Genomic DNA, 54,848 nt, shown 5'->3' with positions numbered 1-54,848 from the left:
ATGTCATCGCCCTCGACGTGGGCGGCACCGGGATGAAGGCCGCCCTGGTCGGGGCGGACGGCGCGCTGCTGCACCGGGCCCGCCGGCCCACCGGCCGCGAACGCGGCCCGGACGCGGTCGTCGCGGGCATCCTCGACTTCGCGGCCGAACTGCGCGCCCACGGCATCGACCGGCACGGCGAACCCGCGTCCGCCGCCGGTGTCGCCGTCCCCGGGATCGTCGACGAGGCGGAGGGCGTCGCCGTCCACGCGGTCAACCTCGGCTGGCGCGACGTCCCGCTGCGCGCGCTGCTCGCCGAGCGGCTCGGCGGCGTCCCCGTCGCCCTCGGCCACGACGTGCGCACCGGCGGGCTCGCCGAGGGCCGCATCGGGGCCGGCCGGGGCGCCGACCGCTTCCTCTTCGTACCGCTGGGCACCGGGATCGCGGGCGCCATCGGCATCGACGGCCGGGTGGAGGCGGGCGCGCACGGATTCGCGGGCGAGATCGGCCACATCGTCGTACGGCCGGGAGGCGCCCCCTGCCCGTGCGGGCAGCGCGGCTGCCTGGAGCGGTTCGCGTCCGCGGCCGCGGTGAGCGAGGCGTGGGCGGCGGCCTGCGGCGACCCGGACGCGGACGCGGCGGACTGCGCGAAGGCCGTCGAGTCCGGTGACGCACGGGCCCGTCAGGTGTGGCAGGAGGCGGTGGACGCGCTCGCCGACGGGCTGGTCACCGCGCTCACCCTGCTGGACCCCCGGGTCCTGATCATCGGTGGCGGGCTCGCCGAGGCGGGGGAAACCTTGTTCGCACCGCTGCGGGAGGCCGTCCGGCGGCGGGTCACCTTCCAGAAGCTGCCGTCCCTGGTTCCCGCGGCCCTCGGGGACACCGCCGGATGCCTGGGCGCGGGGCTGCTCGCCTGGGACCTGATCGACGGCACCACGGACCGCACCGATACCACCGATCCCACTGACTCCACCGACCCCACTGCCCCCTCGGAGGTAACCACCTGATGGCCCCCACCAAGGTTCTCGCCGGTGCCCGGGTGGTCCTGCCCACCGGGACCGTGGACGACGGCCGCGTGATCGTCGAGGGCGCGCGGATCGCCACCACGGCACCCGACACCGCCGAGACGGTCGACGTCTCCGGCCACTGGCTGGTCCCCGGCTTCGTCGACCTCCACAACCACGGCGGCGGCGGAGCGTCCTTCGCGGGCGGCACCGCCGAGGACGTCCTGCGGGGCGTGCGCACCCACCGCGCCCACGGCACCACCACGCTGGTCGCCTCCGCCGTCACCGGCGACCTGGACTTCCTCGCCCGGCACGCCGGGATGCTGGCGGAACTGGCCCAGCAGGGCGACATCGCCGGCATCCACTTCGAGGGGCCGTTCATCTCCCCCTGCCGCAAGGGCGCGCACGACGAGCAGCTGCTGCGCGACCCCGACCCGGCCGAGGTGCGCAAGCTGATCGACGCGGCGCACGGGCAGGCGCGGATGATGACGCTGGCCACCGAGCTGCCGGGCGGCCTGGACTCCGTACGGCTGCTCGCCGAGCACGGCGTGATCGCGGCCGTCGGGCACACGGACGCCACCTACGAGCAGACGCTCCAGGCCGTCGACGCGGGCGCGAGCGTCGCCACCCACCTGTTCAACGCGATGCCCCCGCTCGGCCACCGCGCCCCGGGCCCGATCACCGCGCTCCTCGAGGACGAGCGGGTCACCGTCGAGCTGATCAACGACGGTACGCACCTGCACCCGGCCGCGCTCCAGCTGGCCTTCCACCACGCGGGCCGGGACCGGGTCGCGTTCATCACCGACGCGATGGACGCGGCCGGCTTCGGCGACGGGCGCTACATGCTGGGCACACTGGAGGTCGAGGTCGCCGACGGGGTGGCCCGGCTGGTGGAGGGCGGCTCGATCGCCGGCTCCACGCTCACCCTGGACCGTGCCTTCAAGCGGGCGGTGACGGTGGACGGGCTGCCCGTGGAGGACGTCGTCGCGGCGATCTCCGCCAACCCGGCGCGACTGCTCGGCCTGGACGACCGGATCGGTTCCCTGGAGCCCGGGAAGGACGCCGACCTGGTGGTTCTGGACTCCGGCTTCGACCTGGTGGGCGTGATGCGCCGGGGGGAATGGGTGATCGATCCCCGGCTGGGCTGATCCGTCCCGCGGCCGCGGCGGACGGCGGCCGGCCCGAGGGGTGGGCCGACCGCCGTCCGTTTGGCATGATCGTGCCCCCGGAGCACGGGAAAGCACAGGCAAAAGGGGAGGTCGGCCCGGTGATCCTCACGGTGACGCTGAACACCGCTCTCGACATCACCTACCGCATACCGTCCCTGCGGGCGGGCTCCTCCCACCGGGTCTCCGAGGTGACGGAACGCCCCGGCGGCAAGGGCGTCAACGTGGCCCGGGTGCTCGCCGCCCTCGGCCACGAGGTGACGGTGACCGGCTTCTCGGGCGGTACGACGGGACGCGTCCTGCGCGACCTGCTCACCGAGGTGCCGCACCTGACGGACGCGCTGGTCCCGATCGCCGGCCCGACCCGGCGCACCGTCGCCGTCGCCGACGGCCGCTCCGGCGGCACCACCCAGCTCAACGAGCCCGGCCCCACCGTGAGTCACGCCGAGTGGTCGGCGTTCCAGGAGGTGTACGAGGACCTGCTGGCCTCGGCCTCGGCGGTGGCCCTGTGCGGCAGCCTGCCCCCGGGCGTCCCGGTGGGCGCGTACGCGGGCCTGATCCGCACCGCCCGCGCGGCCGGGGTCCCGACGCTCCTGGACACGAGCGGCGCGGCGCTGCGCCGGGGGGTCGCCGGGCGCCCCGACATCCTCAAGCCCAACGCCGACGAACTGGCCGAACTCACCGGCTCCCACGAGCCGTCGCGCGCCACCCAGGACGCCCGCCGCCGAGGCGCGGGCACCGTGGTCGCCTCCCTCGGCCCGGAGGGCCTGCTCGCGGTGACCCCCGAGGGCCGTTGGCGCGCGGCCCCGCCGGCCCCCCTGCACGGCAACCCCACGGGCGCCGGCGACTCCCTGGCCGCGGGCCTGCTCTCGGGCCTGGTGGAACACCTGCCCTGGCCGGACCGCCTGGCCCGCGCAGTCGCCCTGTCGGCGGCGACGGTGCTCTCCCCGGTGGCCGGTGAGTTCGACTGGGGAGCTTACAAGGAGCTTCTTGGACGTGTCGCAGCCAACGCAGCCTGAACAAGCGTGCATATCGCGCCAATTAATACTCTCTTTTAACCCTTCCTCAAACATACGAGCGAATCTCACATGCGCATGACATAAAGTCACGCAGAGTCACTTTTGAGGAGCGCAAATGAACAAGAAGGTCAGCGCAGTTATTACGACGGCCGCCACACTAGCCGTCACCGCGATCAGCATGAGCCCCGCACATGCCGCCAGCTACCGTTGGTGTTCAACCACAGGAGCCAATGGCGGCGTTACCATAACCAACTGGACCGACCCGGGTGCCACGGTCGGACTGTCAATCGGTCTGAACGACACGAAGGCCGATGGGCATCACGTTCGGGTCAGAATTCTTAGCGAACAATCCAACGGCAAGGTGGTCTACTGGCCGTGGCGCAAGCACATGAGTGGAGCAGACACAGGGCAGACTTGGAACACCTCCGCATCCGACGACCGCGGCCTCTTCGAGATAGGCGTGCAGATAGCGAGGTTCGAAGGTGACAAGATGCTGAACTCTTGTACCGATTGGAGCTAATTACCAACCGGTCAGTTCGGCGCATTCCCCGTAGCTGCATGGCGCCAGCGTTCCGCTGTTCTCGACAGTAGATGCATAGCGCCCTGCTTGTCGAACCTTCGATCTGCGGCGGTAGCCTTGGATAGCCATAACCGTCGGCACTCCGTACTCAAATTGTCAGCCGCGACCACGGTCGCCGTTCCTGCCGTCGGACGCCACGCGGTTCAACAAAGTCGGTACGTCCAGGCTGGGGCCTCCACAAGGCCCCAGCCTTTTACAGTGAGAGCACAACCGTAGTGTCCATCGCCACAGGGCACGGCAGACCGCGTACCACCGGGTGGGACAAGTGGCGACGGTGTTGTCGTCCCATCACTTCTTGACCTGGCCCTCCTTGAGCCACAGCTGGTCGAGCAGGACGTTGCACTTGTCGCCGTCGCCGCAGGAGACCGAGATGGTGTTGGTGCCCTTGTTCAGGGTCGGCCAGGCGAAGGTCTGAGTCCAGCCCTTGGAGAAGTCGCCGTCCTTGGCCCTGGCGAAGTTGTCCATGTTCAGCTTTGAACCGAAGGGCTTGCCGTTGACGGTCAGCGACATCGACTGGGGGTCGTCGGTGGTGCTGTAGCGGACGAAGACGGTGTAGGCGCCGTCCTCGGGGATGCCGTTCACCGTCCAGGTGACCGTGGAGCCCGGCTGGTTGAGGTTGGTCACGTAGATGCCGCCGCCGGACTGGGCTCCCTCGACGTCCGAGGCGAGCGCCGCTCCCCCGTCCAGGCGGAGCGCCTTCGCGTCGATGGTGGGCAGTTCGGCCTTCTCGTCGTCCGCCCCGCCCTCGCTGGCCGACGGGCTGGGCTTGCCCTCGTCCTGGCTCTGCGTCGGGCTCGCGTCGGCCTGGTTGCCGCCCTTGTCGTCGTCGTCACCGCCGAGCATGGCGATGGAGATGCCGATGACGACCGCGGCGACCACGGCGATCGCGCCGATGAGCAGGCCCTTGGTGTTGGGGCCGCGGCCCCGGCCGCCACCGCCGTGCGACGGCTGGTGCGACTGGGTCGTGGTGGCGCCGCCCGGCAGGGTCTCCGGGGCGGCGTAGTGGGCGCTGGGCTGGCCGTAGGCGCCCTGCTGCGGCGGTGCCTGCGGGGCGGGCGCCTGCTGGCCGTACTGCCGGGTTCCGACCGGCCGCACCCGGTTGACCGAGTTCGGGTAGCCGTAACCACCGGACGGCGGCTGGGCCCCGTTGGCCTGCCCGTCGGCGTAGAGGTAGCCGAACGGGTCGTCGTCCTCGGGCGTGCTCGCGCCGTTGTTGCCGGGCGTCATCCCTTGGTGCTCCTAGCTGCGGATCGGGTGCGGTACGTGTGCGAAGAAGGCGAGCCTACCCGGTTCCCCTGAGCCGATCGGGTGACGTCGACCGCATCAACACGCTGACCTGCGCATCATCCCGCACGTCTGTGTTGTTTGGGACGAGATCGTTTCTCGACGTACATCCGTTCGTCAGCCGACTTCAGCACTTCGTCCGCGGTCATCCCGCAGTGCGCCCATCCGATGCCGAAGCTGGCGCCGACCCGCACGGCCCGGCCCTCGGCCCGGATGGGCTGGATGATCTCGTTGCGCAGCCGCACAGCGAGGTCCTGGGCGTCGGCCCGTCCGAGTCCGTCGGCGAGGATCACGAACTCGTCGCCGCCGAGCCGGGCGACGGTGTCACCGTCCCGCACGCCGTTGCTGAGCCGGCGGGCGACCTCGATGAGCACCGCGTCACCGGCGTTGTGCCCGAACCGGTCGTTGATCGACTTGAAGCCGTCGAGGTCGCAGAAGAGCACCGCGAGTCCCTTGGCTCCGTCGTCGAACTCGGCGGCGGGCGCGATGGTGTGCACATGGCGGTCGAACCCGTCGTACCCCTCGGTGTCCGGCGGGAAGTCGAAGTCGTGCCCCCGGTCGAAGACGGGCGGGCCGTAGGCGGCGTCGTGGGAGTCGAAGGACTCGAAGGGGTCCATGGAGTCGACGTCGGCCGGCAGCGCGCTCTGCGGCTGCTGCCGGCACAGCCGCGAGGACAGGCGCGCCCGCAGCTCGGCGGAGTTGGGCAGCCCGGTGAGCGAGTCGTGCGAGGCGCGGTGGGCGAGCTGCAGCTCGCGGCGCTTGCGCTCCTCGATGTCCTCGACGTGGGTGAGCAGGAAGCGGGGGCCGTCGGCGGCGTCGGCGACGACGGAGTTGCGCAGCGAGACCCACACGTAGGTGCCGTCGCGGCGGCCGAGGCGCAGCTCGGCCCGCCCGCCCTCGGCGGAGGTGCGCAGCAGGGTGCCTATGTCCTCGGGGTGGACGAGGTCGGAGAAGGAGTAGCGGCGCATCGCGGAGGCGGGGCGGCCCAGGAGGCGGCACAGGGCGTCGTTGGTGCGCAGGATGCGTCCGTGCTGGTCGCCGCCCATCTCGGCGATGGCCATGCCGGAGGGCGCGTACTCGAAGGCCTGGCGGAAGCTCTCCTCGCTGGCCCGCAGCGCCTGTTGGTCGCGCTCCAGGCGGACCAGGGCGCGCTGCATGTTCGCACGGAGACGCGCGTTGCTGATCGCGATGGCGGCCTGGAAGGCGTACATCTGCAGGGCCTCGCGGCCCCAGGCGCCGGGCCGCCGGCCGTTGCGCGGGCGGTCCACGGAGAGCACGCCGACCAGTTCGCCGGAGGTGCCGCCGCCCTGCGGTCCGGGCGCGTACATGGGGGCGAAGAGCCGGTCGGAGGGGTGCCACTCGTCCTCGAAGCGGGGCGCGGGCCCGTCGGTGTACCACTGCGGGACGTCGTCGTCGTCGAGGACCCAGCCCTCGGTGTGCGGTATGAAGATCAGGTCGCCCCAGCGTTCGCCCATGTGGAGGCGGCGGTCCCAGGACTCGCGGGAGCCGGCCCGGCCCGTGATGAGGGCTTCGGCGGCGGAGTTCCCGGCCAGGGCGGCGACCACGAGATCACCGTCGGGGCGTACGAGGTTGACGGCGGCCAGCTCGTACCCGAGGGCGCCCACGACACCGTCCGCGACCGTCTGCAACGTGTCCGCCAGACTGCGCGCCGTGTTCATGTCGGCCATGGCCTGATGCAGTTGCCGCAGCGACGCAAGACGGACGTAGGGTTCCGACTCGGTCTCCATCCTCGCCCTCCCCCCGAGACCTCGGAGCGAATCAAGGGTTCTCTTCGGCGTATCGTCGTACCAGCTTCCCCGCCACTGAATCACAGCGCGCTGCCCACTCGGTACACAGGGTCAACAATATCTGCCCCTTGTGACTCAAGTCACAGCTAAACGTGAACAATTGCGTGGTCTTTCCGTCGTTTCCCGGCCTTTACCGAACACGGTTTTTACGGCGGTTGGGCGGGACCTGTGCCCGGATCGGGCGGTGGTCCTAGGTCCCGGTTCGGGCCGGGGTCCGATGCGGTGCCCGTGGAGCGGAGATTAGCGTTCCCGGTGTGCTGAACACTCCCGCCGCCCCGGCCTCGATCACCGTTCCGTCCCCCGCCCGGCATGCTGAGGGGGTGAGCAACGACGAGTTCCGCGCCGCCATGTCCCGTCTGGCCGCCGGCGTGGTCCTGGTGACCGCGCTGGAGCCGCCGCTGGACCCGGACGACCCGCAGGCACCGGCCGGCGAGGACGTCGGCATGACGGCGACCGCCTTCCTGTCCGTCTCCCTGGACCCGCCGCTGGTCCTGGTCAGCCTGCGCGAGGGCTCCCGCATGGACGACCTCCTCGACGAACAGCCGGTGTGGGCGGTGTCCGTGCTCTCCGAGAGCCAGCGGCACATCGCGGGCCGCTTCGCGATGAAGGGCCGCGTCAGCGACCGCCTGCTGTTCGCGGACATCCCCTACCAGCGGGGCGAGTACAGCGGCGCCCCCCTCGTGGGCGGTGCGCTGGCGACCCTGGAGTGCCGCACCGAGCAGCGGGTGCCGGCCGGGGACCACACCCTGGTGATCGGCCGCGTCATGACCGCCCGCGTACCGAGCGCGGAGGGCGGGCCGCTGACGTATTTCCGCGGCCGTTACCGGCAGTTGGGCTGAAATCCCTTTGTCGGCACCGCATTTCCGTGCCTACGGTGCCCGGGTGACGACGACCGCCGCACCGCGCCTCGAAGAGATCACCCCGAAGAACCTGAAGGCCGCCCTCGGTATACGGGTCCGCCCCGACCAGGAATTCGCAGTGGAACCGGTGGTGCACTCCCTCGCCGAGGCGTACGTCCACCCCGGCTCCGCCTGGCCCCGCCTGATCATGGACGGTGACCGCGCGGTCGGCTTCCTGATGGCCTTCCTCGACATCGACTGGCACGAGGACGGCGGCAGCGTCGTCCGCTCCGGCCTGTGGCGGCTGAACATCGCCGCGGACGAACAGGGCAAGGGCTACGGCCGGTTCGCCGTCCACGCGGTGGCCGGGGAACTCCGCCGCCGGGGCACGAAGGAGCTCTACGTCACCTGGAGCCCCGGCGCCCACGGCCCCGAGCACTTCTACCTCGGCCTGGGCTTCCACAAGACCGGCGAAACCGCCGACACCGAAACCGTAGGCGTCCTCCCCCTCCCCTGACCCCCCTCAGGTCCCCGGCCAACCACACGACCAGCCCCGCCACACCCGCGCACAGACCCCGACCCCAACGCCCTCAGGGGCGCGGGGAACTGCGCGACCAGCCACGACGGTCCCGCAGGAACCCACCGGCCTCCGCAGCGGCCACCCACACAAGGTGAAGCACGCACCAGGGCCCGGGGCCACACCGCCCAGGGGGGAACCGGGGGCTCACCCCCAGTCCCGCGCGGAGCGCCCCCGCTTCGTCTCCGACCGCTGCTTCTTCTCCCGCAGCCGCCGTTCGTTGATCCCGCGCGGAACCCGCGTCGCCCGGCGCGGCTTCGGCGGCGGCGCAGTCGCCTCGGCCAGCAGCGCCGCCAGCCGCACCGCCGCGGTCTCGCGGTTGCGCCACTGCGACCGGTGCTCCGAGGCACGGACCGTGACCACCCCGCCGTTCAGCCGCCCCGCCAGCCGTTCGAGCGCCCGCCGCTTCCACACCTCGGGCAGCGCCTCGGTCGCGGCGAGGTCGAAACGCAGTTCGACCTGGGAGTCGCTGGTGTTCACGTGCTGCCCACCCGGCCCGGACGACCGCGAGAAACGCCACATGAGCTCGGCCTCGGGCAGGGAGACGGAGCCGCGGATGACATACGGACCGGACATGCCCTACAGGTTCCCGTGCCCGACCCGCCCACGTCACCCCAATATCCGCGCGGCCCGCGCGAAACCCGGGTAAAGAAAGTAAAGCCGACTGGAACCCTGCGCACCCCTCTCGGCGTTCAAGGTGATAGCTGTAGCTTCTAGCCGTACGTAAACGAGGGAAGGGACTCCCAACAATGGCTGTAAGCCTGTCCAAGGGTGGCAACGTCTCGCTCACCAAGGAGGCTCCGGGCCTGACCGCCGTCACCGTGGGCCTCGGCTGGGACGTCCGCACCACCACCGGCACGGACTTCGACCTCGACGCCTCGGCGATCGCGGTCAACACGCAGGGCAAGGTCTACTCGGACGGCCACTTCGTGTTCTTCAACAACAAGCAGACCCCGGACAACACCATCGTCCACACCGGTGACAACCGCACCGGCGAGGGCGAGGGCGACGACGAGGCGATCAACGTCAACCTGGCCGCTCTCCCGGCCGACATCGACAAGATCGTCTTCCCGGTGTCGATCTACGACGCCGAGAACCGCTCGCAGAACTTCGGCCAGGTCCGCAACGCCTACATCCGCATCGTCAACCAGGCCGGCGGCGCCGAGATCGCCCGCTACGACCTGTCGGAGGACGCCGCCACCGAGACCGCCATGGTCTTCGGCGAGCTGTACCGCAACGGCGCGGAGTGGAAGTTCCGCGCCGTCGGCCAGGGCTACGCCTCGGGTCTCGTGGGCATCGCCCAGGACTTCGGCGTGAACGTCTGACGGACACCGCTGCCGCACCGGAGCCCCGGTCCCGCCTCCCGCGGGGCCGGGGCTCCGGCCGGTGCGGCCCCGGTGCGGCCCCTGGACGGCACCGTCCGGCACGGCCGCGGGCCCCGGTCACGGCCGCGCCGGCCGCCCCTCCCCGTACAGCCACTCCCGCCAGATCCCGTCGAAGTCCTCGTCCGGGGCGGACTCCTCCACGTACGCCGTGAAGTCGCCGGTGTCCGCGTTGCCGTGCCGGTGCTCGCGCGCCCAGCCCTTCAGCAGCGCGCCGAACGCCTCGTCACCGACCGTCTGCCGCACCTTGTGCAGCACCATCGCGCCCCGCCAGTACACCGGCGTGGCGGAGATGCTCGCCGCGTCCGGCGGCTCCGCCGGCGGGAACGCCCACAGCGCCTCGTTGCTCCCCTCGTCCGGGAAGTACCCGCCCGCGTACAGCGCGTCGAACGTCCGCTGCGCGCTGCCGCCGCCGTGGTCCTCCTGCCACAGCCACTGCGCGTACGTCGCGAAGCCCTCGTTCAGCCACATGTCCCGCCAGGTCCGCGGCGAGACGGAGTCGCCGTACCACTGGTGGGCGATCTCGTGCACCAGCAGGGCCATGTCCGGGGCGCCGGGGAAGACCGGGCGGTTCTGCGTCTCCAGGGCGTACCCCACGTCCTGCGGACGCTCCACGACCGCCCCCGCGGAGGAGAACGGGTACGGCCCGAAGGTCCGCTCCGCCCACTCCACCACCTCCGGGAGCCGCGCCAGCACCGCACGGCTCGCGTCCGCCTGCTCGGGGTCGACGGCCGTGTACACGGGCAGCCCGCTCCGCGTCGTGGCCCGCCCGACCTCGTACCTGCCGATGGCGACGGTGGCCAGATAGCTCGCCATCGGCTCGGTGGTGCGCCACCGGTAGGTCGTCCGGCCCTCCTTCGTCTCCTCCCCGGCCGGCTCCCCGTTGGACACCACCCGCAGCCCCTCCGGCACGGTCACCGCGACGCTGTACGCCGCCTTGTCGGAGGGGTGGTGGTTGCCCGGGAACCACGCCATCGAGCCCACCGGCTGCCCCAGGGCCAGCGCACCGTCGGCGGTGCGCAGCCAGCCCTCCTCGGAACCGTCCGGATCGGTCACCGTCCCGGGGACACCGGAGTAGCGGACGACGACCCGGAAACGCGCGTCACGGTCGAGCGCCCCACGCGGCCGGACGGTCAGCTCCTGCCCGTCCCTGCTCCACCGGGCACCCTTCCCCCCGACCGTGACGGTCCCGACGTCGAGACCCGACAGGTCGAGGTTGAACGCCGTGAGGTCCCGCGTCGCCCGGGCGGTGATCGTCGCGGCACCCTCCAGACGGCGGGCACGCGGGTCGTAGGAGAGGTCGAGGGCGTAGTGCAGGACGTCGTAGCCCTCATTCCCGGACCGCGGGAAGTACGGATCGCCCGCCCCGGAGCCGCCCGCCCCGCCCGCACCGGCCCCCGTACCGCCTCCGCACGCCGCCAGCGACACCGCGAGCAGCGCGGCGGCGACACTGCGGGGGCCGGAGCCGGGGCGGTAGGAGCGCACTCCCGGATCCTATGAGGGACGGTGCGCCGAGCCGTGACACCATCACCCACGTGCTCGACATCGGCTACGCCCTTTCCCACCGCTTCCCCGACCCCCCGCAGACCGACTACCGCCGCGCGGACGTCCACGCCCTGCGCCACGACCTGTTCTGCGGTGACGTCTACCTCGCCGACACCGAGACCGACCGCGAACTGTCCACAACCTGGGGATGGGTGCCGGTCCTCGACTTCGCGTGGGCCCTGTGCGACATCGTGGAGCGCATCGACCAGGACCCGGCCGGCTCCCGCGCCTCCCGCCCCCAGTACGCGGAACTGGACTTCACCGAGTCCACCGACCGTCTCCTCTTCGAGCGCCGCTTCGGCTGGGTGGACATCGAGGCGGAATGGCTGCCCGCCTCCGAGCCCCCGCTGACCTTCTCCCACTCCGCGCTGCGCCGCGAGGCCCGCGACTTCCTCCACGACCTCGTCGCCGACCTCACCGACCTCCACGACGACCTCGCCGACAACCCGGCCGTCTGGACCCTCCAGGCCCGCTACCCCCGCCTGAAGTAGCCCCCGCCCCGGCCCCTCACCCCTCCACCCTGATCCCCAGCTCCCCCGCCAGCACCGGCGCCAGATCCAGCAACTGCGCCGGACTGATCACCGCCCCCGACAGCCGGTCCACCCCCCTCGCGATCTCCAGCGACGCGGCACCCCGCAGATCCACGTCCCTCAGCGTCACGCCCGAGAGGTCGGCCCCCTTCAGCGCGCAGTCCACGAACTCCACCCGCTCCAGCCGCGCCCCGCCGAAGTCCGGCTCGACCAGCACGCACCCCTCGAAGACCACGTCCTTGAGCCGCGCACCGCGCAGGTTCAGGAAGTCGACCTTCCCGCCCCGGACCAGCACCCGCTCCAACACCGCCCCGTGCAGCCGCGTCCCCCCGAGCCGCGCGTCCGTCAGCTCCACGTCCCGCAACGTGGCCTCCGCGAGATCGGTGCCCACCCCCCGGACACCGGCCAGCACCGAATCCAGCAGCCGCGCCCGCGACAACCGCGTCCCGTCCAGCACGCACCCCCGCAGCGCGCAGTCCATGAAACGCGCCCCGCCGCCGTCCTGCCCGGCGAAGTCCTCCTCCCGGAACTCCAGGCCGTCGTAATCCCCGTCCGGCTCCAGCCCGGCCCCCTCGAACCGCTCCGGCGCCGGCAGCCGCAGCTCCGGGCGCCGCGCCGCCTTCACCCCAGGACCACCCGCCGCTCGCCTCACCATGCGCCCATGCTGCACCCCACCACTGACAAACCCCCCGACCTGCGAGAACGCCGCGCATGTCACATCCAGGCGCCCTCTCGCGTCTCCTTGGCACAGCCGGAAGACCATCCGAGCAAGGGAGACCCCAGCCATGCAGCGCATCACCGTCATCGGCGGCGGCTTCGCCGGACTCACCGCGGCCATCACCGCCGCGGAGGCGGGCGCCAAGGTCACCGTCCACGAAGCCCACCACACCCTCGGCGGCCGCGCCCGCACCGGCGACGGCCCCTACCGCACCAACGAGGGACCCCACGCCCTCTACCGCGGCGGCCCCCACTGGACCTGGCTCCGCGGGCGCGACCTCATCGGCCCGCTCGCCCCCGTACCGCCCCGGGAACTGGCCCGCTTCCGGCTCCGCCACCGCGGCACCCTCCGCCGCACCCCGCCGCTTCCCCTGCTGAAACTCCTGCGCCACAGCGCCGACCGGGCCCCCGTCGACACCGACTTCCACACCTGGGCCACCCCGATCGCCGGCGAGGACGGCGCGCGGGCCGCCGCCCACTACGCGGCGGTCGCGCTCTTCCACCACGACCCCGGCTCGCTCTCCGCCGCCTTCGTCCAGGAACGCCTGCGCCGCGCCACCCGGCTCCCCCCGGAGGCCCACTACCCGCGCGGCGGCTGGGGCGCCCTCATCGACCGCATGGCCGCCCACGCCTGGAACCTCGGCGTCCGCGTGGAAACCCTCTCCCGCGTCGACACCCTGCCCACCGACACCCCCGTCGTCGTCGCCACCTCGCTGGACTCCGCCCGCCGCCTCCTCGGCGACACCTCACTGACCTGGCCGAGCGGCCGCACCGTCCTGATCGACCTCGCCGTACGCACCCGGCGCGGCGACGCGTTCGTCGTCTCCGACCTGGACGCACCCGGCTGGCTGGAACGCTTCACCGCGCAGGACCGCACCCTCGCCCCCGCCGGCGAACAGCTCGTCCAGGGCCAGATCCCCATCGCCCCGCACGAGACCAAGGCGCACGGCACCGCCCGCGCCGAGGAACTCCTCGACCTGGCCCTGCCCGGCTGGCGGGACCGGGTCACCTGGCGGCGCGAGGCGATCGCCGACGGCCGCACCGGCGCCGTCGACCCGCCCGGCACCAGCTGGCGCGACCGGCCCGCCATCGACCGCGGCGACGGCGTCCACCTCGCCGGCGACCAGGTCGCCGCACCCGGCGTGCTCAGCGAGGTGTCCTTCCACAGCGCCCTGACAGCCGTCTCCCTCGCCCTCGGCCGGAACACCCTTGACCTCAAGCGAGCTTGAGGTCGCACCGTGGGGGCCGTAACCGCGCACGAACCGACCCCCGGGGGACGCCCGCATGCACGCCATCCGACTCCACGCCTTCGGCCCGGCCGACAACCTCACCTACGAGGAGGTCGAGGACCCCCGGCCAGGACCGGGACAGGTCCGCGTCGCCGTCCACGCGGCCGGCGTCCACCTCCTCGACACCGCCCTGCGCGAGGGCGTGCGGGGCCCCGGTCCCGCCCCGGCCACCCTGCCGACCGTCCCCGGCCGCGAGATCGCCGGAACCGTCGACGCGCTGGGCGAGGGCGCCCCCGCCGACCTGCTCGGCCGCCGCGTCGTCGCCCACCTCGGCTTCCACCCCGGCGGCTACGCGGCACTCGCCGTCACCGAGGCCGACCGCCTCCACGAGATCCCGCACCCCCTCGACTTCGCCCAGGCCGTCGCCATGATCGGCACCGGGCGCACCACCATGGGGATCGTCCAGTTCGCCGAACCCGGCCCCGCCGACGTCGTCCTCGTCCCGGCCGCGGCCGGCGGCATCGGCACCCTCCTCGTGCAGTACGCCAAGAACGCCGGCGCCACCGTCATCGGCCTCGCCGGCGGCCCCGCCAAAACGGCACGGGCACGAGCCGCCGGCGCCGACCTCGCCGTCGACTACACCCGCCCGGACTGGCCCGAACTGCTCGACGCCCACCGCGGCAAGGTCACCCTCCTCTACGACGGCGTGGGCGGGGACACCGCCCGCACGGCGGTCACCCTCCTCGCCCCCCACGGCCGGCACATCGTCTTCGGCTGGTCCTCCCAGGGCGTCACCAGCGACAGCCCGTACCTCGTCGAAGGCCTCTCCACCAACGTCCTCGGCCCCGAGATGATGCGCAGAGCCGGCGGCACCAACCCCCTGCGCACCCTCGAACTGCGCGCCCTCACCCAAGCCGCCGAGGGCAGACTCACCCCCGCCGTCCACCGCTTCCCCCTGCGCGAGGCCGCCGCCGCCCACCGCGCCCTGGAGACCAGGCGCACCACGGGCAAGGTCGTCCTCGAACCCTGAAAAGGGGACCCCTCCGGCCGCCCGACCGGGCTACCGTGCCGACGTGATCGACGTCCCCCCGGAACTCGCCGCCGCCCAGGAGAAGTACAACAAGGAGGCCGGCCGCGCCTTCATCGCCGCCCTCCCCGACCTCACCGCCGACTTCCTGAACCGCTGGGACCTGCACCTCACCGGGGCACCACCCCTGCACGGTGTCAGCGCCCTGGTCCTGCCCGTCGACCGCGCCGACGGCACACCGGCCGTGCTGAAGCTGCAGATCCGTGACCACGAGAGCGAGGGCGAACCCACCGCCCTGCGCCTGTGGAACGGCGACGGAGCCGTCCGCCTCCTCGACCACGACGAACCCACCGGCACCATGCTCCTGGAACGCCTCGACGCCTCCCGGATGCTCGCCCACCAGCCGGACGTCCACGAAGGCGTCCTGGTCATCGCCCGCCTCCTCGCCCACCTCCACACCACCCCGGCCCCCGACGGCATGCGCCACCTCCGCGACATCGCACCGGCCATGCTGGACCGGACCCCCGCCGCCCTGGCCCGCATCCCCGACCCGGCCGCCCGCCGCCTCGTCGCCGACTGCGCCGCTGCCGTGCGCGAGGTCGCCGGCGAACCCGGCGACCGCCTCCTGCACTGGGACCTGCACGACGAGAACGTCCTCGCCTCCGACCGCGCCCCCTGGCTCGCCATCGACCCCAAACCCCTGGCGGGCGACCCCGGTTTCGACCTCTGGCCCGCCCTCGCCAACAACTTCGACCCCGGCGACGTCCTCTGGCGCTTCGACGCCATGACCGACGTCCTCGCCCTGGACCGGGCACGCGCCCGCGCGTGGACGTACGGACGGGTGCTGCAGAACTGCCTCTGGGAGACCGAGGAGGGCCGCCCCCTCGACGAGGCGGACCTGGAGATCGCCCGCCGCCTGCGCGACCACCGGACATGACGAATCCCGGGCGGAGACCGTCCCGCCCGGGATCTTGAAGAGAGCCCCCTGTCGGATTCGAACCGACGACCTACGCATTACAAGTGCGTTGCTCTGGCCATCTGAGCTAAGGAGGCGTCGCGCGGCGCGCGCGAAGGCTGGTCCACTGTACACAGTGGCGCTTTCGCCCGGCCACGCACTTGTGGGAGTGGCCCCGTCCGCTCACTCCACCTCGTAGGCGAAGGTGTACGGCACCTTCGTGTCGCCGTGCCGGTAGGTGAAGCCACCGGTGCCGCGCAGGCCCGTCAGCTCTCCGGTGCCCGATCCCTCGACGACCTCCAGCACGCAGTGCACGGTGCCGTCGCCGGCGAAGCGGCCGCGTTCCTCGACGGAGAAGGTGCCCTCGCGGCCGTCGACGCGGCCGGTGAGGAGTTCCATGCCCGCGAAGGCGCCGGTCGTCGCCGTCAGGTAGGTGATCGAGTAGTCGCAGGTGGTGGCCTCGGCCTCGATGCCGCCCGAGAAGGCGTTGGTGACCGTGGCGTGCGCGAGCCGGGGCAGGGTGCCCTCCGGGGTGACGGGCCGCTCCTTCCAGTCGGCGAAGGTGAAGTGGCCGGTGACCTGGGTGGTCGGCATGGATGTCCCCTTCCGAGGTGACGGACGTGCCCGGTGGCCGTCCCGCGTCCCCCACCCTCCCCGTCGTACCTGACACCTCCTGTCAGGTACGGCGGCGACAATCACTGCCATGCGTGCCGACCGCCTCCTCTCCCTGCTCCTGCTGCTGCAGAACCGCGGCCGGATGACCGCGCCCCGGCTGGCGGCCGAACTGGAGGTGTCCGTGCGCACCGTCTACCGGGACATCGAGGCGCTGGGCGCCGCCGGGGTCCCCGTACGGGCCGAGCGCGGGCCGGAGGGCGGATACCGCCTGCTGGAGGGTTACCGCACCCGGCTGACCGGGCTGACGGACGCGGAGGCCGGTTCGCTGGTCCTGGCCGGGCTGCCGGGACCGGCCGGCGACCTGGGACTCGGCCCCGTACTGGCCAGTGCCCAGCTGAAGATGGAGGCGGCCCTGCCGGGCGAGCCGGCCGAGCGGGCGCGGCGGGTGCGCGAACGGTTCCACCTGGACGCGCCGGCCTGGTTCCGGGACGCCGACCCCGTGCCGTTCCTGGAGCCGATCGCGCGGGCGGTGTGGGAGCGCAGGGTGCTCAGGACCCGGTACCGGCGCTGGCGCGGGGAGGTGCACCGGGACCTCGGGCCGCTGGGACTCGTGCTGAAGGGCGGCATCTGGTACCTGGTGGCGCTGGCGGACGACGCGGTGCGCACCTACCGGGTGTCGCGTTTCCTGGCGGTGGCGGAGACGGGCGGGGAGTTCGCCCGGCCCGCCGGGTTCGACCTGGCCGCTTACTGGACGGAGTCCTCCCGGCGGATGGAGGCGGCGACACGGCGGGGCACGGCCCGGCTGCGGTTGTCGCCGCGCGGGCGGAAGCTGCTGCCGATGCAGTTCGGGGCGGCGGGGGCGCGGGCGCTCGCGGACGCGGGACCGCCGGACGCGGACGGCTGGGTGGAGGTGGAACTGTCCGTGGAGTCGGAGGCGGTGGCCACGGGCGACCTGCTGCGGCTCGGCGTCGAGGCGGAGGTGCTCGGGCCGGGCGGGCTGCGCCGGGCGGTCGCGGCGGCGGTGGCGGTGCTGGCGGACCGTTACGCGGGCGATTCGCCCCCTCACGAAACCGAACAGTCACACCCATGATCGAAAGTTTCCGCGGAATTCACCGCCCTGGAACTGCTGACAACCAGGTGAACGCCAGGTACCGTCCTGTGCCAGTTCACTCATGTGGACCTCACCACAACGGAACACCCGTCGTGGCATCACCTTCCTACTCGGATCGTCCGGCACGTTCCTGCCGGTAGAAGGGGACCATTCACCATGGCCACTGTCACGTTCGACAAGGCGACCCGGGTCTACCCCGGTTCCACGAAGCCCGCCGTCGACGCCCTGGACATCGAGATCGCGGACGGCGAGTTCCTCGTCCTCGTCGGACCGTCCGGCTGCGGCAAGTCCACCTCGCTCCGCATGCTCGCGGGGCTCGAGGACGTCAACGGCGGCGCCATCCGCATCGGCGACCGCGACGTCACTCACCTGCCGCCGAAGGACCGGGACATCGCCATGGTGTTCCAGAACTACGCGCTCTACCCGCACATGACGGTCGCCGACAACATGGGCTTCGCCCTCAAGATCGCCGGCGTCAACAAGGCGGAGATCCGGCAGAAGGTCGAGGAGGCCGCGAAGATCCTCGACCTCACCGAGTACCTGGACCGCAAGCCGAAGGCGCTCTCCGGCGGTCAGCGCCAGCGTGTCGCCATGGGCCGCGCCATCGTGCGTGAGCCGCAGGTGTTCCTCATGGACGAGCCGCTGTCCAACCTGGACGCCAAGCTCCGTGTGTCGACGCGTACGCAGATCGCGTCGCTCCAGCGCCGTCTGGGCATCACCACCGTCTACGTCACCCACGACCAGGTCGAGGCCCTCACCATGGGCGACCGTGTCGCGGTCCTCAAGGACGGTCTGCTCCAGCAGGTCGACACCCCGCGCAACATGTACGACAAGCCCGCGAACCTCTTCGTCGCCGGCTTCATCGGTTCCCCGGCCATGAACCTGATCGAGGTCCCCGTCACCGACGGCGGCGTGAAGTTCGGCAACTCGGTGGTGCCGGTGCAGCGTGACGCGCTCTCCGCGACCAGCGACAAGACCGTCACCGTGGGCGTGCGCCCGGAGCACTTCGACGTGGCCGGCGCCGACTCCGACCTGGGTGTCGCGGTCACCGTGAACGTCGTGGAGGAGCTGGGCTCCGACGCGTTCGTGTACGGCACCGCGCAGGTCGGCGGCGAGGCCAAGGACATCGTGGTCCGCGTCGGCGGCCGTGAGGTCCCGGAGAAGGGCAGCGAGCTGCACGTCGTGCCGCGCGGGGGCGAGACCCACGTGTTCTCGACGTCGACCGGCGCGCGCCTGTCCGACTGAGAGCGACCGTATCGATGTGAAGGGTCCCGCGGAACACCGCGGGGCCCTTCACGTTGTCGACAAATACCCCGGCATATACGGCATTTCGAGCACGTGCGTCAACACTGTGGCCGGAATTGTGCGTTCCGCGTCCCCCGTAACGGTGACGGAATGTTTCATCGCCGCTACCGGGCGCTACCCTCACTCGCGTGACGCACTCCCTTAACCCTCAGACGCGACGCGGCCGGGGCCCTGCCCGTCGGATCGGCCGTTCCCTCGCCCTCGTCCTGCCCGTCGTCCTGGTGCTCTCCGGGACTCTCGCGGTCGCGGGAGTCAACTGGGCGGGCACACCCACGAGTCCGGTGCTCCCCGTCGCGGACACCGCCGCCGCCTCCGGGGCCTCCTCGCGGGCCGCGGCCCGCGCCCCGCACGAGGTGCTGCGCGACAAGCTGCTGGTCGAGCTGCAGGAGGAGAACCCGGGTGCCGCGCTCACCCAGCTCCAGCAGGCGGTGAACGAGCGCCCGTCGCTGGCCGAGCACTGCGCCTCGATCGCCCGCTCCCTGGGCAGGGCCGCGGTCCGCGTCTACGGCCCGACCCGGGCCCAGTCCTACGCCCGCCCGGTCTGCGACACCTCCTTCGCCACGGGAGTGGTCAGGGCCGCCCGCTGACCCCCACCGCGCCCACCCGGCCACCCCACTGCGGCAGCCGCGCCTCCCCCCGTGCCTCAACGGCCCGGGAGGCACCCCCGGGGCGATCGGAGTCCCTCCCGCTCAGGGAAGCCGGGAGCGGGGGAGGGTGGGCGCGGCGCCACCCCGCCGAACGCCGGGGCCGGGCATCCCCCCGCCCGGCCCTCCCCGCGGGCGCCGGGACAGCACCGGCACGGCACGCCCCCCTTCCTCCGGCCGGGCTCCGCGTACAGTTCCGGTCATGACCGACCCGCGTGCCGTCTCCCGCCCCGTTCAAGCCGTCATCCTGGCCGGCGGCCAGGGCTCCCGGCTCCGCCCGTACACCGACGACCGGCCCAAGCCGATGGTCGAGATCCCCGGCACGGGAACGCCGATCATCGGCCACCAGCTCACCTGGCTCGCCGAGGAGGGCGTCACCGACGTCGTCGTCTCCTGCGGCCACCTCGCCGAGGTGCTGCAGAAGTGGCTGGAGACCACCGAGCTGCCCGTCTCCGTCACCACCGTCGTCGAGACGGAACCCCTCGGCCGCGGCGGCGGCCTGAAGTACGCCGCCGCCCACCTCCCCCACCCGGACCGCCCCTGGTACGCCACCAACGGCGACATCTGGACCCGGTTCTCGCTGCGTGACATGGCCGACTTCCACACCGAGCGGGACGCCGTGGCGACCCTCGCGCTGGCCCGTCCGCGCATCCCCTGGGGCGCGGTGCGCACCGACGGCTTCGGTCACATCACCGACTTCATCGAGGCCCCGCCGTCGACGTTCGAGATCAACGCGGGTGTGTACGTGTTCTCCGCCGGGTTCGCCGGTCTGCTCCCGGAGCGCGGTGACCACGAACGCACCACGTTCCCGCGTCTCGCGCGCGAGCGCAGTCTCGCCGGGTTCCCCATCCCCCAGGGCTCCTACTGGCGGGCGATCGACACCGCGAAGGACCTGACGGAGGCGGCGAAGGAACTGGCGGCCCAGGGCCGCTGACCACCGGCCGGGCGGAGCGCGCCGCCCGGCCCTCACGGGCCTCGCCCTACGACGGAGGGGTCCCGCACGGTGCGTCCGTGCGGGACCCCTCCGTCGTAGGCGCCCGGGGGCGCCGGGTGTCACCCCAGGAGGCCGCCCACCAGCCCGGGCCGCTTGGAGGAGCCGCCGTCCTCCCCGCTCGGGGCGCCGCCGCTGCCTCCGGAGCCGTCGCCGCCGCCCGAGGTCGGACCGGACGTGGTGCTCGGGGCCTGGTCGGCCGGGGTGGACTGCTGCGGCGGGGCCTCGCCGGTGCTGCCCTGGCTCTGGCTGGGCGAGCCGGTGGCGGCACCGGCGCCCTGGGTCGCGCCGGGGCTGGTGGTTCCGGCGGACGGGCTCGCGGAGCCCGTGGCACCCCGGGTGGGCGAGGTGGAGGCGGACGGGGTCCGCCGCTCCTCCCGGCGGTCACCGGAGTCCTCCGGCAGCGGCGATCCGGGGAGTTCGTTGCGCGGGGCCTCGCCGGGGCCGGGGACGACAACCCGGTCGGCGTCGCGGACCGCGCCGCCGAGGAGCGAACCGACGAGCATGGTCAGCCCGCACACCACGAAGGTGATGAGGACGCCGCGCCGCAGGACGTAGCCGCGCAGGTCCCAGATGTCCGCGCGGGGGCCGAGCCGGCGCCAGGCACCGCCCGCGAGGCGGCCGTCGACGGAGTAGACGGGGGCGCCCGCGATGATCAGCGGCGACCAGGCGGCGAGGTAGATGATGTCGGGCGTCTCGTAGACGGGGACGCTCTTCCAGCTGACGGTGACCAGCAGGGCCGCCGAGAGCGTCGCCCCGACGACGGCGGCCAGGCGCTGCCAGCAGCCGAGGACGGTCAGGACACCGACGACGATCTGGGCGAAGGCGATGGCCAGCCCGGAGCCGATGGGGTGTTCGAGGGCGAACTGGCGCAGCGGCTCGGCGGCTTCCCAGGGGTGCAGGCTGTGGAGCCACTTGACCATGGAGCCGCGCTTGCCGCCCTCGAAGTAGAGCGGGTCGCAGAGCTTGCTCATCCCGGCGTAGACGGAGATGCCGCCGAGGAAGACGCGCAGCGGGAGGAGGACGACGCCGAGGTTCATCCGGCGGCCGGGGTAGTAGGCGTGCCGGGCGGGGTCGTCGCCGTGCCGCCTGGCGCGGCGGCCGGCGGGGCCGAACTCGTCGTCGTGGGCGGCCTCGTCGTCGTCCGGGTGGCCGTCGTGGGCGAGGTCGTAGCCGGGTTCGTCGTAGGCGCTGCCGACCTGGCGCATCGGGGGCAGCAGGGGCCCGTCGCCGTGGCGGCGCTGGGCGCCGACGAACGGGACCTCGATGGGCTGGGTGTGCGGGCCGTCGTCGAAGTCGTGGCCGGTGCCCGTGTGGGGCAGGACCCGGGTGGCTCCGGAGTCGGTGAACAGGTCGTCGGCGTGGCGGACGCCCTCGTGCTGCCGCACGGCCTGGAGCAGCCGGTGGGCGCCGGTGTCGTCGGGGGCGGACCGGCCGCTCCAGACGACGGGACGGCGGCGGGCGGCGGGCGGTCCCGCCGCGCCCATGCTGGTGACGACGGGGATGCGGGCGGTGTCCTCGACGGCACTCGCGTACCGGATGATCCGGGGCGAGGAGGCGCGCCGCGCCGAGACGCCCAGCTGCACGCGGAAGCTGGCGTGATTGACGATGACCTGCGCCGGATCGCTCGGCACCTTCACCATGCTCAGCGCGGGGACGTCGTCGAGGCCGGACGAGCGGTCCCCCGTGGGTGTGCGGGGTGTTCTGGTGTCCACACTCATCTAACCGAGTGACATGGCCTGAGGACACTGCCTTGACCGGCCGGATGTGTCCGGACCGCGTCAAGCCGGTGCGCACCACCCGGAATCCCCCATCCGGGTGACAAAGCCGCACACCCGTTCGCCCGCCCCGGGGCGGGCGCTCAGCCTGCCCGCCGCGGGGCCGACCGCACGCGCTCAGCCCCGCCGGCGCGCCGCCTCGTACAGCACGATCCCCGCCGCCACACCGGCGTTGAGCGATTCCGCGCCGCCCGGCATCGGGATCCGCACGCGGAAGTCGCAGGTCTCGCCGACCAGGCGGGAGAGGCCCTTGCCCTCGCTGCCGACGACGATGACGACCGGTCCGTCCAGCGCGTCCAGCGCGCCGAGTTCGGCCTCGCCGTCGGCGGCCAGGCCGACGACCGCGATCCCGGCCTTCTTGTACGCCTCCAGCGCGCGCGTCAGGTTGGTGGCGCGGGCGACGGGCGTACGGGCGGCCGTGCCCGCGGAGGTCTTCCAGGCGCCGGCGGTCATCCCGGCGGCCCGCCGCTCGGGCACGACGACGCCGTGGCCGCCGAAGGCGGAGACGGACCGGACGACCGCGCCGAGGTTGCGCGGGTCGGTGACCCCGTCGAGGGCGACGATCAGCGGGTCCTGCCCCTCGTCGTGGGCGTTCGCGACCAGGTCCTCGGGGTGCGCGTACTCGTACGGCGGGACCTGGAGGACCAGGCCCTGGTGGTTCAGGTTGTTGGTCATGCGGTCGAGCTCGGGGCGGGGGGCCTCCATGAGGTTGATGCCGCCGCGCTCGGCCGCGAGCTGGAGCGCCTCGCGCACCCGCTCGTCGTTGTCGATGAACTGCTGGACGTACAGCGTGGACGCGGGCACGCCCTCGCGCAGCGCCTCGACGACCGGGTTGCGGCCGACGACGAGCTCCGAGGTCGAGCGGCCCCCGCCGCGTCGTTGCGTGGTGCGGCCGGTGGCGCGGCGCGCCTTGGCCTGGGCGGCGCGCTGCTTGGCGTGCCCCTTGCGCATCTCGGCGGGCGGCGTCGGCCCCTTGCCTTCGAGGCCCCGGCGCCGCTGGCCGCCACTGCCGACCTGCGCGCCCTTCTTGCCGGACATGCGGCGGTTGTTCGCGGCCATGAGGTATCCGTCTCCGTGAAGTCGTGGGTGGTGCTGTGGTGCGTACGTCTGTGAAGTGTGCCGTCCGGAGGCCCGGACGGCACAGTCGATCTTCGGATGCCCAGGCCGGCCCGGGGCCGGGAGTCCGGTCCTCAGCGCGCGCCGAGGCTCCAGCGCGGCCCCTGCGGGCTGTCCTCGATCACCAGGCCGGACTGGCCGAGCTGGTCGCGGATGGCGTCCGCGGTGGGCCAGTCCTTGCGGGCCCGGGCGGCCTCGCGCTGGTCGAGGACCATGCGGACCAGGGTGTCGACCACGCCGTGGAGGTCCTGCCCGCGGTCGCTCTCGTCGGCCCACTGCGCGTCCAGCGGGTCGAGGCCGAGCACGCCGAGCATGGCGCGGACCTCGGCGAGCCGGGCGACGGCCGCTTCCTTGTCGTCGGCGGCCAGCGCGCTGTTGCCCTGGCGGACGGTGGTGTGCACGACGGCGAGGGCCTGCGGGACGCCGAGGTCGTCGTCCATCGCCTCGGCGAAGGCGGGCGGCACCTCGCCGGCGGGTTCGACGGCGCCTCCGGCCTTCTCCACCACCCGCTGCACGAAGCCCTCGATCCGCGCGAACGCGGACTCCGCCTCGCGCAGGGCCTCCTCGCTGTACTCGATCATCGACCGGTAGTGCGGGGTGCCGAGGTAGTAGCGCAGCACGATGGGCCGCCAGCGCTTGACCATCTCGCTGACGAGCACCGAGTTGCCGAGCGACTTGGACATCTTCTCGCCGCTCATGGTGACCCAGGCGTTGTGCACCCAGTACCGGGCGAACTCGTCGCCGTAGGCCTTGGCCTGGGCGATCTCGTTCTCGTGGTGCGGGAAGATCAGGTCGAGGCCGCCGCCGTGGATGTCGAAGGCGCTGCCGAGGTACTTGTGCGCCATCGCCGAGCACTCCAGGTGCCAGCCGGGGCGCCCGCGGCCCCAGGGCGTCTCCCAGCTCGGCTCGCCGGGCTTGGCCGCCTTCCACATCGCGAAGTCGCGCGGGTCCCGCTTGCCGGTCTCGCCCTCGCCCGAGGGCTGGAGCAGGTTGTCGAGCTCCTGGTTGGACAGCTCCAGGTACCCGGGGAACGAGGTGACGGCGAAGTACACGTTGCCGTCGGCCTCGTAGGCGTGGCCGCGCTCGATGAGGCCGCGCATCATCTCGACCATCTCGGTGATGTGGCCGGTCGCGCGGGGCTCGTAGGTCGGGGGCAGGCAGCCGAGGGCCCGGTAGCCGTCGGTGAAGGCGCGCTCGTTCTCGTAGCCGATGGCCCACCAGGGGCGGCCCTGCTCGGCGGACTTCGTGATGATCTTGTCGTCGATGTCGGTGACGTTCCGGACGAACGTCACCTCCAGGCCGCGGTACTCGAACCAGCGGCGCATGATGTCGAAGTTCAGCCCCGAGCGGATGTGTCCGATGTGGGGTGCCGCCTGCACGGTGGCACCACACAGGTAGATCGAGACGCGACCCGGCTGGAGCGGGGTGAAGTCACGGATCTGCCGGGCGCTGGTGTCGTACAGGCGAATAGTCACGGGACCAGGGTAGTAGGCGCGGACGTGTGCGGTGCGCCTCCCGCGTTTTCGACGGCGTATGTCACGTACGGGCCCGCCGGGGGGCCGGTCGCGCCCGCACGTCGGCACGGCTCCGGCGCCCCCGGAACCATGCGGCTCACCCTTCCCTGACGACCAGCGCCGTCGCCACCGCCATGAGCCCCTCGTCCCTTCCCGGGAAGCCGAGGCCGTCGGTGGTGGCGCCCGAGACGGAGACCGGGGCGCCCGCCGCCTCCGTGAGGATCTTCTGGGCCTCGTCCCGGCGCTTGCCGATCTTCGGGCGGGGACCGACGACCTGTACGGCGATGTTGCCGATGCGGAAGCCGGCCGCGCGGACGATGCGGGCGGCCTCGGTCAGCAGGGTGACGCCGGACGCGCCGGACCACTCGGGGCGGCCGGTGCCGAAGTGCTGCCCCAGGTCGCCGAGGCCGGCGGCGGAGAAAAGGGCGTTGCAGGCGGCGTGGGCGACGACGTCGGCGTCGGAGTGGCCGGCCAGGCCGGGTCCCGCGTCCTCCCACTTCAGGCCGGCGCACCACAGGTCGCGGCCGTCCTCGAAGGCGTGGATGTCGGTGCCGATGCCAACCTGGGGCAGGGGGCAGGGCTGCTCAGAAGCCATCGTTGTGCCTCCTGCGGGCCAGGACCGCCTCGGCGAGGATCAGGTCGAGGGGGCGGGTGACCTTGAAGGCCTCCTCGTGCCCGGGGACGGTGACGACGGTGAGGCCGAGCTGTTCGACCATGCTCGCGTCGTCGGTGACGTCGTCCCGCACCGTCTCGTGGGCGCGCACCAGGGTGGCCCGGTCGAAGCCCTGCGGGGTCTGCACCGCCCGCAGCAGGGACCGGTCGGGGGTGGCGACCACGGGTTCCGGCTCGCCGGGGCCGGCGGCGGGCTCGACCTGCTTGACGGTGTCGGCGAGGGGCAGCGCGGGGACGACGGCGGGCGCGCCGTCGCGTACGGCCTCGACGACGGCGTCGACGGTGTCCACGGGGACGAGGGGGCGGGCCGCGTCGTGCACCAGGACGATGTCGTAGCCGGGCGGCAGCGCGTCCAGGCCGAGCTTCACGGACTCCTGACGGCTGTCACCGCCGGGGACGACGACGAAGTCGGTGCGGTCGGGCAGCGCGTGCGCGTCGAGCAGCGTCCTGACCTCGGCCGCGCCGTCGGGCGGGGCCACGACGACGACCAGGGAGACGGCGCGTGAGTCGGCCATGGCGCGGATCGCGTGGATGAGCATGGGCGTGCCGCCCAGTGCGCGCAGCGCCTTGGGGGCGCCGGGACCGAGGCGCACACCACGGCCGGCGGCCGGGATGACGGCCGCCGTGCGGGTGGCCGTACGGCCGGGCGCGGGGGTCGCGGACGGCGGGGGGAGCGGATCGGCAGACATCGGTTCCTGTCAGGTTTGTGTGCTCGGCCTACGTGGGTATGGCCTGGGCGTACCCCCTGCTCCCGGAGCGGGGGGAGTGCCGGGCGTGCGCCTTGACCAGCCCCTTCCGTGACTCTGGTCGAGTCGACCGCCCGGGCCCGGCACGCCGGGGGTGGGGGGTGAGTGACGACGCCCACACCTCACCACGGCGCAGGAGCAGCGTACGTACGGTGTGCGGGTACGAAGATGCCGCAGCGCCCGGCGACAGTCATGACGTCATCGGGCACCGCGGCATTTCGGTGTGCTGAGTGTGGGCTGCCGTGCTCCGCCGAGCGGGCGATGCCGTGACTCAGGGGGCCGGCCTCAGGAGGCGAGCACCTCGTCGAGGAGGGCCTCGGCCTTGTCCTCGTTGGTGTTCTCAGCGAGGGCGAGTTCGCTGACCAGGATCTGACGCGCCTTGGCGAGCATGCGCTTCTCACCGGCGGAGAGTCCGCGCTCGCGCTCACGACGCCACAGGTCACGCACGACTTCCGCGACCTTGATGACATCGCCCGAGGCGAGCTTCTCGAGATTTGCCTTGTAGCGACGGGACCAGTTCGTGGGCTCCTCCGCGTACGGTGCGCGCAGCACCTCGAAGACCCGGTCCAGCCCGTCCTGACCGACCACATCACGCACGCCGACGAACTCCGCATTGTCCGCTGGCACACGTACCGTCAGGTCACCCTGGGCGACCTTCAGCACCAAGTAGGTCTTGTCCACGCCTTTGATCTGGCGAGTTTCGATAGCCTCGATCAGCGCGGCCCCGTGATGGGGATAGACCACGGTGTCGCCAACCTTGAACGTCATGTGACAGGTACCCCTTCCGTGGCTATCCAGGGTAACACGGATACGGCGTCTTCTGAATGGCGTTTTCGCAGGTCAGGGCCATTCTCGGGGCTTGACAACTGCAACAGGAACGTGCTTCGGACGGCTTGCGGAAGCAGGTATTCGCAGGTCGGAGCGGCTGTTCGGCGCGAGCGAATCGGACACGTCACACGCTCCCGAAGCCTCGCGCGAGTAGCTGAACGTCCCCATATGTCCGGTTCCAGGTGCTCGAGTTTCGCTACTCCGTTCGGTGAACCCGGCCGTCTTCCGGCCGATTCCGGAATTGATCACACGGTCCGGGGATCGGCGGCCGGTGATCAATTCCGCGACCGCCCGCTCATTCCCCGCGGGAAATACGTGATCGGCGGAATGAAGCGGCACTGGAGCGGTGGCGGTTCGCCACTCGTGTGTCATCGCGGGACCGAAGTGACGAGGGTTTACCGGTGAGTCGCACGAGGTTCACGGGAGGGACGGGACGGGAACCGGACGGTGCGCCGCGGAGGCCGGTGATCGGGTGACACGAGCCGGCGCACACACCGCTTCCCGGGCTAACCCGCGCCCCCCGGGGAGGGTCGGGTGCGGCACCGCGGGAACGGCTCGGTAACCTGAGGCCGCTGACAGACACTTAGGGCGGCTCCACCCGGTCGCCTAAACGCTCGAGTCAAGGAGTTGCCGCCGCCGTGAGCAGCAGCCTTCGACGCGGCGCACTCGCCGCCGTTGCCATCGCGTTCTCGATCGCCTCGCTCTCCGCGTGCGCGGCCGGCAACAACGCCCAGACCCTGCAGATCCAGCCGGACAACGCGTCGACGACCGCCGGCGACATCAAGGTCCAGAACGCCATCGTGGTCACCCAGCCGGACCTGGAGTCGACCGGCCCCGCCGTCATCTCCGCCACGCTGTTCAACGAGGGCCGCACCGACCAGACGCTGGAGTCGGTCACCCTGCCCGGCACCGGCAAGACCGCCGAGCTGTCCCCCGCCGAGGGCGGCAGCCTGACCGTCCCGGCCGGCGGATCGCTGATCCTCGGCGGCGAGGGCAACGCCTCCGCCGTCCTGCCCAGCAGCCGTGAGGCCGTCCAGGACGGCAACGCGCAGCCGGTCACGTTCACCTTCAGCGAGACCGGCGAGGTCAGCCTGCGGGCGATCGTCTACCCGGCCGAGAGCTTCTTCGAGAAGTGGGGCCCGAGCAACATGCCCGACGCGCCGGGCGGCTCCTCGGAGCCGTCGGCGGAGTCCTCCGACAAGCCGGCCGACGGCAGCGCGGACGAGTCCGCCGACGCCCCGGAGGGCGAGGAGACGTCCGGCTCCGAGGACTCCGGCTCCGGGACCCCGACCGACGCGGCCTCCGCCAGCCAGTCCTCCGACGGCTGACCGACGCACCGGCGCCGAAGGGCGGGCCCCCCGCGGGGGGTCCGCCCTTCGTGTCGTCGCGGGCCGTAGCGCCCCGGGCCGGCCTACGGCTCGAACTTGTAGCCCAGGCCGCGCACCGTCACCAGATAGCGCGGCGCCCCGGGGTCCGGCTCGATCTTCGCCCGCAGCCGCTTCACGTGGACGTCGAGCGTCTTGGTGTCGCCGACGTAGTCGGCCCCCCACACCCGGTCGATGAGCTGCATCCGGGTCAGGACCCGGCCGGCGTTGCGCAGCAGCATCTCCAGCAGGTCGAACTCCTTCAGCGGCAGGTCCACCTTCGTGCCGCCCACCGTGACCACGTGCCGGTCGACGTCCATCCGCACCGGTCCGGCCTCCAGGGCCGCCGGAGCCACCTCCTCCGGCTCCCCGCGGCGCCGCAGCACCGCACGGATCCGCGCGACCAGCTCACGCGAGGAGAACGGTTTCGTGACGTAGTCGTCGGCACCTATCTCCAGTCCGACCACCTTGTCGATCTCACTGTCCTTGGCGGTCACCATGATGACGGGGACGTTGGAGCGGCCGCGCAGCTGGCGGCACACCTCGGTGCCCGGCAGCCCGGGCAGCATCAGGTCGAGGAGGACGAGGTCGGCGCCGTTGCGCTCGAACTCGTCGAGCCCGTCGGGCCCGGTGGTCGCGACGGCGACCTCGAAGCCCTCCTTGCGGAGCATGTACGACAGGGCGTCGGAGAAGGACTCCTCGTCCTCGACGACGAGCACTCGGGTCACGGAAGGACCTCCGGGGAGGGAAGCGTTGCGTACGCGGATGAATCGGAAGTGTGGGGGGAGGGGGCGGAACCGTGGGGGGTGGGGTGGGACGCCCGTCCGGCCTCGCCGTCGAGGCCTTCCGTGTGGTCGTCCCGGTGGGACATCTCGTGGGCCCGGTCGCGGGCGGCTCGGGCCTCCGGCAGCCGCAGGGTGAAGGTGGAGCCCTGGCCCTCGGCGCTCCACACGGTGACTTCCCCGCCGTGCGAGGCGGCCACGTGCTTCACGATCGCGAGGCCGAGGCCCGTGCCTCCGGTGGCACGGGAGCGGGCGGGGTCGACGCGGTAGAAGCGCTCGAAGACGCGCTCCTTGTCCCTCTCGGAGATGCCGATGCCCTGGTCGGTCACGGCTATCTCGATCAGGTCCCCGCCGGGCTGGGCCACCGAGCGGGCCGCGATGCCCACGCGGGTGCGGGCGGGCGAGTAGTTGACCGCGTTCTCGACGAGGTTGCCCAGCGCCGCGGCGAGCTGGCCCCGGTTGCCCCAGATGCGCAGGTCGTCGGCGCCCGCCGCGGCCATGGTGATCTCCTTGGTGCCCGCCGCGTGCCGGCAGCGGTCGATGGCCTCGGCGACCAGCTCGTCGACGCGGATGGGTTCGGCGTCCTCCAGCGGGTCGTCGTTCTGCACCCGGGAGAGGTCGATGAGCTCCTGCACCAGGTTCGTCAGCCGGGTCGCCTCGATCTGCATGCGGCCCGCGAAGCGCTCCACCGCCTCGGGGTCGTCCGAGGCGTCCATCACGGCCTCGGAGAGCAGCGACAGCGCGCCGACGGGGGTCTTGAGCTCGTGGCTGACGTTGGCGACGAAGTCGCGTCGTACGGCCTCGATGCGGCGGGCCTCGGTGAGGTCCTCGACGAGCAGCAGGACGAGCCGGGAGCCGAGCGGCGCCACCCGCGCGGACACCGCGAGGGCCTCGCCGCGTCCGGTCCCCCGGCGGGGCAGGTCCAGCTCGACCTGCCGTATCTCGCCGTCGCGGCGGGTGTCGCGGGCCATCTTGAGCATGGGCTCCACGGCGAGCTTGCCGCCGCGGACCAGTCCGAGGGCGTACGCGGCGGAGCTGGCCTTGACCACCGCGTCGGCCTCGTCGAGCACCACGGCGGAGGAGCGCAGTACGGACAGCACGGTGTCCACGCCCGGCGGGAGGACCGGGTCGGTGTGCAGGGAGGTGCGCGTGGGGCGCCTCTGTTCGCGTTCGCTGAAGCGGACCGCGAGCATGGCGATGACGCCGGTGAGCACTCCGGCGATCGCTGCCACTGCGGCGACCGCCGCGTTCACGTCCATGCGTCCAGGTTAGGCATGGCGCGGCCGGTGCCCACAGCCGTCGGCGGGCGACCTCGAACACTCGTCGCCCAGAGTTCACCTTGGAGCCAGGGATGGTTCATTTGAGGTGACGGAACCGGACGCACAGGGGGCCGAACGTGGGAGCGTGGGCAGGAGCCCAGGCCCCTGAAGGCCGGACGGACGTACGAGAGGAAGCCTGATGCGGGACGCGTACCACGAGGAACTGGATTCGATCGGCGACGGTCTGGTGGAGATGGCCCGGCTGGTCGGCTCGGCGATCGGGCGCGCCACGACCGCCATCCTCGACGCCGATCTGAAGCTTGCGGAGAACGTGATCGAGGCCGACCAGAAGGTCGACGAGCTCCAGCACGAGCTGGAGGCGCGGGCCATCGCGCTGCTGGCCCGCCAGCAGCCGGTGGCGACCGACCTGCGGATCGTCGTCACCTCGCTGCGGATGTCGGCCGACCTGGAGCGCTCCGGCGACCTCGCCCAGCACGTGGCGAAGCTCGCGCGGCTGCGCTACCCGGACCGCGGGGTCCCGCGTGATCTGCACGCGACGATCCTGGAGATGGGCCAGCTCGCGCAGCGCCTGATGGCGAAGGCCGCCGAGGTGATCATCACCAAGGACGTCGACCTGGCGCTCCAGCTGGAGCAGGACGACGACGCGATGGACATGCTCCACCGCACCCTGTTCCAGCACCTGATGGACGACCGCTGGAAGCACGGCATCGAGACGGCCGTCGACGTCACGCTGCTGGGCCGCTACTACGAGCGGTTCGCCGACCACGCGGTCTCGGTCGCCAAGCGGGTGGTCTACCTGGTCACGGGTGAGCACGCGGACGAGCTCCAGGCGGAGCTCCAGACGGAGATCCAGACGGTGCCGGGCGCGAAGGAGGCCTGACCGCGGCTCACCCGACGGGCGTGCGCGGACCGGCCGGGGCGCGTACGAGCCTCAATGCGCCGTTGATGCGCCCGGCGGGGCGGGCATCCAATGGGCGAAGGTGTGGCAGGCCCAGCCCTGAGGAGGGACCCATGGCCGAATCCCCCGGCACGACGCCCGACCCCACGCGGGAGCGCGAGACCGAGCAGCCGGCCGAGATCAGAAACCTCACCCTGATCGCCGCCTGCGGCTGCGGCTCGGGCTGCGGCTGCGGGTGCCAGTCGGGCAACCCGTGCCAGTGCGGCTGACGCGGTACGTCACCGAGGGCCCCGGCGCCGATACGGCCGCCGGGGCCCTCGCCGCGTCTCAGGAGGCCCGCACCTCGGGCGCCGCCTCCGGCTTCGTCACCACCGTCTGCGCGCCCTCCCCGGGCATGCGGCGCATCAGCAGCGCGTACCCGAGGCCGGCGACCGTGCCGACGACGGCGCACATCCCCCACAGCCACGCGGCGCCCCAGTGGTCGATGACGAAACCGGACATCAGCGGGGCGACCAGGGCGGCGACCGCCCAGGACATGGTGTACATGCCCTGGTAGCGGCCGCGTCCGTGCACCGGGGAGAGCGCGACGACGAGCCCGGTCTGGGTCGGCGCGTTGACGATCTCGGCGAGCGTCCACACGCACACGGTGAGGGCGAAGACGGCGACCGAGCCGGCGAAGGCGGTGAGCCCGAACCCGTACCCGGCCAGCAGGGACGAGGCGATGAGCAGCTGCCGCGGGTCCCGCTTCTCGATGAACCGGGTGACGGGAAGCTGCAGGACGACGATCAGCACCCCGTTGACGGCGATGGCCATGCCGAAGTCGGCGGGCGAGAACCCCGCCTCCCCCATGGCGACCGGCAGCCCGAGGTACCCCTGCTGGAAGACGAGGGCGATGAGGAACGACAGCCCGACGACACTCATGTACCGCCCGTCCCGCACCACGGTCCACATCGAGACGGCGTCCTTCTCCCCCGGCGGACCCGTGGTGTCCTCCCCGGGCCGGGACTCGGGCAGCTTCACGAAGACGAGCACCGCGCAGACGAGCGTCATCCCCGCCTCGATCAGGAACCCGGCGAGATAGCTGACCTCGGCGACGAACCCGGCGCCCGCGGAGGAGATCGCGAAGCCGAGGTTGATGGCCCAGTAGTTGAGCGAGAAGGCCCGGACCCGGTCCTCGGGCCGCACGATGTCCGCCATCATCGCCTGCACGGCGGGCCGGGAGGCGTTGGAGGCCATGCCGACGAGGAAGGCGACGGCCGCGATGGCGACGGGGTCCCGCATGAAGCCGAGCAGCGCGACGGACAGCGCGGTGGCGGTCTGGGAGACGAGCAGCGTGGGCCGCCGCCCCAGCCGGTCGGTCATCACCCCGGCGCCGAGCGACGAGATCACCCCGCCCAGCCCGTGCAGCGCGGCGACCAGACCGGCGTACGACGCGGAATACCCGCGGTCCAGCGTCAGGTACAGCGCCATGAAGGTGGCGACGAACGCGCCGAGCCGGTTGACGAGGGTGCTGAGCCACAGCCACCAGAACGCGCGGGGAAGCCCTGAGACGGACTCCCGCAGAGCACGTCTCACTCCGGCGACTGACATGTGACCCCCCGTGGAACCCAGGCGCGCCCTGGTGCGCCCTGATGTGCAGATGTAAGCGGCCGCAACGGCCAGCACAACTTACATACACCGGCGGCGGGAAAACCAGTCGATTTGGCGGACGCCCACCGGCCGTCCGCCCAGCGGGCGGGGCGCGCGACGCCCGAGGGGCGTCGATTACGCTCGGGCCCATGGCCGACGCACCGTACAAGCTGATCCTCCTCCGCCACGGCGAGAGCGAGTGGAACGAGAAGAACCTGTTCACCGGCTGGGTGGACGTCAACCTCACCCCGAAGGGCGAGAAGGAGGCGACGCGCGGCGGCGAGCTGCTCAAGGACGCCGGCCTGCTGCCCGACGTGCTCCACACCTCCCTCCAGAAGCGCGCGATCCGCACCGCGCAGCTCGCCCTGGAGTCCGCCGACCGCCTGTGGATCCCGGTGAACCGCAGCTGGCGCCTGAACGAGCGTCACTACGGCGCCCTCCAGGGCAAGGACAAGGCGCAGACCCTCGCGGAGTTCGGCGAGGAGCAGTTCATGCTGTGGCGCCGCTCCTACGACACCCCGCCGCCCCCGCTCGCCGACGACGCCGAGTACTCCCAGTTCGCCGACCCGCGCTACGCGACCCTCCCGCCGGAGCTGCGCCCGCGCACGGAGTGCCTGAAGGACGTCGTCGTCCGCATGCTCCCGTACTGGTTCGACTCGATCGTCCCCGACCTCCTCACCGGCCGCACGGTCCTCGTCGCCGCCCACGGCAACAGCCTGCGCGCCCTGGTCAAGCACCTCGACGGCATCTCGGACGCCGACATCGCGGGCCTCAACATCCCCACCGGCATCCCGCTGTCCTACGAGCTCGACGCCGACTTCAAGCCGGTCACCCCCGGCGGCACGTACCTCGACCCGGAGGCGGCGGCAGCCGCCATCGAGGCGGTCAAGAACCAGGGCAAGAAGAAGTAAGGGCCCACGGACAAGCCCCCTGCCTGCGGGTTCTCCGCCGGGAGGGGGCTTTTCGCTGCCTGTGGGTGTCTCCGGCCGGCCCCTGCTCGTGAGGTAAGAGACGGTGGCCACAGCGAGCCGGGGGGTTGTGGTCGCATACTGGAGTCGATGACTAAACCTCATGCTTCGAAGCGCCATCTGCCCACCAGCCCCTTCAAGGCCGCGGTCGCACCGGCTCCCAAGCACTTCGCGGTCGGCGATCAGGTGACCCACGACGTGTACGGCCTCGGCCGGGTGATCGGCATCGAGGACGGGATCGCCGCGCTCGTGGACTTCGGTTCCGGGCAGCAACTGCGGATCCTGAGCCCCTACGCCAAAATGACCAAGTTGTAGTAACCGCTGTGCCCGGTCACGGCACGCCGGGCCCCCTCAGGGGCCTGTACCGAAAGTGAGCCTTCTCATCGAAACGACCTCGCTGTTCTCCGCTCCGGAGACTCAGCCCAGCGGTCCCGCCGCGGCTTCGCCGCCTCCGGCGACCAACCCCTTCCAGAGCCCCGAGTTCGGGGAGGACGACGCCTTCGCGCCCGAGGAGGGACACGGGCCGGCCACGTCATCCCGCCTGGGCTAGTCGGCACGCGCCGACGGGCCGCACGGTCAGCGGCGGGGCCTGCGGCGCGAGGGGAAGCGTCGCCGGAACCGGTCGGCGATCTCCCCCACGATGATCACGAACGCGGCACTCGCCGCGCACCCGCCCAGGCCGATCGGCTGATCGGTGACGGCACCCAGGAACATGAAGAGAGCGGTGACGGCGGCCCACCACGCCGTCCACCAGCCGAGCACAACCCACCAGCGGCGTCGTATCACGGGCTCACCCTAGGACAGGGGCCCAGAAGTCTGTTCTCTTCTTCCCGCGTGGAGAGACGCCGCAGGTCGCGGAGACGGGGTGTGAGGTGACCCGGCAGTCGTCGTCGCCGGTCGTGGGCCGGGGGGCGACGGACGGGCGCGTGTCATGGGCAGAGGCCCTGACGGTGGTCCTGGTCTGCTGGCTGCTCAGCGGTCTCGGGTATGCCGTGTTCGCGGCCCTGGACGAGCCGGGGCTCGCGGTCGCGCCGCTCCTCGGGGTGGGCCTCGTCCGGTGGTTCTGGGCGCGCCACCGGGTCTGGCCGGCCGCGGTCGCGGGAGCGGTCGCGGGGTTGGTCGTCCTGTTCGGTGCCGTCGACCTCCTGCGTCCGGGCCGCAGCCGGTACGTCGCGGACGCGCTGGCCACCGGGCTCGGCGCGACGGCGGCCCTCGTCGTGTTCGCGCTGGCCTGCCGTGTCCGCGTACCGGCCGGTGACCGGAACCCCTGAACCGGACGGGGTGCGGGTGCTTGACTGGCGCCCATGTCGACGACTCTCGGTGTGCCCACGCCCGATCAGGCCTCCTACATGCTGCGGGCCGCCGCCGGTGACGCCGGCCGCGCGTACAAGCGGCGGATGCTCGACCTGCTGGACGTCCGGGCGGGCCACGCGGTCCTGGACGCGGGCTGCGGCCCCGGTACGGATCTGCCGGCGCTGGCCGAACGGGTCGGCGACGGGGGCACCGTGGTCGGTGTGGACCGGGACCCGGCGATGCTGGACCGGGCCCGTGCCCGCACGCACGGGCTGCGCCCCGTGGAACTGCGCGAGGGGGACGTCCACGCGCTGCCCGTCGAGCCGGGGACGATGGACCGGGCCAGGACCGACCGTGTGCTGATGCACGTCGCCGATCCGGCCCGGGCGCTCGCGCAACTGCACCTCGTCACCCGGCCCGGGGCCCTGGTCGGCCTGGCCGAACCCGACTGGGACACCCTGGTCGTCGACGCAGAGGACCTCGACACCAGCCGTGCCTTCACCCGGTACACCACGGCGGAGGTGGTACGGAACGCGACCATCGGCCGGAGCCTCGCCCGTCTCGCCGAACAGGCCGGCTTCACCGTCGAGGCCGTCGACGCCACGACACCCGTCTTCCGCGACTTCGGCGAGGCCGACCACACCCTGGGGCTCGGCCGGAATCTGCGCAAGGCCATCGACGGGGGCCACATCGACGCCGACCGCGGTCACGCCTGGTTCTCCGCCCTGTCCCGGGGGACCTTCTACGCGTCGTTCACGCTGGTCGGCGTGGTCTGCTCGCGCTGAGCCGCCGGGTCACGCCGGTCGCCGGGCGATCAGCACGTCGGCCCGGTGGTGCCAGCCGAGGGAGGAGTAGAGGCGTTGGCCCTCCTCGCTGGCGATGAGCAGTCCGGTACGGGCACCCTGGGCGGCGGCGGCCTCCGCCAGGGCGCTCATCACGGCGCGCCCCAGGCCGCGTCGGCGGTGTGCCGCGTCCGTCTCGACGCGGTCGGCGATCGCGTCGCCGCCCACCACGGCGACGGTGCCGCGCGCTGCCACCTCTCCGGAGGGGCCGTGGAGGACGACGTCCGTGACGGGGCCCTCGGTGCGCACCTCGATCTCGTACGGCGTGGCGGGCGCGTGGCGCGGGTGCCCGGTCAGGTCGGTCGTCATGAGCCATTCCGACCGGCGGTGCGGTTCCAGTCCCGCGGCCTCGACGGCGGCCTCCACCGCGCCGGGGCGCAGGGTGGGCACGGTGAGCCAGGTGACCTGCGGCGCGGCGGCGACCGCCGCCGCCAGCCGCGCCAGGGATCCGGGCTCCTCGTCGGCGCGCAGCGCGAACACCTCGACCTCGCGGCCGGGCTGGTGGCACTCGGACCGCAGGCCGTCCCCGTCGGGCCCGGCCGGTTCGGCCGCGGGCAGGGAGCGGGCGACGGTCCAGCCGTTCAGCCAGCGCCGTATCAGCTCAGGTTCGATCTTCGTCATCCGACGAGGGGAACACGAGGGCGGCCTCGGGTGCGTGGCTCATGGGTGCATCCGTGCCCCCTTCAGCACCTTGTCCACCGCGTTCCGCGGGCCGTGGACGGACAGGCCGGCCAGGTCCAGGTCCGCCGTGCCGACCGCCCGCACCGCCGCCCGGTTCGCCTCGTCGTGGCCGGTCGAGAAGAGGTCGGACGTGAACACCGCGCGGGGCAGGGCCCGGGTCAGGGCGCGCGCGTGGGCCGCCGTCAGGACTTCCTTCGTGCCCTGGAACACGAGCACCGGCTGACGGAACATCGGCAGGTAGGGCACGCCGTCCGCGTCCTCGTACGGTTCCCCGACGACCTCGGGGACCTGGGTGCCCAGGCCGCTGACCAGGAACGCGGTGACGTTGAGGCGCTGCCAGGGTGCCAGGTCCTCGCGCAGCAGGACGGCGATCTTCGTGTCGAAGCGGGTGCTTGTGCTCATGCACCGAGACTGCCGATCCGCGCGCGCCGCCGTCTTGTACGTTGTTTGCATGCCTTCGAAGGCGACCCCCCGGGCCGGATCCGCAGCGACGGTCTCCGCGTGGCGGCCCCGCGTGCCGGGTGTCGTCGAGGTGTTCCACGCCCGGTTCACCGAGTACGCCTACCCGATGCACGTCCACGACGCGTGGACGCTGCTCATCGTCGACGACGGCGCCGTACGGTACGACCTCGACCGGCACGAGCACGGCACCCCGCACGACACGGTGTCCCTGCTGCCGCCGCACGTCCCCCACAACGGCGCCCCCGCGACCGCCGGCGGGTTCCGCAAGCGGGTGCTGTACCTCGACGGGAGCCGGCTCGGGGACGACCTGATCGGGGCCGCGGTCGACCGGCCCGATCTGCGTGATCCCGTGCTGCGCCGGCGGGTCGGGCAGGTGCACGCGGCGCTGGTGCGGCCGGGGGACGAGCTGGAGGCCGAGAGCCGGCTGACGCTGGTCGGGGAGCGGCTGCGGGAGCACCTGCGGTCCCGGGAGGCCCGCACGGCGCCCCGGCCGGATCCCGTACTGGCGGGGCGGCTGCGGGAGTTGCTCGACGCGCGGGTGGTGGAAGGACTCACGCTGGTGGAGGCGGGCGCACTGCTGTCCGCCCATCCGGCGCACCTGGTACGGGCGTTCAGCGCGGCGTACGGCATCGCGCCGCACCAGTACCTGATGTCACGCAGGGTGGGGCGGGCGCGGCGGATGCTGCTGGAGGGGTGGCCGGTGAGCGGTGTCGCGGTCGCCACCGGCTTCTACGACCAGGCGCATCTGACCCGGCACTTCCGGCGGCTGGTGGGGGTCACTCCGGGGCGTTACCGGGCGAGGGGCGCTCCAGCAGGTGGGTGAACGCGTCCAGGTTGCGGGTGGATTCGCCGCGTGAGACGCGCCAGTCGTACTCCTTGCGGATCGCGGAGGCGAACCCGAGTTCGAGGAGGGTGTTGAAGCTGCCGTCGGCGGCCTCGAGGACTTGGCCGAGGAGCCGGTCGACCTCCTCCGGGGTGACGGCGGGCAGGGGGAGCCGGCCGGTGACGTAGATGTCGCCGAGCGGGTCGACCGCGTAACTCACGCCGAAGAGCTTGAGGTTGCGTTCCAGGAGCCAGCGGTGGACGCCGCCCTCGTTCTCGTCGGGGTGGCGGATGACGAAGGCGTTGAGGGAGAGCGTGTGCCGGCCGGCGATGAGGGAGACGGTGGTGGACAGCTTGCGGGTGCCGGGGAGTTTCACCACGTAGCTGCCGGGCGCCGGGCTCTCCCAGTCGAGTTCGGCGTCCTTCAGCACGCCCTCGATGACCTGCGCCGCCCGCTGCCGCTCTGCTTCCGCCGCCTTGTCAGCCATGGTGCGAGCGTACGTGACGGCGGTGCGCCTGTGTCGCGGCCGTGTAGACGTCGGCGGTGGCGGCGGCCGCGGTGTCCCAGCCGAAGAACTGGGCGTGCCGGGCGGCGGCCTCGCCCATGCGGTCGGCGAGGTGCGGGTGGTCGGCGAAGTCGCGCAGCACCCGCGCGTACGCCCGCGGGTCGTGCCCCTGCACGAGGAAGCCGGTCTGCCCGTCCCGTACGGCGACGGGCAGTCCGCCGACGGAGGCCGCGAGGACCGGGGTGCCCGCGGCCTGTGCCTCTATGGCGACCAGGCCGAAGGACTCGCTGTAGGAGGGCATGACGAGCACGGACGCCGCGCGGAACCAGTCCGCGAGCTGCTCCTGCCCGACGGGCGGGTGGAAGCGGACGACGTCGGCGATGCCGAGCCGGGCGGCGAGTTTCTGCAGGCCCTCCGGCTTGGCGAGGCCGCTGCCGCTGGGGCCGCCGACCACGGGCACGCAGATGCGTGAGCGCAGCTCGGGGCGCTCGTCGAGGAGGGCGGCCACCGCGCGCAGGAGGACGTCGGGGGCTTTGAGGGGCTGTATGCGTCCGGCGAAGAGGGGGATCAGGGCGTCGCCGGGCAGGCCGAGGCGGGCCCGCGCGGCGGCACGGCCGTCTCCGGGGCGGAAGCGGCCCAGGTTCACTCCGGGGTGGACGACGGCGACCTTGCCGGGGTCGGCGGCGTAGTGCCGCACCAGTTCCTCGGCCTCCTCGGCGGTGTTGGCGATCAGCCGGTCGGCGGCGGTGACGATCTGGGTCTCGCCGATGACGCGGGCGGCCGGCTCGGGGGTGTCGCCGTCGGCGAGGTTGGCGTTCTTGACCTTGGCCATGGTGTGCATGGCGTGCACCAGGGGGACGCCCCAGCGTTGCGCGGCGAGCCAGCCGACGTGGCCGGAGAGCCAGTAGTGGGAGTGGACCAGGTCGTAGTGGCCGGGGCGGTGGCCGGCCCAGGCCTGCATGACGCCGTGGGTGAAGGCGCAGAGCTGGGCGGGCAGGTCCTCCTTGGCGAGGCCCTCGTAGGGGCCCGCGTCGACGTGCCGGACGAGGACGCCGGGGGCCAGCTCGACGGTGGGCGGGAGCGCGGCGGCGGTCGCGCGGGTGAAGATCTCGACCTCGATGTTGATCGCGGCGAGGCGCTGCGCGAGTTCGACGATGTAGACGTTCATACCGCCCGCGTCGCCGGTGCCCGGCTGGTGCAGCGGGGAGGTGTGGACGGAGAGCATCGCCACGCGGCGTGGCCTGCGGTGCAGGCGCAGCCGTGACGGTGCGGCGGGGGAGCGCCGCCCGAGCCTCGCGATGTACTGGCTCACGTGGCGTTCCTCCTCGCTGCGGCACGGTTTTCGGAGGGTCGTCCGGGCCCTCCGAGTCCTCAACACCGGAGGGCTCCGTTCCCATTTCCGGCGGGGCCCGCCGGTCGCCGACTTTGCCGAATCATTACCGGCGGTCGCTCAACCGTTCGAGGGGCGGGTGCGTGGTACGGCACCCGTGGCCCCCGGTCGGCACAGGTACCGGCACCGGCACGGCACCGCGAGCGGGTACCCCTTTACCCTCGTGCGTATGACAGTCCGCGCCGCCCCCCTCCCCGTCGTGGGCACGGTGACGCGCGGCACCACCAACCCCAACCGGCTGCGCCGCATGGACCGCTGGATCGCGGCCACGCACGGCGCGGAACTGCGCCGCGCCGAGGATCCCGTCGCGGTGGACCTGGGGTACGGCGCCGCGCCCTGGACGGCGGTCGAACTGCTGGACCGGCTGCGCACCGCGGCGCCGCGCACCCGGGTGGTGGGCGTCGAGATCGAACCGGCACGGGTCGCGGCGGCCCGGCCGTACGAGCGCGAAGGGCTGGCCTTCGTCCGCGGCGGCTTCGAGGTCCCGGTACCGGGACGGCCGGTACTGGTCCGCGCGGCGAACGTGCTGCGCCAGTACGACGAGGCCGAGGTGGCCTCCGTGTGGCGGCGGCTGTGCGCGCGGCTGGCGCCGGCCGACCCGGCCACGGGCAGTCGCGGCGGGCTGCTGGTCGAGGGGACCTGCGACGAGATCGGACGCCGGCACGTATGGGTCGCGCTCGGGCCGGAGGGGCCGCGCACGGTGACCTTCGCGACCCGGCTGGGCTCGCTGGACCGCCCCTCCGACCTGGCGGAACGGCTCCCCAAGGCCCTCATCCACCGCAACGTCCCCGGCGAGCCGGTGCACGCCTTCCTGCGCGACTTCGACCGCGCCTGGGCGGCCGCCGCGCCCTATGCCTCGTACGGCGCACGCCAGCGCTGGATGCGGACGGTCCGGGACCTCACGGCCGGCTGGCCGGTGACGGACGGCCCGGCGCGGTGGCGGCAGGGGGAGATCACGGTGCGGTGGGAGGCGCTGGCCCCGCGCGGGTGACGCGCGCCCCGGCTCCGGGAACGATCTCCGTGAGTCGTTCGTCACATGGGCGGGGCGATCGCCGTGCCCGGGAAGGGCGGACGGGGAGACACGGGAAGTACTTCCTCTGTCGTTTCGCGCGTCGGCATGGCAGCATCCCTCCGGTGACCACATGTTACTGACGGTTAATCAGGCGGGGGTGGCGTCATGGGAACAGGCAAGCGCGGGTTGCTCACGGCGGCCGTGACCGTGGTCTGCGCGGTCACCGTGCTGGCCGCGCCGGGCACGGCGTTCGCCGCGCCCGCTCCCCCGCCGCCCCCGGGCACGACCGCGAGCGTCACCGTGGTGGTCAGCGACAAGGACCTCGAAGCCGTACGCGAGAAGCTCGACAAGCTGTACCGCGCGGCGGCCCTCGCCACCGACGAGTACAACGCGGCCGAGGAGAAGGCGCGCGAGCAGTCCGCCGAGATCGTCCGGCTGGCGCAGAAGATCGCCGAGAACCGGGAGAGGCTCGACCGGCTGAAGGACCGCGCGGGCGCCGCGGCCGCCGCCCAGTACCGGGGTGGCGGGCTGCCGCCCGAGGCCCGTCTCATGCTGAGCGACGACCCGCAGGAGTTCCTCGACGGCGCGGGCCGGGTCCGGCGGGGCGAGCACGCGACCAAGGGCCTGCTCGGGGAGATGACCCGCACCCAGGAGGACTTGGAGCAGTACAAGCAGGACGCGGACGCGCAGTGGAAGAAGCTGGAGGCGGGCCGCACGGCCAAGGCCGAGGCGCAGAAGAAGATCGAGAAGCGGATCGAGGCGGCCGAGAAGGTCGAGTCCGAGCTGGAGCAGGAGCAGCGGGAGCGGCTGGTCCGCCTGGAGCGGCAGGCCGCCGCCCGGGCCCAGGCGAGCTGGCTGAGTTCCGGCATCCTCGACGAGATCGACGGCAAGGCGACGGAGCAGGGCAAGAAGGCCGTGGCGTACGCCACCGCGCAGATCGGCAAGCCGTACCAGTGGGGCGCCGAGGGGCCCAACACCTACGACTGCTCGGGACTGACCTCGCAGGCCTGGGTGTCGGCCGGGCGGGGCATGCCGCGCACCTCACAGGCGCAGTGGCAGCAGCTCCAGCGGGTCGACGTGAAGGACATGCGCCCCGGTGACCTGATCATCTACTTCGGCGACGCCAGTCATGTCGGCATGTACGTCGGAGACGGTGTCATGGTGCACGCCCCGCGGCCCGGGCGGTCGGTGACGCTCGCGGGCGCCGGCTCGATGCCGATCCTCGGGGTCGTACGACCGGACGCGACCGCGAACTGACGCGAAGCGTCCGGCGGCGCCCCGCACCGCACCACCCGCACCACCCCGATCCGCCCAACGCCCCGGCTACCGGGGCAAAGTGACCCACAGCACGTCGATCTCGCGCCCCGCCGGCACGTGGACGTGACGTTCGTCATCCGCACGGCGCCTCCGGCCTGTCCAACTGCGGTAGCAAACGCGGCATATGACAGCGGCCGATGGCGGAGCGAGGTGGCTCACGGCATTCCGCTGCGGCGCCGTCAACCGCTATCGTCCCCGTTCGAAGGGGCAGCCCCTGCTCGCGCACAGAGCCGCGAGCCGGGGACAGGGTCGAGATCCGTCGCCCGCGCCATGCCCTCGGGGGGAGGGAAGGAACCCGGAACAATGCCCGCACCCGTACCGCGGCAGAGAGCGATCCCGGCCGCGGATGGTGGTCAGGCGCCGGCCGCCGCACAGAGCAACGGCTCCGTCCAGGACTCCGCGGAGGCCAGGACGGCGGCCCCGCACACGGCCGCCCCGGCGTCCGAGAGCGGCGCCCCGGACCGCACCGGCACGGCGCCGGACAGGTCCGAGACGGCCGCCCACACCAACCTGACCCTGCTGCTGATCCAGAACGACCCCGGCGGTTCGCCGATCGTGCCGGATCTGCTCGACCAGTCCGGCAAGCCGATCCGCGTCCGCGCCGCCCGCAACCTCACCGAGGCCGAGCGGCTGCTGACCGACGACGTCCACTGCATCCTGCTGGACCTCGCGCTGCCCGCCCCGGGCCGCGCGGGCGACGGTGACGAGCTCGCCGTGCTCAAGCACGTGCTGGAGCTCGCGCCCCGGCACGCGGTCCTCGCCCTCACGGGCGCCGACGACACCGAGCGCGGCGCGGAGGCCGTACGGGTGGGCGCGCAGGACTATCTCGTCCGCGACGAGCTGGACGGCCGGCTGCTGAGCCGCGCGATCCGCTACGCGGTAGAGCGCAAGAGGTCCGACTCCGCCGAGCGGCGGCTCGCCGAGGGCCGGGTGCGGGCCCAGGAGAACCGCCGGCTGGAACGCGGCCTGCTGCCCACCCCGCTGCTGGACGGCTCCTCGCTGCGCTTCGCGGCCCGCTACCGTCCCGGCCGCTCGCGTGCCCTGCTCGGCGGGGACTTCTACGACGTCGTCCGCACCCCGGACGGCACCGTGCACGCCATGATCGGCGACGTGTGCGGGCACGGCCCGGACGAGGCGGCCCTCGGCGTGGAGCTGCGGATCGCCTGGCGCGCGCTGACCCTGGCGGGGCTGTGCGGGGACCAGTTGCTCGGCACCCTCCAGGAGGTGCTGGAGCACGAACGCTCGGACGACGAGATCTTCGCGACCCTGTGCACGGTCGACATCGCGCCCGACGGCCGCCGGGCGGGCCTGTGCCTGGCCGGCCACCCCTCACCCCTGGTCGCCCGCCCGGGCACGCCCGCGCGTCTGCTGCCGTACGACAACAACGGCCCGGCGCTCGGACTGCTGCCGCACGCCCGCTGGCCGCGGACGCAGGTGGAGCTGGGCGCCGAGTGGAGCCTGATGCTCTACACCGACGGCCTGATCGAGGGCCGGGTCGGCGACACCGGCGAGCGGCTCGGCCAGGAGGGCATGGTGGAGATGATCCGCCGGCAGCTCTCCGCGGGACTGAGCGGTGAGGAACTGCTGCGCACCGCCGTGAACGAGGTGCGGGACCTCAACGGCGGCGAGCTGACGGACGACGTGGCGGTGCTGCTGCTCGACCGGGGCGCGTGAGCCGGCCCCCCGCCCTCTCCCGGCGGGAGAACCGGCCGCACCCCGCCGCGGTTCAGCGGTTGCCGTTGTACGGGCCGTAGGGGCCGTCGCTGCTGGAGCCGCCCTTGCGGGTGCGGCCGCCGCCGGGCAGGCCGCGCAGGGCCGGGCGGACGTCGACCATGTACACGATGGTCGCGATCAGTCCGATGATCGGCAGGAACGACAGGATGTTGAAGATCAGGTTCACCACGAAGGCGAGGGCGAGGATGATCAGCCAGAACGGCTTGGTCTTCTTGTCCGCCGCGCGGTAGGCGTCCTCACGGCGCGTGGCCGCGTCGAGCAGCGCGAAACCGCTGAACACGATCAGGGCCATGCTCAGCAGCCACATGAACCCGGCGAAGCCCTGCATCAGCACTACGTCCACCACCCGACTCGGCTCGTCATCTACGCCGTCACCGTACCCGCATCCCCGGGCCGGCTATCCGGAGAACGGGCCGGGCATCCGGTAAGTGCCCGGCCCGTCGCACCGGCTCGCCCTACTTCGCGGGCGGCGTCGTCTTCTTGGGGGCGTTCTTGCGCACCGGGGCCTTCTTGGCGGCGGCGGGCTTCTTCGCCTCGTCGGACCCGTTCGTGACCGGGGCCGCGGCAGGGGTGCCGTTCCCCGCCTCGACCGGCTGGGGCCGGGGCGCGGGCTTCGGCTCGGTGACGGGCTCCGGGGACGGCTCGACGGCGACCGCGATGTCCTCGATGCTCTCGGCCGCCTCGCCGCGCCAGGTCTTCACGGTCTGCTCGCCCCGCTCGGCGACCTTCTCGTACGTCTCACGGGCCTTGACCGCGTACTCGGCGGCGATGCCGACGCCGCGCAGGGCGAGGTCCTGGGCGTTCTCGCCGAGCTTCTTCAGGTCGGTGTCGAGCGAGCCGATGAGCTCGCCGACCCTGCTCTGGAGGTTCTCCTGCGTCTCCCGGACGCGGACGGTGGCCCGCTCCTGGACGGCCTTGGGGTCGGTGTTGCGCACGGCCTCGATACGGGCCGGGGCCTCGGCGCGCAGCTGCTCCACCAGGGCCGGCACCTTCTTGGCCTGCTGCAGCGCGAGGTCGGCGGTGCCGGCGGCGAAGTAGAGCGGGGTCGGGTCGCTGAGGGTCTTGCGCAGATCGTCGGTGATGGCCATGGTGAGGGTCCTCCCGGATGTCGTTTCGGCTGAGGGTTCGTGTGTTCCGCGGCGGACGGCCGGTGCCCTGGCCGGCTAGCCGGCCGTCCGCCGCGGAACGCTGTCGTTGTCGTCGTCGCTGCCGCCGGCCGCGCGGGGCCGGCTCGTGCCGGACGCGCCGCCGCGGGCCGTACGGCTCCGGCGTATCACGGCATCGCCGTCCGGAGCGTCCACCGCGCGGACACTCCCGTCGACCGCTTTGGACACTCCGTCCGCTTCCGTCGTCCCCGGGTCCCCGGTCGCCTCACCGTCCTCGGCGCCGCCAAACCCGTTCTCCTTGCGGAAGGACTCGTAGATCTGGAGCAGCACCTGCTTCTGACGCTCGGTCAGTGTGGGATCGGCGAGCAGCGCGGCGCGGGTGCCGCCTTCGCGTCGGTGCTCCTCCCCGTCCCGCTCCGCGTCGAGGATGCCGGCCCGGACGTACAGGGTCTCGGCGGAGATCCGCAGGGCCTTGGCGACCTGCTGCAGCACCTCCGCGCTGGGCTTGCGCAGTCCGCGCTCGATCTGACTGAGGTACGGGTTGGACACCCCGGCGGCGTCGGCGAGCTGCCGCAGCGACAACTGCGCGTTGCGCCGCTGCTCGCGCAGGTACTCACCGAGATTGCCGACGTTGAGCGATGCCATACGTCCACACTGCACGACACCGCTAACTATTGCAAGCACGTGCTTGCAATAGTGTGCCGAGCCACAGGCGGGCGGCGCGGCCCGGCACGGGTGGCGTGATGTGATCTTGTGGTCGTGAGCGTCGTGTTGGACCCTGAGGCATGTCTGATCAGCCGACCTTCGTCCTCGTCCACGGGGCCTTCGCCAATTCGTTCTCCTTCGCGCCGCTGCAGGCCGAGCTCGGCCTGCTCGGGCACCGCTCGGTCGCGGTCGACCTGCCGGGGCACGGCTTCGAGGCCACCTTCCCCGCCGCCTACCAGGCTCCGCAGGATCTCGACGCGCTCGCCGCGGAGCCGGGGAACATCAAGGGCGTCACGCTCGCCGACAACGCCGCCCGCGTGATCGGCGTCCTCGAACGGGCCAAGCGGAACGGACCCACCGTCCTCGTCGCCCACAGCCGGGGCGGCGCCACGATCACCGCCGTCGGCAACGCCCGGCCCGAGCTGATCGACCGTATCGTCTACGTCTCCGCCTGGTGCCCCGTCGACCTGGACGTGAGCGGCTACTACGCCCAGCCGGAGATGGCGGACGTCGACCCGGGCGCCTTCGCGGCCACGCTCGTCGGGAACCCGGCCGAACTCGGCGTGCTCCGCACCAACTTCCGCACGGCCGACCCGGCGGCGCTCGACGCGTTCAAGCGGGCGTTCGCCGCCGATCTCACCGACGACGAGTTCCGGACCTTCCTCAACACCTTCCAGCCCGACGAGAACCTCGACGTCGGCACGTCCGCCGACCGGGCGCGGGCCGCCACCTGGGGCCGGATCCCCAGGACGTACGTGCGCCTGGCCGCCGACGCCAGCGTTCCGCCCGCCGTGCAGGACCGGATGATCCGCGAGGCGGACGCGCTCACGCCCGACAACCCCTTCGACGTACGGACCCTGGAGGGGAGCCACCTGCGCTGGCTCGTCCACCCGGCGCCCGCCGCCGCACTGCTGGCGGACCTCGCCGTGGGCCATGCGGCGTCGTCCGGCCTCCCGCGGGCGGGGGACTGACCGCGTGACCACGCCGGACGACGCCGCCCGGGCCGACCTCCTCCACTACCTCCAGGCGGCCCGCGACGCCCTGCTGTGGAAACTCGGCGGACTCCCCGAGTACGACGTCCGCCGGCCGATGACACCGACCGGCACCAACCTCCTGGGCCTGGTGAAGCACGCGGCCGGTGTGGAGCTCGGCTACCTCGGCGACACCTTCGGCCGTCCGTCCGGCGAGCCCCTGCCCTGGCTCGCGGACGGCGCGGAGACCAACGCGGACATGTGGGCCACCGCCGAGGAGTCACGCGCGTCCGTGGTGGAGCTGTACCGCCGGGCGTGGGCGCACGCGGACGCCACCGTCCGCGCCCTGCCGCTGGACACGCCCGGCAGGGTCCCGTGGTGGCCGGACGGCGAGGACGAGGTGACGCTGCACCACGCCGTGGTCCGCGTGATCGCCGACACCCAGCGGCACGCCGGTCACGCCGACATCCTCCGCGAACTCATGGACGGCACGGCGGGAACGGACGGCACCGGCAGCGGGCTGCCGTCCACCGACCCGGCCTGGTGGGCGTCCTACCGGGAACGCCTGGAGCGCACGGCCCGCGAGGCCGGCCGGAAACCGTGACCCGGACGCCGGCCCCGGCCGGCGTCCGCCTCCACCGTCCTCAGCGGCCGCGCGCCGCGCGGGCCCACTCGCCCAGCACGGGGACGCACCGTTCGGCGAAGTACTCGTAGTCCTCGGCGGTGTTGTACACGTGCGCGGACAGCCGTACGTAGCCGATGCCGTCGAAGCTGGTGAACGCGGCCTCGACGCCCAGCTCGGCGGCGGCCCGGTCGCGCAGGGCGTCGGCGGCGAGGCGGCTGCCGGCGAGGCCGTCGGGCAGCCGGACCAGCCGCATCCCGGGCACGGGCATGCCGACGTCGACCAGGGCGTCCTCACCGGTCAGCGCGGTGAACGCGGCGCCCACGACCCGCTCGGCGTACCCGGCGAGGTCGTCCATGTAGCGGCGGGCGGCGGGCCAGCCCCAGGTGGTCCCGATGAAGTCGAGGGACGTCCGGGCGGCCAGGTACTGGGTGGCGTCGACCGTGCCCTGCTGGTCGAAACGGTCGGGGTAGGGGTCGTGGGCGCCCCAGGAGTCGATCAGCGGGTGGAGGCCGTCCCGCAGCGGACCGCGTGCCACCAGGGCGGCGGTACCGCGCGGCGCGCAGCCCCACTTGTGGAGGTTCCCCGCCCAGAAGTCGCAGGTCAGCCCTTCGAGCGGGGCGTCGATCAGGCCGGGTGCGTGCGCGCCGTCGACGAGCAGCGGGACCCCGCGCCTGTGCAGCTCCGCACCGATCCGCTCCACCGGGAGGCGCCGGCCGGTCGCCGAGGTGATCTGGTCGACGACGACCAGCCCGGTGCGCTCCCCCACCTCGGCCGTCACGGCCTCGCAGGCCCGCTCCTCGTCCGCGTCCAACGGCACCCTCGCCGTGCGCACCCGGCCGCCCCAGCGGCGGGCGAGCCGCTCGGCGCCCATCGTGACGGCGCCGTAGCCGTGGTCGGTGACCACGATCTCCCCGCCGCCGCGCCGCTCGAGTCCGGCGTACACGACGCTCGCCCCGGCACTCGCGTTCGGCACCAGGGCGAGGTCGCCGGGGTCCGCGCCGAGGAAGGCCGCGAGGCCCGCCCGGGCCGCCGCGAGCCGGCCCGGCAGCTCCGGGAACCACACCACCGGAGCGCGCTCCATCTCCGCACGCAGCTCCCGCTGCCGCCGCTGGGCGGCCAGCGGTACGGCGCCGAAGGAGCCGTGGTTGAGGTGGCGCAGGGCGGGGTCCAGCGACCACGCCCGCGCCGCCGGCCGGCCGTCGGCCAGCAGCAGGGGGCGCGGTGCGGTGACGACCTCGGTCTCGCTCACATGACTCCCATCCGCGAAAGGAACACCCACTTCATTGTGCGTACTTGGCACTCCGCCCCGGCTGGGCCAGCCTGGTGGTGGGCCGACCGGGGCGCACGGAGGAAGTGAGGTGGTGCGGAGGGTTCTCAGGAGGCCGGGGCGACGACCTCGGCCAGCCTCTCCAGGCGGCGATGGCCCCAGTCCGACAGGGGTGCCAGCGCCCCGGCCAGTTCACGGCCGAACCCGGTCAGGGAGTAGACCGTCTTCGGCGGCAGCACGTCGTACACCTCCCGGTGCACCAGACCGTCCGCCTCCATCTCGCGCAGCGCGTCCGTCAGCACCTTCTCGCTGAGGCCGGGCACCTTCCGGCGCAGCTCGGCCGGCCGGTGCGGGCCGGACTCCAGCAGCCACAGCAGCGTGGTCTTCCACTTGCCCTCGATCACGGCGATCGCGGCGGTCACCCCGCACACGTCCGGATCATGCCGCCGGTGCACCACGCCGCGCCCCTTTCCTCACCAATGACCCTTTACCTTAACGGAGTTGTCCCATGTCCGAGTTCCCCTCCAGCAGCGCCGTGACCGTCCTCGGCCTCGGCCCGATGGGCCGTGCGCTGGCCTCCGCCTTCCTGGACGCGGGGGTGCGCACCACCGTCTGGAACCGCACGCCGGGACGGGACGGCGAACTGGTCGCGCGGGGCGCCGTCGCGGCCGCCTCGCCCGAGGAGGCGGTCGCCGCCGCCCCGCTGACCGTCGTCTGCGTGGTCAACTACGACGCCTCCGACGCCGTACTGCGCCGGACCGCCGTCGCCACCGCCCTCAAGGGCCGCACGGTCGTCAACCTGAGCGCGGACACCCCCGCCCGCGCCCGGGACACGGCCGACTGGGCCGCCCGGCACGGCGTCCACTACCTGGACGGCGCGATCATGACACCGACGCCGACCATCGGCACCGCCGACGCGGTGTTCCTGCACAGCGGCCCGGCCGAACGGTACGAGGAGCACCGGGCGGTGCTGGCGGCACTCGGCGGCACCCACACCCACCTCGGCGAGGACACCGGCCGGGCCGCCGCGTACGACATCGCGCTGCTCGACATCTTCTGGACGGCGATGGCCGGTTACACGCACGCCCTCGCACTCGCCCGGGCCGAGGGCGTCACCGGTGCCGAACTCGCCCCCTTCGCCGAGGGCATCGCCGCGATCCTGCCGCCGTTGTTCACCGAGTTCGCGGCCGACGCCGACGCCGGCACGTACTCCGGGGAACTGAACCCGATCACCTCGGCCGCGTCGACGATGACCCACGTCGTCCACGCCTCCGAGTCCCACGGCATCGACGCGAGCGTCATGCGTGTCATCGAGGGCCAGGCCCGCCGCGTCATCGCCCTGGGACACGGCACCGACGGGTACACGCGGGTGGGCGAGCTGATCGGGCGCCGCTGACGTACGGCTGACGGCCGCGGGCAACGGGCTGTCGGCGCAGGCGTGTCCCCCTACGCCCGTACCGGGGCCGGATACGGGTGCGCCGGGAAGCGGAGGGGCAGGCCGAGCGAGCCGCCGGCGACGGCCAGGGTCGCCGCGTAGGAATCCACCGCGCGGCGGACGTTGGGCGCGTCGAGGCCCGCGCCGGTGACGATGCGGTCCAGGTCGATGTAGGCGGAGCGCACGATCTCCAGCCGGCGGTAGACCTGCCAGTCCGCGCGCCAGTTACGGGTGTACGCGGACGGCAGGCGGGCCTCCCAGCGGCGGAACATCCTCTCCCGGATCTCCGGCCGGGTCGGCGTGAGGTGCATGTGCCGGACCAGGTCGTAGAGGGGGTCGCCGACCAGGGCCATCTCCCAGTCGATGAGGGTCAGCGCGTACGGGTCGTCCCGCCGGACGAGGTTCCAGGGGTTGAGGTCGCCGTGCAGCAGCGACGGCTCGCGGTGTCCGACGTCCCGCCGCGACAGGATCTGGTCCAGCCGCTCCGCGTCCGGCAGCCCCAGCCGCCGGCCGAGCTGCCGCGTCGTCCCGGGCAGGTCCGCGACGATGCGGACCAGCTGGTCCTTGAGCCAGCGGTAGAAGCCCCGCTCCCCCGCCACCGGGTCGAGTTGCCGGTAGTCCACCCGGGTCAAGGCGACGAGCTGGTCCACGAGTCCGTCCGCCTCGTGCGGCAGCAGACCGTTCACGGGATGGTGCGGAGGGCGGTCGATGTCGTGCGGGCCCACGTAGGTGTGGATGGCGAAGGGGTCCTGCGGACGGCTCGATCCCAGGGCCAGCGCCCTCGGCGCCGCCACGGCGACGGCGGCCTCCTCGACGGCGCGCAGCACGGCGTGCTCACTGAGGAAGCAGGGCTCCTGTCCCCCGGCTCCGGGCAGCCTCCGCCGTACGACGACGGGATACGCGATGCCCGGGACCCGCACCACGGTGTTGAGGTGGGCGGTGCCCCGGAAGACACGGCCTGCGGGGGCCGACCCCTCCACGGCCAGGGCCCCCAGGACGGCTGCCTCGGGGAAGTCGGGGGGCAGTGGCAGCCGCCCGTCCGGCTGCCAGGGGGAGGCCCGGCCGGACAGGCCCCGGCCGCCTCGGCCCCGGCAACGGGACGTGAGCCAGCGGTACAGCGCCTGCTCGATCTCCCGTTCACCGGGCACGCTCCCGAGCCGGAGTGGTGCGGCGGCCGCGTCCAGGGCCCGGCCGACCTCTGCCGTCGCGTGGTCCAGATCCTTCTGGGACGAGGACTCCTCCAGGGACCGTGCCGCCCTCATGACGTCCGGGAAGACGGACTGCGCCCGCTCGAAGGCCAGGTAGTGGCCGAGGTCCTTCGCCAGCCCGTTGACGGCGGCGGGACGGATCCGCCGCATGGCCTCCTCCCACGCGTCGATCACCTCCGGCCACTGCCGGTCCGGGTAGCGCATGCGCACGAGGTGGACGGCGAGGTCGTGCAGCGGATCGCCGTAGGTCGCCAGTTCCCAGTCGACGGCGACGAGGGGAGGTGTGCCGCCGTGGGTGACGATCAGGTTGTCGCGGTGCAGGTCGGCGTGGAGCAGACCGTACGGCCGCCGCACCATGAGGGGCGTCCGGTCGGCCAGCCCGGGCAGTGCGTCCTCCGGGATGCCCAGGGCGGCGAACAGCCCGCCGAAGGCGTCCCGGTTGGGCTGACGGATCTGCCGGTCGGCCGAGAGGGCCAGCGCGCGCAGGAAGCCCTGGCTGTCGGTGTCGTTGCGCGGCCGGCAGGACGGGAGGGGCGGGAGCGCACTGCGCCGCACCTGAGCCGTCCGGGCGAGCAGTCCGGCCAGCGCCGTGACGAGCGGCGGATCCACGGGTTCGCCGTACCCGCTGACGCTGGACAGGGGCACGCCGTCCACATGGCTGTGGACGGCGAAGCCGGGCCCCTTGGCCAGGCACTGCGGCACGTCCGGGAGGGCCCCCTTGACCGCGCCCAGGATCTCGTCCTCGTCGGCCCAGGTGCGGATCACCACGGGCAGTGCCCCGGGCCGGCGGATCCGGACCGTCACGGACGTCCCTGCCTCACGTCCCAGCAGTTGTGCCTCCTGCGCGGTGAGCCGGAGCACATGGTTGTGGTGGTGGTGGCCGCCGGTGGTCGCCCCGTGCCGCGTCGCGTTCCGCACGAGGGCGCGGAGCCGGGCGTCGCGACCCCGCACCGTGGCGTCGGGCGATGCGGGTCCCCCGGGGGCGGGTCGGGGAAGAGGTGGTGCGCCCACTGGCCGCTCCGGGAGGTACGAGGGGAGTCACAACAAGGTAGGCATGGGGGCTCGGGTCCCGCACGCGGGATGCCGCGTGCACCGGACGCGTCGGGTACGGCGTCACCCGCCTGCCCGAGGCCGGGGGCGCGGAAGGCCGTTCGGCTCGGCTGATGTGCCCCTGGATGCGAACGGAGAGCAGGACATGCTCGATCGGTGCGCGCATGCTACTGCATGACGGTCCGGCCGAAGGCGGTGTAGTGGGGGACGCGGCCGTCCTTCCGGCAGCGGACTCCCCACCGGGCCGGACCACTGCCGCACGCTGCCCGCAGGGCCTGACCCTTCAGGCCCCGCGCCGGCCCCCGACCATCCGGAGTACGGGCTCGAGGGAGGCCACGACCACGGTGGCACCGGCGTCGCGCAGAAGCTTGTGCTTGCGGTCGTTGCGGGCGTAGCCGAGGAACGGGACACCGGCCGCCCGCGCGGCGGACAGGTCGGAGGGGGTGTCGCCGATCATCAGGGCGGTCGCGGGGGCCGCGCCCATCGCGTTCAGGGCGCGGTTGACGCAGTGCGGGTCGGGCTTCAGGTGGTTCAGCTGCTGGGTGCGTCCGTACAGGTGGGGGGCGAAGCAGCGGCCCAGGCCGCGGGAGGTCAGGTACTCGCGCACCACGCGCGGGGAGTTGTTGGTGGTGATGGCCAGCCGGACACCCACCGCGGTCCAGGTGCGGATCAGCGGATCGGCGTACGGGGTGGGCATGGCGGAGGCGGTGGCCTTCAGCTCCTCCTGGGTGAGGCGTTCCTCCAGTTCCGCCACGAGGTCGCTGCCGGGGTGCCGGCGGTCGACGGCGCGCAGCACGACGTGCGGGTCCAGGGAGTCGCGTTCGGACTCGGAGAGCAGGCCGTGCAGGCCCCGCCCCTCGAGCCAGGAGGCCAGGTCGGTCGCCACCCGTTCCGCCGAGTGGCCCGCGAAGAGGCGGCATATGGGGCCGTCGAAGTCCCACAGCACGACCCGGGCGCCTCGGATCAGGTCCCGCAGCTCTCCTGGTTCCGTCCCGGTTTCCGCCGTCACCGCATCGGTCCGTGTCGTCTCGGAAGTCACTAGGAGAGTGTCAGGTCCGTGGTGATGGTTTCCCAGAGGGCGTCGAACCACTTCTGGGATTCCTCCACGAACGCCTGGTCCCGCTGCCCGGCCTGCCGCGCGAAGGAGAAGAGCAGGGACGTCGAGCCCAGGACGTCGTACATCACCAGGTTCCGGCTCTCCCACTCCTCCTCGCGCCGGGTCAGCATGTAATAGCCGAGCAGGGCTTCCTCCCCGTTGAGCAGGTACAGCTTCACCGGCGGGGTGAAGGGCAGCGCCCGGAACGAGACGTGGACGCCGATGCCGTGGGTGGCCCGCAGGGCGAGGAGGTTGTGCTGGAGGACGCGGGCCTGGGCGTTGCGCATCGCCAGCCACCGCTCGTGCACCGGGTTGTCCCCGTCGCCGCCCTCCTCGACGGGGACGGGGAAGGCCAGGTTGATCCGCCTGGAGGGCAGCAGGAGCCGGACGTCGATGGTCTCCGGGCGGATCCGGCCCTCGTGGATGTGCCGGAGGGGTTCGCCGAGGGCCAGCATGAGGCTCTCGGACGTCAGGCACACCGCGTCGACGCGCACCCGGTCCGCCTCGAAGGCGTCCGTCAGCCGTGGTGCCAGCGCGACCATCGTGGGCTGCGGTTCCTCGTGGGCCGGTGCGGGGACGGGGGTGGCGATCCGCGGCGGGCTGCCCTTGCTGACATTACTGAGCAGGCCGTCGTCCTGGAGTGCGCGCAGCGCCTGGCGGACGGTGCCGCGCTCGACGCCGAACTCCTCGGCGAGTTCGGCCTGGGTGGGCAGCCGGTCGCCGGCCTTGAGCTCGCCGGCCCGGATGCGTTCCCGCAGGATGTCGGCGATCTCCTGGGGCGAGCGCCTGCTGCTGCCGTTCACTGCCGCGTTCTCCTGGGTCACGACCAAACGCTACAACTTTGATCCATCTGAGGGGAGTTGTTTGTAAGTTGTTTACGCATGGCGACCAAGTGGGGACAACTTACTAAGAGTTGGTTGCCAACTTCTTCGGGTTGGCATCGCCATCGAGGGGGAAACCACCGTGCAGTTGATCGCTCTGCTCTCCGCCGTCCTCGTCATCACCGTCCAGCAGCTCGTCGAGTGGCAGTTCGGCGTGGCCGGCCTGGTCGGCCTGCTGCTGCTCACCATAGGCATCAGGGCCAACAGGCCGGGGATCAGCTCCGCCGGGGCGGTGCTGCTCGCGCTGCTCGTGTCGAGGCCCGCCCTGTGAGGGGCCCCGGAACCGGCCGGCGCGGGGGACGTCAGCTCGTCAGCACCAGCTCCGAACTGATCGTCTTCCACAGTGCGTCGAACCACAGGTGCGACTGTTCCACGAACGTGGTGTCCCGCGGGCCGGGGCCCTGTTCGAAGGCGAAGAGCAGGGACCGTACGCCCTGCGCGTCGTAGGTCTCCAGGCTCTCGTGGTCGATCTGCGCCCGGCTGCGGGCCACCGTGTAGTAGGCGAACAGCGCCTCCACGCGATTGAGCAGATACAGCTTCACCGGCGGGGTGAAGGGCAGCGC

At 72.7% G+C, this 54,848-nt stretch carries 59 protein-coding genes and 1 tRNA gene (2 of these 60 cut by a window edge); 30 read left to right on the top strand and 30 right to left on the bottom strand.

What is annotated here, in order from left to right:
- From IE172_RS28860 to IE172_RS28845, 4 genes are all read left to right on the top strand, one after another.
- Positions 1–986 carry the 3' portion of an ROK family protein gene (locus IE172_RS28860; protein WP_190100262.1) on the top strand. Its footprint begins 7 nt before the window's first position, so 986 of the gene's 993 nt are visible here — the last part of the coding sequence; its start codon lies off the left edge, out of view; its stop codon occupies positions 984–986.
- Positions 986–2,131, top strand: a complete 1,146-nt coding sequence (nagA, locus tag IE172_RS28855; protein ID WP_190100261.1) for an N-acetylglucosamine-6-phosphate deacetylase — start codon at positions 986–988, stop codon at positions 2,129–2,131. The genes IE172_RS28860 and nagA overlap by 1 nt, the downstream gene beginning before the upstream one ends.
- A gap of 119 nt (positions 2,132–2,250) precedes the next feature.
- Positions 2,251–3,168: a 1-phosphofructokinase family hexose kinase gene (locus IE172_RS28850; RefSeq protein WP_190100260.1), complete on the top strand. Its 918-nt coding sequence runs from the start codon at positions 2,251–2,253 to the stop codon at positions 3,166–3,168.
- Between the two features lie 115 nt (positions 3,169–3,283).
- The gene (locus tag IE172_RS28845) at positions 3,284–3,688 is read left to right on the top strand and encodes a hypothetical protein (protein WP_190100259.1); all 405 of its coding nucleotides are present in this window, start codon (positions 3,284–3,286) and stop codon (positions 3,686–3,688) included.
- A gap of 348 nt (positions 3,689–4,036) precedes the next feature.
- Here the strand turns inward: IE172_RS28845 and IE172_RS28840 are convergent, their stop codons facing one another.
- Together IE172_RS28840 and cdgB are read right to left on the bottom strand one after the other, a co-directional pair.
- On the bottom strand, positions 4,037–4,975 hold the full coding sequence (locus tag IE172_RS28840; protein ID WP_190100258.1) for a carbohydrate-binding protein: 939 nt from the start codon (positions 4,973–4,975) through the stop codon (positions 4,037–4,039).
- A 116-nt stretch (positions 4,976–5,091) separates the two neighbouring features.
- Positions 5,092–6,780, bottom strand: coding sequence for a diguanylate cyclase CdgB (gene cdgB / locus IE172_RS28835; protein ID WP_190100257.1), 1,689 nt, complete (start codon positions 6,778–6,780; stop codon positions 5,092–5,094).
- A 314-nt stretch (positions 6,781–7,094) separates the two neighbouring features.
- On the opposite strand from cdgB, the gene IE172_RS28830 reads away from it, so the two are divergent.
- Both IE172_RS28830 and IE172_RS28825 read left to right on the top strand, forming a co-directional pair.
- The gene (locus tag IE172_RS28830) at positions 7,095–7,679 is read left to right on the top strand and encodes a flavin reductase family protein (protein ID WP_190100256.1); all 585 of its coding nucleotides are present in this window, start codon (positions 7,095–7,097) and stop codon (positions 7,677–7,679) included.
- A gap of 43 nt (positions 7,680–7,722) precedes the next feature.
- On the top strand, positions 7,723–8,196 hold the full coding sequence (locus IE172_RS28825; protein ID WP_190100255.1) for a GNAT family N-acetyltransferase: 474 nt from the start codon (positions 7,723–7,725) through the stop codon (positions 8,194–8,196).
- A 207-nt stretch (positions 8,197–8,403) separates the two neighbouring features.
- Here the strand turns inward: IE172_RS28825 and arfB are convergent, their stop codons facing one another.
- The gene (gene arfB, locus IE172_RS28820) at positions 8,404–8,832 is read right to left on the bottom strand and encodes an alternative ribosome rescue aminoacyl-tRNA hydrolase ArfB (RefSeq protein WP_190100254.1); all 429 of its coding nucleotides are present in this window, start codon (positions 8,830–8,832) and stop codon (positions 8,404–8,406) included.
- A 173-nt stretch (positions 8,833–9,005) separates the two neighbouring features.
- On the opposite strand from arfB, the gene IE172_RS28815 reads away from it, so the two are divergent.
- Positions 9,006–9,581 carry a TerD family protein gene (locus IE172_RS28815; RefSeq protein ID WP_190100253.1) on the top strand — a complete coding sequence of 192 codons (576 nt, stop codon included), beginning with the start codon at positions 9,006–9,008 and terminating at the stop codon, positions 9,579–9,581.
- Between the two features lie 117 nt (positions 9,582–9,698).
- Here IE172_RS28815 and IE172_RS28810 read toward each other — a convergent pair whose 3' ends face one another.
- Positions 9,699–11,123: a M1 family metallopeptidase gene (locus tag IE172_RS28810; protein ID WP_190100252.1), complete on the bottom strand. Its 1,425-nt coding sequence runs from the start codon at positions 11,121–11,123 to the stop codon at positions 9,699–9,701.
- A 50-nt stretch (positions 11,124–11,173) separates the two neighbouring features.
- On the opposite strand from IE172_RS28810, the gene IE172_RS28805 reads away from it, so the two are divergent.
- On the top strand, positions 11,174–11,674 hold the full coding sequence (locus IE172_RS28805; RefSeq protein WP_190100251.1) for a hypothetical protein: 501 nt from the start codon (positions 11,174–11,176) through the stop codon (positions 11,672–11,674).
- Between the two features lie 16 nt (positions 11,675–11,690).
- On the opposite strand, the gene IE172_RS28800 is transcribed toward IE172_RS28805, so the two are convergent.
- Positions 11,691–12,368 (bottom strand): pentapeptide repeat-containing protein, encoded by a 678-nt coding sequence (locus tag IE172_RS28800; RefSeq protein WP_190100250.1) that lies wholly within the window; start codon positions 12,366–12,368, stop codon positions 11,691–11,693.
- Between IE172_RS28800 and IE172_RS28795 the strand changes: the two genes are divergently transcribed.
- From IE172_RS28795 to IE172_RS28785, 3 genes are read left to right on the top strand one after another with little or no spacing between them, the layout of a single operon-like run.
- Positions 12,367–13,659 carry an NAD(P)-binding protein gene (locus IE172_RS28795; RefSeq protein ID WP_355932742.1) on the top strand — a complete coding sequence of 431 codons (1,293 nt, stop codon included), beginning with the start codon at positions 12,367–12,369 and terminating at the stop codon, positions 13,657–13,659. The genes IE172_RS28800 and IE172_RS28795 overlap by 2 nt on opposite strands.
- A gap of 55 nt (positions 13,660–13,714) precedes the next feature.
- Positions 13,715–14,689 (top strand): zinc-binding dehydrogenase, encoded by a 975-nt coding sequence (locus tag IE172_RS28790; protein WP_190100248.1) that lies wholly within the window; start codon positions 13,715–13,717, stop codon positions 14,687–14,689.
- A 43-nt stretch (positions 14,690–14,732) separates the two neighbouring features.
- Positions 14,733–15,623, top strand: coding sequence for an aminoglycoside phosphotransferase family protein (locus IE172_RS28785; protein WP_190100247.1), 891 nt, complete (start codon positions 14,733–14,735; stop codon positions 15,621–15,623).
- Positions 15,624–15,665: 42 nt separating this feature from the next.
- Here IE172_RS28785 and IE172_RS28780 read toward each other — a convergent pair.
- Both IE172_RS28780 and IE172_RS28775 read right to left on the bottom strand, forming a co-directional pair.
- Positions 15,666–15,739 (bottom strand) — tRNA-Thr (locus IE172_RS28780).
- An 85-nt stretch (positions 15,740–15,824) separates the two neighbouring features.
- Positions 15,825–16,235, bottom strand: coding sequence for a DUF3224 domain-containing protein (locus tag IE172_RS28775; RefSeq protein WP_190100246.1), 411 nt, complete (start codon positions 16,233–16,235; stop codon positions 15,825–15,827).
- A gap of 109 nt (positions 16,236–16,344) precedes the next feature.
- Between IE172_RS28775 and IE172_RS28770 the strand changes: the two genes are divergently transcribed.
- The 4 genes from IE172_RS28770 to IE172_RS28755 all read left to right on the top strand — a co-directional run bounded on the left by IE172_RS28770 (position 16,345) and on the right by IE172_RS28755 (position 20,250).
- Complete coding sequence (locus IE172_RS28770) at positions 16,345–17,346, top strand: helix-turn-helix transcriptional regulator (protein WP_190100245.1); 1,002 nt, start codon at positions 16,345–16,347, stop codon at positions 17,344–17,346.
- Between the two features lie 177 nt (positions 17,347–17,523).
- A complete protein-coding gene (locus IE172_RS28765; RefSeq protein WP_190100244.1) occupies positions 17,524–18,612 on the top strand; it encodes an ABC transporter ATP-binding protein in 1,089 nt (362 codons plus the stop codon).
- Between the two features lie 188 nt (positions 18,613–18,800).
- Positions 18,801–19,259, top strand: coding sequence for a hypothetical protein (locus IE172_RS28760; RefSeq protein WP_190100243.1), 459 nt, complete (start codon positions 18,801–18,803; stop codon positions 19,257–19,259).
- Positions 19,260–19,518: 259 nt separating this feature from the next.
- Positions 19,519–20,250 (top strand): nucleotidyltransferase family protein, encoded by a 732-nt coding sequence (locus tag IE172_RS28755; protein ID WP_190100242.1) that lies wholly within the window; start codon positions 19,519–19,521, stop codon positions 20,248–20,250.
- A gap of 119 nt (positions 20,251–20,369) precedes the next feature.
- Here IE172_RS28755 and IE172_RS28750 read toward each other — a convergent pair whose 3' ends face one another.
- From IE172_RS28750 to IE172_RS28725, 6 genes are all read right to left on the bottom strand, one after another.
- A complete protein-coding gene (locus IE172_RS28750) occupies positions 20,370–22,028 on the bottom strand; it encodes a DoxX family protein (protein WP_190100241.1) in 1,659 nt (552 codons plus the stop codon).
- A gap of 174 nt (positions 22,029–22,202) precedes the next feature.
- A complete protein-coding gene (rlmB, locus tag IE172_RS28745) occupies positions 22,203–23,144 on the bottom strand; it encodes a 23S rRNA (guanosine(2251)-2'-O)-methyltransferase RlmB (RefSeq protein WP_190100240.1) in 942 nt (313 codons plus the stop codon).
- 131 nt (positions 23,145–23,275) lie between these two features.
- Positions 23,276–24,676 carry a cysteine--tRNA ligase gene (gene cysS / locus IE172_RS28740; RefSeq protein ID WP_190100239.1) on the bottom strand — a complete coding sequence of 467 codons (1,401 nt, stop codon included), beginning with the start codon at positions 24,674–24,676 and terminating at the stop codon, positions 23,276–23,278.
- Positions 24,677–24,812: 136 nt separating this feature from the next.
- Positions 24,813–25,310 carry a 2-C-methyl-D-erythritol 2,4-cyclodiphosphate synthase gene (ispF, locus tag IE172_RS28735; RefSeq protein WP_190100238.1) on the bottom strand — a complete coding sequence of 166 codons (498 nt, stop codon included), beginning with the start codon at positions 25,308–25,310 and terminating at the stop codon, positions 24,813–24,815.
- Entirely contained in the window at positions 25,300–26,076 is a 777-nt protein-coding gene (gene ispD / locus IE172_RS28730; RefSeq protein ID WP_190100237.1) for a 2-C-methyl-D-erythritol 4-phosphate cytidylyltransferase, read from the bottom strand. Before ispD ends, ispF begins: the two co-directional genes overlap by 11 nt.
- Positions 26,077–26,418: 342 nt before the next feature.
- Entirely contained in the window at positions 26,419–26,901 is a 483-nt protein-coding gene (locus IE172_RS28725; RefSeq protein ID WP_003953493.1) for a CarD family transcriptional regulator, read from the bottom strand.
- A 698-nt stretch (positions 26,902–27,599) separates the two neighbouring features.
- On the opposite strand from IE172_RS28725, the gene IE172_RS28720 reads away from it, so the two are divergent.
- Positions 27,600–28,289: a copper chaperone PCu(A)C domain-containing protein gene (locus IE172_RS28720; RefSeq protein ID WP_190100236.1), complete on the top strand. Its 690-nt coding sequence runs from the start codon at positions 27,600–27,602 to the stop codon at positions 28,287–28,289.
- Positions 28,290–28,372: 83 nt separating this feature from the next.
- On the opposite strand, the gene phoP is transcribed toward IE172_RS28720, so the two are convergent.
- Positions 28,373–29,053, bottom strand: coding sequence for a two-component system response regulator PhoP (gene phoP, locus IE172_RS28715; protein WP_030829297.1), 681 nt, complete (start codon positions 29,051–29,053; stop codon positions 28,373–28,375).
- Entirely contained in the window at positions 29,050–30,366 is a 1,317-nt protein-coding gene (gene phoR, locus IE172_RS28710; RefSeq protein WP_190100235.1) for a two-component system sensor histidine kinase PhoR, read from the bottom strand. Before phoR ends, phoP begins: the two co-directional genes overlap by 4 nt.
- Positions 30,367–30,565: 199 nt before the next feature.
- Here phoR and phoU point away from each other — a divergent pair, with 199 nt between their 5' ends.
- On the top strand, positions 30,566–31,267 hold the full coding sequence (gene phoU, locus IE172_RS28705) for a phosphate signaling complex protein PhoU (RefSeq protein ID WP_190100234.1): 702 nt from the start codon (positions 30,566–30,568) through the stop codon (positions 31,265–31,267).
- Positions 31,268–31,398: 131 nt separating this feature from the next.
- The gene (locus IE172_RS28700) at positions 31,399–31,554 is read left to right on the top strand and encodes a hypothetical protein (protein ID WP_190100233.1); all 156 of its coding nucleotides are present in this window, start codon (positions 31,399–31,401) and stop codon (positions 31,552–31,554) included.
- A 58-nt stretch (positions 31,555–31,612) separates the two neighbouring features.
- Here IE172_RS28700 and IE172_RS28695 read toward each other — a convergent pair whose 3' ends face one another.
- Complete coding sequence (locus IE172_RS28695; protein ID WP_229886531.1) at positions 31,613–32,896, bottom strand: MDR family MFS transporter; 1,284 nt, start codon at positions 32,894–32,896, stop codon at positions 31,613–31,615.
- A gap of 167 nt (positions 32,897–33,063) precedes the next feature.
- Here IE172_RS28695 and IE172_RS28690 point away from each other — a divergent pair, with 167 nt between their 5' ends.
- Together IE172_RS28690 and IE172_RS28685 are read left to right on the top strand one after the other, a co-directional pair.
- On the top strand, positions 33,064–33,825 hold the full coding sequence (locus IE172_RS28690) for a phosphoglyceromutase (RefSeq protein ID WP_190100232.1): 762 nt from the start codon (positions 33,064–33,066) through the stop codon (positions 33,823–33,825).
- A gap of 147 nt (positions 33,826–33,972) precedes the next feature.
- Entirely contained in the window at positions 33,973–34,197 is a 225-nt protein-coding gene (locus tag IE172_RS28685; protein ID WP_190100231.1) for a hypothetical protein, read from the top strand.
- 261 nt (positions 34,198–34,458) lie between these two features.
- Here IE172_RS28685 and IE172_RS28680 read toward each other — a convergent pair whose 3' ends face one another.
- On the bottom strand, positions 34,459–34,668 hold the full coding sequence (locus tag IE172_RS28680; RefSeq protein ID WP_190100230.1) for a hypothetical protein: 210 nt from the start codon (positions 34,666–34,668) through the stop codon (positions 34,459–34,461).
- A 140-nt stretch (positions 34,669–34,808) separates the two neighbouring features.
- Between IE172_RS28680 and IE172_RS28675 the strand changes: the two genes are divergently transcribed.
- Both IE172_RS28675 and IE172_RS28670 read left to right on the top strand, forming a co-directional pair.
- The gene (locus tag IE172_RS28675; RefSeq protein WP_190100229.1) at positions 34,809–35,153 is read left to right on the top strand and encodes a hypothetical protein; all 345 of its coding nucleotides are present in this window, start codon (positions 34,809–34,811) and stop codon (positions 35,151–35,153) included.
- 33 nt (positions 35,154–35,186) lie between these two features.
- On the top strand, positions 35,187–35,960 hold the full coding sequence (locus IE172_RS28670) for a methyltransferase domain-containing protein (protein ID WP_190100228.1): 774 nt from the start codon (positions 35,187–35,189) through the stop codon (positions 35,958–35,960).
- Positions 35,961–35,969: 9 nt separating this feature from the next.
- Here IE172_RS28670 and IE172_RS28665 read toward each other — a convergent pair whose 3' ends face one another.
- Together IE172_RS28665 and IE172_RS28660 are read right to left on the bottom strand one after the other, a co-directional pair.
- Positions 35,970–36,638 (bottom strand): GNAT family N-acetyltransferase, encoded by a 669-nt coding sequence (locus IE172_RS28665; RefSeq protein ID WP_190100227.1) that lies wholly within the window; start codon positions 36,636–36,638, stop codon positions 35,970–35,972.
- Between the two features lie 39 nt (positions 36,639–36,677).
- Positions 36,678–37,151, bottom strand: a complete 474-nt coding sequence (locus tag IE172_RS28660; protein ID WP_438817027.1) for a DUF2000 family protein — start codon at positions 37,149–37,151, stop codon at positions 36,678–36,680.
- On the opposite strand from IE172_RS28660, the gene IE172_RS28655 reads away from it, so the two are divergent.
- Positions 37,150–37,983: a helix-turn-helix transcriptional regulator gene (locus IE172_RS28655; RefSeq protein WP_229886514.1), complete on the top strand. Its 834-nt coding sequence runs from the start codon at positions 37,150–37,152 to the stop codon at positions 37,981–37,983. The two genes, IE172_RS28660 and IE172_RS28655, sit on opposite strands and share 2 nt — an antisense overlap.
- Here IE172_RS28655 and IE172_RS28650 read toward each other — a convergent pair.
- Positions 37,937–38,470, bottom strand: coding sequence for a type III secretion system chaperone family protein (locus tag IE172_RS28650; protein WP_190100224.1), 534 nt, complete (start codon positions 38,468–38,470; stop codon positions 37,937–37,939). The genes IE172_RS28655 and IE172_RS28650 overlap by 47 nt on opposite strands.
- Positions 38,463–39,800 (bottom strand): D-inositol-3-phosphate glycosyltransferase, encoded by a 1,338-nt coding sequence (mshA, locus tag IE172_RS28645; protein WP_190100223.1) that lies wholly within the window; start codon positions 39,798–39,800, stop codon positions 38,463–38,465. The genes IE172_RS28650 and mshA overlap by 8 nt, the downstream gene beginning before the upstream one ends.
- A 247-nt stretch (positions 39,801–40,047) precedes the next feature.
- On the opposite strand from mshA, the gene IE172_RS28640 reads away from it, so the two are divergent.
- The 3 genes from IE172_RS28640 to IE172_RS28630 all read left to right on the top strand — a co-directional run bounded on the left by IE172_RS28640 (position 40,048) and on the right by IE172_RS28630 (position 43,881).
- A complete protein-coding gene (locus IE172_RS28640; protein WP_229886512.1) occupies positions 40,048–40,869 on the top strand; it encodes a class I SAM-dependent methyltransferase in 822 nt (273 codons plus the stop codon).
- Positions 40,870–41,055: 186 nt separating this feature from the next.
- Positions 41,056–42,147: a C40 family peptidase gene (locus tag IE172_RS28635; protein ID WP_190100222.1), complete on the top strand. Its 1,092-nt coding sequence runs from the start codon at positions 41,056–41,058 to the stop codon at positions 42,145–42,147.
- Positions 42,148–42,510: 363 nt separating this feature from the next.
- On the top strand, positions 42,511–43,881 hold the full coding sequence (locus IE172_RS28630; protein ID WP_190100221.1) for a PP2C family protein-serine/threonine phosphatase: 1,371 nt from the start codon (positions 42,511–42,513) through the stop codon (positions 43,879–43,881).
- A 52-nt stretch (positions 43,882–43,933) separates the two neighbouring features.
- On the opposite strand, the gene IE172_RS28625 is transcribed toward IE172_RS28630, so the two are convergent.
- The 3 genes from IE172_RS28625 to IE172_RS28615 form a co-directional block, all read right to left on the bottom strand.
- Positions 43,934–44,269, bottom strand: coding sequence for a DUF2516 family protein (locus tag IE172_RS28625; RefSeq protein WP_190100303.1), 336 nt, complete (start codon positions 44,267–44,269; stop codon positions 43,934–43,936).
- A gap of 127 nt (positions 44,270–44,396) precedes the next feature.
- Positions 44,397–45,029, bottom strand: coding sequence for a hypothetical protein (locus IE172_RS28620; protein ID WP_190100220.1), 633 nt, complete (start codon positions 45,027–45,029; stop codon positions 44,397–44,399).
- 75 nt (positions 45,030–45,104) lie between these two features.
- Complete coding sequence (locus tag IE172_RS28615) at positions 45,105–45,692, bottom strand: helix-turn-helix domain-containing protein (RefSeq protein ID WP_190100219.1); 588 nt, start codon at positions 45,690–45,692, stop codon at positions 45,105–45,107.
- Between the two features lie 140 nt (positions 45,693–45,832).
- Here IE172_RS28615 and IE172_RS28610 point away from each other — a divergent pair, with 140 nt between their 5' ends.
- Together IE172_RS28610 and IE172_RS28605 are read left to right on the top strand one after the other, a co-directional pair.
- A complete protein-coding gene (locus IE172_RS28610) occupies positions 45,833–46,723 on the top strand; it encodes an alpha/beta fold hydrolase (RefSeq protein WP_190100218.1) in 891 nt (296 codons plus the stop codon).
- A 4-nt stretch (positions 46,724–46,727) separates the two neighbouring features.
- A complete protein-coding gene (locus tag IE172_RS28605; RefSeq protein WP_229886510.1) occupies positions 46,728–47,327 on the top strand; it encodes a DinB family protein in 600 nt (199 codons plus the stop codon).
- 40 nt (positions 47,328–47,367) lie between these two features.
- Here the strand turns inward: IE172_RS28605 and IE172_RS28600 are convergent, their stop codons facing one another.
- Positions 47,368–48,597, bottom strand: a complete 1,230-nt coding sequence (locus IE172_RS28600; protein WP_190100216.1) for an aminotransferase class V-fold PLP-dependent enzyme — start codon at positions 48,595–48,597, stop codon at positions 47,368–47,370.
- A gap of 125 nt (positions 48,598–48,722) precedes the next feature.
- The gene (locus IE172_RS28595; protein WP_190100215.1) at positions 48,723–49,073 is read right to left on the bottom strand and encodes a winged helix-turn-helix transcriptional regulator; all 351 of its coding nucleotides are present in this window, start codon (positions 49,071–49,073) and stop codon (positions 48,723–48,725) included.
- Positions 49,074–49,123: 50 nt separating this feature from the next.
- Here IE172_RS28595 and IE172_RS28590 point away from each other — a divergent pair, with 50 nt between their 5' ends.
- A complete protein-coding gene (locus tag IE172_RS28590; protein WP_190100214.1) occupies positions 49,124–50,011 on the top strand; it encodes an NAD(P)-dependent oxidoreductase in 888 nt (295 codons plus the stop codon).
- 50 nt (positions 50,012–50,061) lie between these two features.
- Here the strand turns inward: IE172_RS28590 and IE172_RS28585 are convergent, their stop codons facing one another.
- The 3 genes from IE172_RS28585 to IE172_RS28575 form a co-directional block, all read right to left on the bottom strand.
- Positions 50,062–52,176: an aminoglycoside phosphotransferase family protein gene (locus IE172_RS28585; protein WP_229886508.1), complete on the bottom strand. Its 2,115-nt coding sequence runs from the start codon at positions 52,174–52,176 to the stop codon at positions 50,062–50,064.
- 415 nt (positions 52,177–52,591) lie between these two features.
- Positions 52,592–53,347 (bottom strand): HAD family hydrolase, encoded by a 756-nt coding sequence (locus IE172_RS28580; protein ID WP_229886506.1) that lies wholly within the window; start codon positions 53,345–53,347, stop codon positions 52,592–52,594.
- Complete coding sequence (locus IE172_RS28575) at positions 53,347–54,234, bottom strand: winged helix-turn-helix domain-containing protein (RefSeq protein WP_190100211.1); 888 nt, start codon at positions 54,232–54,234, stop codon at positions 53,347–53,349. Before IE172_RS28575 ends, IE172_RS28580 begins: the two co-directional genes overlap by 1 nt.
- A gap of 133 nt (positions 54,235–54,367) precedes the next feature.
- Here IE172_RS28575 and IE172_RS28570 point away from each other — a divergent pair, with 133 nt between their 5' ends.
- Positions 54,368–54,556: a hypothetical protein gene (locus tag IE172_RS28570; protein ID WP_190100210.1), complete on the top strand. Its 189-nt coding sequence runs from the start codon at positions 54,368–54,370 to the stop codon at positions 54,554–54,556.
- Between the two features lie 31 nt (positions 54,557–54,587).
- Here the strand turns inward: IE172_RS28570 and IE172_RS28565 are convergent, their stop codons facing one another.
- Positions 54,588–54,848, bottom strand: the 3' end of a protein-coding gene (locus IE172_RS28565) for a GntR family transcriptional regulator (RefSeq protein WP_190100209.1). 654 nt of this gene lie beyond the right edge of the window; the window shows 261 of its 915 coding nt (coding positions 655–915); its start codon lies beyond the right edge, outside the window; it ends in the stop codon at positions 54,588–54,590.

It is taken from the genome of Streptomyces griseoflavus (assembly GCF_014649995.1).
In the GTDB taxonomy this organism is placed as follows: Bacteria; Actinomycetota; Actinomycetes; order Streptomycetales; family Streptomycetaceae; genus Streptomyces; species Streptomyces griseoflavus.
The sequence above is the reverse complement of the archived record's forward strand: the minus strand, read 5'-3'. Positions and strand labels throughout refer to the sequence as shown.

Coding starts and splice junctions, on each gene's coding strand:
- nagA (WP_190100261.1), top strand. CDS start 986: ATGGCCCCCACCAAGGTTCTCGCCGGTGCCCGGGTGGTCCTGCCCACC.
- IE172_RS28845 (WP_190100259.1), top strand. CDS start 3,284: ATGAACAAGAAGGTCAGCGCAGTTATTACGACGGCCGCCACACTAGCC.
- IE172_RS28840 (WP_190100258.1), bottom strand. CDS start 4,975: ATGACGCCCGGCAACAACGGCGCGAGCACGCCCGAGGACGACGACCCG.
- cdgB (WP_190100257.1), bottom strand. CDS start 6,780: ATGGAGACCGAGTCGGAACCCTACGTCCGTCTTGCGTCGCTGCGGCAA.
- arfB (WP_190100254.1), bottom strand. CDS start 8,832: ATGTCCGGTCCGTATGTCATCCGCGGCTCCGTCTCCCTGCCCGAGGCC.
- IE172_RS28815 (WP_190100253.1), top strand. CDS start 9,006: ATGGCTGTAAGCCTGTCCAAGGGTGGCAACGTCTCGCTCACCAAGGAG.
- IE172_RS28795 (WP_355932742.1), top strand. CDS start 12,367: ATGCGCCCATGCTGCACCCCACCACTGACAAACCCCCCGACCTGCGAG.
- IE172_RS28800 (WP_190100250.1), bottom strand. CDS start 12,368: ATGGTGAGGCGAGCGGCGGGTGGTCCTGGGGTGAAGGCGGCGCGGCGC.
- IE172_RS28790 (WP_190100248.1), top strand. CDS start 13,715: ATGCACGCCATCCGACTCCACGCCTTCGGCCCGGCCGACAACCTCACC.
- IE172_RS28775 (WP_190100246.1), bottom strand. CDS start 16,235: ATGCCGACCACCCAGGTCACCGGCCACTTCACCTTCGCCGACTGGAAG.
- IE172_RS28770 (WP_190100245.1), top strand. CDS start 16,345: ATGCGTGCCGACCGCCTCCTCTCCCTGCTCCTGCTGCTGCAGAACCGC.
- IE172_RS28765 (WP_190100244.1), top strand. CDS start 17,524: ATGGCCACTGTCACGTTCGACAAGGCGACCCGGGTCTACCCCGGTTCC.
- IE172_RS28755 (WP_190100242.1), top strand. CDS start 19,519: ATGACCGACCCGCGTGCCGTCTCCCGCCCCGTTCAAGCCGTCATCCTG.
- IE172_RS28750 (WP_190100241.1), bottom strand. CDS start 22,028: ATGAGTGTGGACACCAGAACACCCCGCACACCCACGGGGGACCGCTCG.
- rlmB (WP_190100240.1), bottom strand. CDS start 23,144: ATGGCCGCGAACAACCGCCGCATGTCCGGCAAGAAGGGCGCGCAGGTC.
- ispF (WP_190100238.1), bottom strand. CDS start 25,310: ATGGCTTCTGAGCAGCCCTGCCCCCTGCCCCAGGTTGGCATCGGCACC.
- ispD (WP_190100237.1), bottom strand. CDS start 26,076: ATGTCTGCCGATCCGCTCCCCCCGCCGTCCGCGACCCCCGCGCCCGGC.
- IE172_RS28725 (WP_003953493.1), bottom strand. CDS start 26,901: ATGACGTTCAAGGTTGGCGACACCGTGGTCTATCCCCATCACGGGGCC.
- phoR (WP_190100235.1), bottom strand. CDS start 30,366: ATGGACGTGAACGCGGCGGTCGCCGCAGTGGCAGCGATCGCCGGAGTG.
- phoU (WP_190100234.1), top strand. CDS start 30,566: ATGCGGGACGCGTACCACGAGGAACTGGATTCGATCGGCGACGGTCTG.
- IE172_RS28700 (WP_190100233.1), top strand. CDS start 31,399: ATGGCCGAATCCCCCGGCACGACGCCCGACCCCACGCGGGAGCGCGAG.
- IE172_RS28690 (WP_190100232.1), top strand. CDS start 33,064: ATGGCCGACGCACCGTACAAGCTGATCCTCCTCCGCCACGGCGAGAGC.
- IE172_RS28685 (WP_190100231.1), top strand. CDS start 33,973: ATGACTAAACCTCATGCTTCGAAGCGCCATCTGCCCACCAGCCCCTTC.
- IE172_RS28670 (WP_190100228.1), top strand. CDS start 35,187: ATGTCGACGACTCTCGGTGTGCCCACGCCCGATCAGGCCTCCTACATG.
- IE172_RS28665 (WP_190100227.1), bottom strand. CDS start 36,638: ATGACGAAGATCGAACCTGAGCTGATACGGCGCTGGCTGAACGGCTGG.
- IE172_RS28655 (WP_229886514.1), top strand. CDS start 37,150: ATGCCTTCGAAGGCGACCCCCCGGGCCGGATCCGCAGCGACGGTCTCC.
- IE172_RS28660 (WP_438817027.1), bottom strand. CDS start 37,151: ATGCAAACAACGTACAAGACGGCGGCGCGCGCGGATCGGCAGTCTCGG.
- IE172_RS28650 (WP_190100224.1), bottom strand. CDS start 38,470: ATGGCTGACAAGGCGGCGGAAGCAGAGCGGCAGCGGGCGGCGCAGGTC.
- IE172_RS28640 (WP_229886512.1), top strand. CDS start 40,048: ATGACAGTCCGCGCCGCCCCCCTCCCCGTCGTGGGCACGGTGACGCGC.
- IE172_RS28635 (WP_190100222.1), top strand. CDS start 41,056: ATGGGAACAGGCAAGCGCGGGTTGCTCACGGCGGCCGTGACCGTGGTC.
- IE172_RS28630 (WP_190100221.1), top strand. CDS start 42,511: ATGCCCGCACCCGTACCGCGGCAGAGAGCGATCCCGGCCGCGGATGGT.
- IE172_RS28625 (WP_190100303.1), bottom strand. CDS start 44,269: ATGCAGGGCTTCGCCGGGTTCATGTGGCTGCTGAGCATGGCCCTGATC.
- IE172_RS28620 (WP_190100220.1), bottom strand. CDS start 45,029: ATGGCCATCACCGACGATCTGCGCAAGACCCTCAGCGACCCGACCCCG.
- IE172_RS28615 (WP_190100219.1), bottom strand. CDS start 45,692: ATGGCATCGCTCAACGTCGGCAATCTCGGTGAGTACCTGCGCGAGCAG.
- IE172_RS28610 (WP_190100218.1), top strand. CDS start 45,833: ATGTCTGATCAGCCGACCTTCGTCCTCGTCCACGGGGCCTTCGCCAAT.
- IE172_RS28590 (WP_190100214.1), top strand. CDS start 49,124: ATGTCCGAGTTCCCCTCCAGCAGCGCCGTGACCGTCCTCGGCCTCGGC.